This window comes from Lelliottia jeotgali, assembly GCF_016771845.1.
Classification (GTDB): Bacteria; Pseudomonadota; Gammaproteobacteria; order Enterobacterales; family Enterobacteriaceae; genus Enterobacter; species Enterobacter jeotgali.
This window is the reverse complement of sequence record NZ_JAENMQ010000012.1, coordinates 57,084-113,691: the sequence shown is the minus strand read 5'-3', so window position 1 is coordinate 113,691 and position 56,608 is coordinate 57,084. Positions and strand designations below refer to the sequence as shown.

Below are 56,608 nucleotides of genomic sequence, written 5' to 3'. Positions count from 1 at the left end.
GTGGCAACGGTGGTGATGTTTATCGGCGGATTGTTTGCGCTGATGATTAAACTGCTGCCGTGGCTACTGTTAGCGGTCGCCGTTGTGTGGGTTATTCGGATGGTTAAAACACCAAAAGTCCCACAGTATCAGCGCAATAACCGCTTTCGTTACTAAGGTATTGAGGCGTTCGTCACATACCTGCAACTTTTCCGGCAGCAATGCTTAGAACAGAATAGGATTTACTTATCGAATCTGTCACTATTGCCGCCGTTAAAGAATTCATCGAGCTGTACCCTACATACAGCCGAACTAAAAAAAGAATGGGCTTCCTGTTAAAAGGAAGCCCTAATCTTTTATGGGATCAGCAAACTCGATCCCTGCGTCACCCGACTCTCCAGCACCTCATGCGCGCGCTGCGCGTCGCTCAGCGGATATTTCTGCGCATCCGCTACGTCCACTTTAATCACACCGCTGGCGATCAGCGAAAACAGTTCGTTGCTGGCCTCGGTCAGTTCGTCACGGGTGGTGATATAGCCTTGCAGGGAAGGGCGCGTCACGTACAGTGAGCCTTTCTGATTGAGAATGCCCAGATTCACGCCGGTGACCGCACCGGAGGCATTGCCGAAACTGACCATCAAACCGCGGCGTTGCAGACAATCGAGCGACGCTTCCCAAGTGTCTTTCCCGACCGAGTCATACACCACGCGCAGTTTTTTGCCGCCGGTAATCTCTTTCACGCGCTCGGCGATGTTCTCTTCACGATAATTAATCACCTGCCAGGCTCCGGCCTGTAGGGCACGCTGCGCTTTTTGCGCGCTGCCGACGGTGCCGATCAGTTTTGCGCCCAGCGCTTTGGCCCACTGGCAGGCGATAAGCCCGACACCGCCCGCGGCAGCGTGGAACAGGAACGGCTCATCGGGTTTGATTTCGTAGGTTTTGCGCAGGAGATAATAGACGGTCAGCCCTTTCAGGAATGACGCTGCAGCCTGCTCAAATGAAATGGCGTTCGGCAGAATGGCGGCCTTATCGGCGGGCACGTTGTGAACCGAGCTGTACGCGCCGAGCGGCGACTGGGCATACACCACGCGATCGCCTTCTTTAATATGCTTTACGCCGCTGCCGACTTTCACCACGATACCCGCTGCCTCGGTCCCCAGACCGCTCGGCATGGACGGTGGCGGATACAGCCCGCCGCGAATGTAAGTATCGATATAGTTGATGCCAATCGCTTTGTTTTCGACCTGGATTTCATTCTCTCCAGGTGCGGCGGGAGTGAACTCCACCGCCTTCAGGACTTCAGGACCACCATGCTTGTGAAATTCGATACGAGTTGCCACGTTGAACTCCTTTGTCGATTCATTTGCAGACGGTTATACTTCCCCGTCTCTCAATTTATGGTAATCCATTCACTATGGCAGGAAATAAACCCTTCAACAAACAGACTGAGCCTCGCGAGCGCGATTTGCAGGTCGCCGGACTCAAAGTCCCGCCGCACTCGATTGAAGCGGAACAGTCGGTGTTGGGCGGTTTAATGCTGGACAACGAGCGCTGGGACGATGTTGCCGAGCGCGTGGTATCCGATGATTTTTATACCCGTCCCCACCGTCATATTTTTACCGAAATGGCACGCCTGCAGGAATCCGGCAGCCCGATCGACCTGATTACGCTGGCAGAGTCTCTGGAGCGCCAGGGGCAGCTCGATTCTGTCGGTGGTTTTGCCTATCTGGCCGAATTATCGAAAAACACGCCAAGTGCGGCGAACATCAGCGCATACGCCGATATCGTGCGCGAACGTGCTGTGGTTCGCGAGATGATCGCTGTCGCCAATGAAATCGCCGAAGCGGGTTTTGATCCGCAGGGCCGCACCAGCGAAGATCTGCTGGATCTCGCCGAATCCCGCGTCTTTAAAATCGCCGAAAGCCGCGCGAACAAAGACGAAGGCCCGCGAAATATCGCCGAAGTGCTTGATTCTACTATCGCGCGTATTGAACAGCTGTTCCAGCAACCGCACGATGGCGTCACCGGCGTGAACACTGGTTATGACGACCTGAACAAGAAAACCGCCGGTCTGCAGCCGTCGGATCTGATTATCGTCGCTGCGCGTCCGTCGATGGGTAAAACGACATTCGCGATGAACCTCGTCGAAAACGCGGCGATGTTGCAGGATAAACCGGTTCTGATCTTTAGTCTGGAGATGCCCTCCGACCAGATTATGATGCGTTCCCTCGCGTCCCTGTCCCGCGTGGATCAGACTCGCATTCGTACTGGTCAGCTCGACGACGAAGACTGGGCGCGTATCTCCGGCACGATGGGCATTCTGCTGGAAAAACGGAACATCTACATCGATGACTCCTCCGGTCTGACGCCAACGGAAGTGCGCTCCCGCGCGCGCCGTATCGCCCGCGAACACGGCGGCATCGGCCTTATCATGATCGACTACTTGCAATTGATGCGCGTGCCGTCGCTCTCTGATAACCGTACGCTGGAAATCGCCGAAATCTCCCGCTCGCTCAAAGCGCTAGCGAAAGAGTTACAGGTTCCCGTGGTGGCCCTGTCGCAGCTTAACCGCTCTCTGGAACAACGTGCCGACAAGCGCCCGGTCAACTCCGACCTGCGTGAATCTGGCTCCATCGAGCAGGATGCCGACTTGATCATGTTCATCTACCGTGACGAGGTTTATCACGAGAACAGTGACATGAAAGGTATCGCGGAAATCATTATTGGTAAGCAGCGTAACGGCCCGATCGGGACGGTGCGTTTGACGTTTAACGGTCAGTGGTCGCGTTTTGATAATTATGCGGGACCTCAATACGACGACGAATAAATTTCCTTCACCCTTCACGCCGCAGGTGCGTTGACTGCGCTCGCTCACCCCAGTCGCTTAGTTCACTAAGCTCCCGGGGATTTGCGGGCTTGTCGCCTTCCTGCAACGCGAATGGTTTTGGAAATTCTTTTTTTATGAAGGAACTCAAATGCAAGCGGCAACTGTAGTCATTAACCGCCGCGCTCTGCGACACAACCTGCAACGTCTGCGTGAACTGGCGCCCGCCAGCAAGCTCGTTGCAGTCGTGAAAGCGAACGCTTACGGACACGGTCTTCTTGAGACCGCGCGAACGCTCCCTGATGCCGATGCCTTTGGCGTCGCCCGTCTCGAAGAAGCCCTGCGCCTGCGCGCGGGCGGAATTACCCAACCGATTTTGTTACTCGAAGGCTTTTTCGAAGCCGCCGATCTGACGACGATTGCGGATCAACATCTGCACACCGCCGTGCATAACGAAGAACAGCTCGCTGCACTGGAAACCGCCGATGTGAGTGAGCCGGTTACCGTGTGGATGAAACTCGACACCGGCATGCACCGTCTGGGCGTGCGCCCGGAGCAGGCCGAAGCCTTTTATCAGCGCCTGAGCCAGTGCAAAAATGTGCGTCAGCCGGTGAATATCGTCAGTCACTTTGCCCGCGCGGATGAGCCAAAGTGTGGCGCAACGGAACAACAGCTCGATATTTTTAATACCTTTTGCGAAGGCAAACCGGGGATGCGCTCCATTGCGGCCTCCGGCGGCATTCTGCTGTGGCCGCAGTCGCACTTCGACTGGGCGCGCCCGGGCATTATTCTCTACGGCGTCTCGCCGCTGGAGGGCAAACCCTGGGGCCCGGACTTTGGCTTCCAGCCGGTGATGTCCCTGGTTTCCAACCTGATCGCCGTTCGTGAGCATAAAGCGGGTGAACCGGTCGGCTATGGCGGCACCTGGGTGAGTGAGCGCGATACGCGCCTCGGTGTGGTTGCGATGGGCTACGGCGACGGCTATCCGCGCGCGGCACCGTCCGGTACGCCGGTGCTGGTGAATGGCCGCGAAGTGCAGGTTGTCGGGCGCGTGGCAATGGACATGATTTGCGTCGATCTCGGACCTGAGGCCGATGATAAAGCCGGTGACCCGGTGGTGATGTGGGGCGAAGGTTTACCCGTTGAGCGCATCGCTGAAATAACGAAAGTGAGTGCTTACGAACTTATCACCCGACTGACGTCGCGAGTGGCGATGAAGTACATCGATTAAGTCCAATTAAATGCCGGGTGTTGCCCGGCATTTATCTCTTTATTAACATCCTCTCGATCTTCCCGCGCTTCCGGTTTATTGTTGAAATCCCTGCCTGACAGATATCCGGAGATACATCGCGTGTTCCAGAAAGTTGACGCCTACGCCGGCGACCCCATTCTCTCCTTAATGGAGCGTTTCAAAGAAGATTCACGTAGCGACAAAGTGAACCTCAGCATCGGTCTTTACTACAACGAAGACGGCATTATCCCGCAATTGCAGGCGGTGGCTGAAGCTGAAGCGCGTCTTAACGCGGTGCCGCACGGCGCGTCGCTCTATCTGCCGATGGAAGGGCTGAATACCTATCGCAACACTATCGCACCGCTGCTGTTTGGCGCCGATCACCCGGTCTTAGTGCAAAAACGCGTGGCGACCATTCAGACGCTGGGCGGTTCCGGTGCGCTGAAAGTGGGCGCGGACTTCCTGAAAAAGTACTTCCCCGATTCTGGCGTCTGGGTCAGCGATCCGACCTGGGAAAACCACGTCGCGATTTTTGAAGGCGCAGGCTTTGCCGTCAGCACCTATCCGTGGTTCGACAACGACACCAAAGGCGTGCGCGTTGAGGCCCTACTGGAAAAGCTGAACACCTTGCCGGAGCGCAGCATTGTGCTGCTACACCCATGCTGCCACAACCCAACCGGGTCAGATCTGACCAACAATGAGTGGGATGCGGTGATTGAAGTGCTGAAAGCACGCAACCTGATCCCGTTCCTCGATATCGCCTATCAGGGCTTCGGCGCGGGCATGGAAGACGACGCCTATGCGATCCGCGCGATTGCCAGCGCCGGTCTGCCAGCGCTGGTTAGCAACTCGTTCTCGAAAATTTTCTCTCTGTACGGCGAGCGCGTCGGCGGATTGTCGATTGTTTGTGAAGACGCAGATGCAGCCGGGCGCGTACTGGGGCAGCTGAAAGCGACCGTTCGTCGCATCTACTCCAGCCCGCCAGCATTCGGCGCGCAGGTTGTTGCCACGGTTCTCGGTGATGATGGTTTGAAAGCCGCCTGGCTTGCTGAAGTGGAAGCGATGCGCACGCGTATTCTGGCAATGCGCCAGGAGCTGGTGAACGCGCTCAAAAGCGCATTGCCAGAGCACAACTTCGATTATCTGCTCAAGCAGCGCGGGATGTTCAGCTATACCGGACTGAGCGCGCAGCAGGTTGACCGTCTTCGTGAAGAATTCGGCGTGTATCTTATCGCCAGCGGGCGCATGTGCGTCGCGGGCCTGAATGCACACAACGTCCAGCGCGTCGCGCAGGCGTTTGCGGCGGTGATGTAAGCACTTACTTACCTTTCTCCCTCTCCCTGGGGAGAGGGGCGGGGTGAGGGCATCAGACCGCACTGTTTAGCGCCCGGTGGCGCTACGCTTACCGGGCCTACAAAACCCGAACGTAGGCCGGGTAAGGCGCAGCCGCCACCCGGCTTTTTATCGGCACCGGAGCCGGAATTGTCCGGTGGCGCTGCGCTTACCGGGCCTACAAAACCTGAACGTAGGCCGGGTAAGGCGTAGCCGCCACCCGGCTTTTTTCTTCGTTCCGCTTTGTGATATCCCTCCGCTTACCAGGGATAATCTCAAAAATTTCCTTCCCTTCACCTGGCTCAGGGGTTAAGGTCTGATAGATTTTTGACCATTCGCTCAATTCATAACGATAACAAACTGAATATTCAGGGGAATACATGCGCAAGATCACACTGGCGCTCAGCGCCGCCTGCTTATTGTTCTCGCTTAATAGTGCAGTCGGTGCCAGAGCCTCAGCGCCAACACCGTTATACACCGGAACCACCGCCGCCATTCTGGCTGAACAAGCCCCCATTCACTGGGTCTCCGTGGCACAAATCGAAAATAGCCTGATGGGCCGCGCGCCAATGGCCGTTGGTTTCGACATCGACGATACCGTCCTCTTTTCCAGCCCTGGCTTCTGGCGTGGCAAAAAAACTTACTCGCCAGGCAGCGAGGAGTATCTGAAAAACCCGGAATTTTGGGAAAAAATGAACAACGGCTGGGATGAGTTCAGCATCCCGAAAGAAGTGGGTCGCGCTTTGATTGCGATGCACGTGAAACGCGGCGACAGCATCTATTTCGTCACTGGCCGCAGTCAGACCAAAACCGAAACCGTCACCAAAACGCTGCAAGGCGATTTTTCGATTCCAGCCGCTAATATGAATCCCGTGATTTTTGCCGGGGATAAACACGGGCAAAACACCAAAACCCAGTGGCTTGAGCAGAAAAATATCAAAGTGTTCTACGGCGATTCGGATAACGATATCTCTGCGGCCCGCGATGTGGGTGCCCGTGGCATCCGCGTATTGCGTGCCTCCAACTCGACGTATCGCCCGCTGCCAATGGCGGGTTCCTTCGGTGAAGAGGTGATTGTTAATTCAGAATACTGACGTGCGATGATTTTTTGTACAAATCAGGTCTGGCCGGGTTTACCTTTTGTCGTCTTGCTGCACACTTAAAGGGGCAGTTACTCAGGTCGCATTTAACCCACTCTTAGGGGAGCAAAGATGACAATTTCGGAGATACTTCAATACTGCATGAATAAACCGGGCGCGGGGCAAAGTGTCCATAGCGACTGGAAAGCCACGCAGATCAAAGTGGCAGACGTGCTGTTTGCGATGGTGAAAGAGGTCGAAGGGCGTCCGGCGGCATCGTTAAAAACCAGCCCGGAACTGGCCGATTTGTTACGTCAGCAGCACAGCGATGTGCGGCCGAGTCAGCATCTGAATAAAGCGCACTGGAGCACCGTCTATCTGGATGGAACGATACCGGATTCGCAGATTTACTATTTAGTCGATGCGTCTTATCAGCAGGCTATTGAGCTGCTGCCGGACAACACCCGACAGCAGCTTTCCGTTTAAGACTCGAGCAAAGGTTTGAGGAAGCGCGCGGTGTGCGAAGCTTCGCACTCTGCCACCGTCTCTGGCGTACCCGAGACGAGGATTTCACCGCCGCCGCTGCCGCCTTCCGGGCCGAGATCCACAATCCAGTCTGCGGTTTTGATAACATCCAGATTGTGCTCAATGACCACAATGGTGTTGCCCTGATCGCGCAGCTGATGCAGCACTTCAAGCAACTGCTGGATATCAGCAAAGTGCAGGCCGGTGGTTGGCTCATCCAGAATATACAGCGTCTGGCCGGTTCCGCGCTTCGACAGCTCGCGCGCCAGCTTCACGCGCTGCGCCTCACCGCCGGAAAGCGTCGTCGCTGACTGGCCGAGACGAATGTAGGTCAGCCCCACATCCATCAGCGTTTGCAGCTTACGCGCCAGCGCAGGTACGGCATCGAAGAACTCACGCGCTTCTTCAATGGTCATATCCAGCACTTCGTGGATGGTCTTGCCTTTGTACTTAATCTCCAGCGTTTCGCGATTATAGCGCTTGCCTTTGCACTGATCGCACGGCACGTAGATATCCGGCAGGAAGTGCATCTCGACTTTGATCACGCCGTCGCCCTGACAGGCTTCACAGCGACCACCGCGAACGTTAAAGCTGAAACGTCCTGGCGTATAGCCGCGCGAGCGTGCTTCAGGAACACCGGCGAACAGTTCACGTACGGGCGTAAAGACGCCAGTATAGGTCGCCGGGTTCGATCGCGGCGTACGGCCAATCGGGCTTTGGTCGATATCGATCACTTTATCGAAATGTTCCAGACCCTGAATATCGCGATACGGCGCAGGCTCGGCGAGCGTCGCCCCGTTGAGTTGCGTTTGAGCAATCGGGAACAAGGTATCGTTAATCAACGTCGATTTACCGGAACCTGAAACCCCAGTCACACAGGTAAACAGCCCAACGGGTAGCGTCAGCGTGACGTCTTTCAGGTTGTTGCCGCGCGCGCCAGAAAGCTTCAGCACTTTCTCTGGATTGGCCGCGACGCGCTGCTTCGGCACCTCAATTTTGCGCTTACCGCTCATGAACTGCCCGGTCAACGATTCCGGGACGGCCATGATGTCGGCCAACGTCCCTTCTGCGACAACCTGTCCACCGTGTACACCTGCGCCAGGGCCGATGTCTATCACATGGTCTGCGGCGCGGATCGCATCTTCGTCATGCTCAACCACAATTACCGTGTTGCCCAGATTGCGTAGATGGATCAGTGTGCCGAGCAGACGCTCGTTATCACGCTGGTGCAGGCCGATGGATGGCTCATCCAGCACGTACATCACGCCAACTAAACCGGCACCAATCTGGCTCGCCAGACGGATACGCTGCGCTTCGCCGCCTGAAAGCGTCTCCGCTGAACGAGACAGTGACAGATAGTTCAGGCCGACGTTCACCAGGAACTTCAGGCGATCGCCGATCTCTTTCAGCACTTTTTCAGCAATTTGCGCGCGCTGGCCGGAGAGCTTCAGATTGGTGAAGAAATCCATCGCATGACCGATGCTCATGTCAGAGATGGTCGGCAGCGCAGTGTTTTCTACAAAGACGTGGCGCGCTTCGCGACGCAGACGCGTCCCTTCGCAGGTCGTACATGAGCGATTGCTGATGAACTTCGCCAGCTCCTCGCGCACGGCGCTGGATTCGGTCTCTTTGTAGCGGCGCTCCATGTTGTGCAGCACGCCTTCGAACGGATGACGGCGCACGGAGGTGTCACCGCGATCGTTCATGTATTTGAACTCGATGTTCTCTTTGCCGGAACCCGACAGCACCACTTTATGCACATTCGGGCTCAAGCTCGCCCACGGCGCTTCGACATCGAACTTATAGTGTTCGGCCAGCGATTTCAGCATCTGGAAGTAGTAGAAATTACGGCGATCCCAGCCGCGAATCGCGCCACCCGCCAGGGAAAGCTCCGGGTTCTGAATGATGCGATCCGGGTCGAAATATTGCTGCACGCCCAGGCCATCGCAGGTTGGGCAGGCGCCAGCCGGGTTGTTGAACGAGAACAGACGCGGCTCCAGTTCGCGCATGCTGTACCCGCAAATCGGGCAGGCAAAGTTCGCGGAGAAGAGCATCTCTTCGGCTTTCGCATCGTCCATATCGGCCACGATGGCAGAACCGCCGGAGAGATCCAGCGCTGTTTCGAACGACTCGGCCAGGCGTTGCGTCAGGTCATCGCGCACTTTGAAGCGGTCAATCACCACTTCAATGGTGTGTTTCTTTTGCAGTTCCAGCTTTGGCGGATCGGAAAGGTCACACACTTCACCGTCGATACGGGCGCGGATATAGCCCTGGCTTGCCAGGTTTTCCAGCGTTTTAGTGTGCTCGCCTTTACGCTCTTTAATGATTGGGGCCAGCAGCATCAGGCGCTTGCCCTCTGGCTGCGCCAGTACGTTATCCACCATCTGGCTGACGGTTTGTGCGGCCAGCGGCACATCATGATCCGGGCAGCGCGGCTCGCCCACGCGGGCAAACAGCAGACGCAGATAGTCATGAATTTCGGTAATGGTACCGACCGTGGAACGCGGGTTATGCGACGTGGATTTCTGCTCGATGGAGATAGCAGGCGACAACCCTTCGATATGGTCGACGTCCGGCTTTTCCATCAGTGACAGGAACTGCCGCGCATAGGCGGAGAGCGATTCAACGTAGCGACGCTGTCCTTCGGCATACAAGGTGTCGAAAGCCAGTGATGACTTACCAGAACCCGATAGCCCGGTCACGACAATCAACTTGTCGCGAGGGATTATGAGGTTGATATTCTTGAGATTATGGGTGCGGGCGCCCCGTACTTCGATCTTATCCATTCACCTTTCCCGGTAGAGACTCGGATGCCTGGTTTGTTTGAAGGACAAACGGCAGAAACGGCTAATTATGACACAATCCGACCTGTTTGAATATACAGTATTGGAATGCAGCTTCTGATTTAATGTGCAACAATGTTTAGTGAGCGTGAGTTCTGTGGAATCACCGTCGCAGCTATCAAAATGTGACGTGGAAATGGTACACTCGCGCGCTTACACTATTAAGAAACGTATTCAGGAGACACGATCATGGCCAGCAGAGGCGTAAACAAGGTGATTCTCGTCGGTAATCTGGGCCAGGACCCGGAAGTACGCTACATGCCGAGTGGTGGCGCAGTTGCCAACATTACGCTGGCTACTTCCGAATCCTGGCGTGATAAAGCGACCGGTGAGACAAAAGAGCAGACTGAATGGCACCGCGTTGTGCTGTTCGGCAAACTGGCAGAAGTGGCCGGTGAATATCTGCGTAAAGGTTCCCAGGTGTATATCGAAGGTCAGCTTCGTACCCGTAAATGGACCGATCAGTCCGGTGCAGAGAAGTACACCACCGAAGTCGTGGTCAACGTTGGTGGCACCATGCAGATGCTGGGTGGCCGTCAGGGCGGTGGCGCACCAGCGGGTGGCGGTCAGCAGCAGCAGGGTAGCTGGGGTCAGCCTCAGCAGCCTCAGGGCGGCAACCAGTTCAGCGGCGGCGCACAGTCTCGTCCGCAGCAGCAGTCTGCTCCGGCACCGTCTAACGAACCACCAATGGATTTCGACGACGATATTCCATTCTGATGTGGTTTTGCCCACGGGTCTACAACACCGCATTGTGTGTGGTTTTGTAGGCCGGGTAAGGCGAAGCCGCCACCCGGCAACCAACAAAGCAAAAGCCCCTCATGGGGCTTTTTGTTTTATCTCGCCGCGTAATGTCGTAAAAACGTCGCGAAATCCCCAAACGCGAGCGGTTTAGAAAAGTAATACCCCTGCAAACAGTCGATCTGGTTCGCCTTCAGATACTCCACCTGATAGTCATACTCCACGCCCTCTGCGGTGGTGAGGATGTTCATCCGTTTCGCCATATCAATCACGCAGTCGATCAGCGGCGTCGCCACATCCAGGGAAATTTGCCGGACAAACATTCTGTCGATTTTGATACTGTCGGGGCGGAGGTTGGAGATAAACGCCAGGTTGGAAAACCCGGTGCCGAAATCATCCAGCGCAATCTTGATCCCGCGCGTTTTAATGTACGTAATCTTGCGCGCCATCGCCTCGCTGATATCAATGTTTTCGCGCTCGGTAATTTCAAACACCAGCGTCACGCCGAGAGCGGCAAATACCGGGGCCCAGTTATCGACAAATGCATCGAATGCGTCGTCCGCCAGATGGCTGTAGCTGATATTGAGATTCAGATTAAAGCCAGGTGCCAGGGCGATGACGCCCTGCTGTAAATCATCGACCACCTGCTCAAGCAAACTCTCCGTCAAATCGATAATCAGTGCCGTGCGTTCCGCGACCGGAATAAACACGTCCGGTGGCACAAAACCCAGCTCTTCATGATTCCAGCGTGCGAGGATCTCGGCCCCAGAAATAATATTGGTATGGGCGCAAATGAGCGGCTGATAATGCGGATGGATTTGATGCTGCCGTATGGCGTTCGCGAGCTGGGTGTAAAGCGAGTGACGGCGCGTGGCAAGCAGCCAGACGACGCTTGCCATGATAATCGACATGGCGAGGATAAAACTGATGGAAATCCACGATCTAGCCATAGCATTTACCGCTTTCCCTGGTCGGGGCTGTTCCCATGCCAGCGTGTAAAGCGATGAATTGGCAGGATACAAAGTATAACCGCTAAAGTGCGGTGAGCTAAGCGGGGTTGCCGACAGCCCGGCAGCGGTCAGGGTTTTACCGGAGACTTCCAGAGCGAGTTGTCTTCCCGATGTACTGCCTCTGAGGACATCCAGCAAATAGCGTATATCAGACGCGACGTAGACATCGCCTTGCGGCAGGGACGTTTTAAAGGAAATAACCTCAATATCCGGTGAGCTTACCGCCTGTGACATCCATATTTTTTCCCCACTGCTGATAATGTGCTGAACATCAGCATATTTATTGGCCAGTAACGAAGAGCAAGAAATGTGCTTATTATTCACGATGTTAATCGAATAAATATGCATATATCGTCCGGGGATCATATTCAGCTCTTTTTCCACCGTAAAATCGCAGACTTTCCCGATTAAACCGGCAGCGTGTTGCGTGGCAGAATGAGCATCGTTAATAAAACTGTCCAGAATATTTTGTAGATGATGTGCCTCGCGCTCGATATTTTTTTGGTTATTATTTTGCATGCTGACCAGAGCAATGGCCGCAGTAACAATAAACGTCAGTACAAAGGTGATACCTGAGGCGACAACCCTGTTCTTTTTTGTTCTTAGAAGATATTGCTGATACATAGGGTTATTTCTTATGTTTTTGCCAGGCGAGGCAGCCTGTTAGTGTTCAGGCTGCATATACTCTTGATGGAAACTTTCTTTACTGATGGGACGCGAGAAGAGAAAACCTTGCCCGTATTTCACGCCGTGGCGCAGCATAGTGGATACGTGGGTATAGTTCTCCACGCCTTCGATAATGACATCAATATCAATTTCATTGATGTACTCCAGCAGCAAAAAAGTCTTATCGATATTCGCCGGTGCAAGGCAACTTCTGTCCAGCTTAATATAGTCCGTTGTCCAGATGGCAAGCCGGGCCTGCAGCGTATCCAGACAGTTAATACCGTCCCATGCAAGATTAATTCCGGCCTCGCTCAGCTGTCCGAGGTTTTGAGTCACGGCATCTTCAGGTTGCTCGACGCTATCGGTAATTTCAAAAATAAAGTTACGCGGCGGGAGATGGTTTTGTTGCAGCAGACTCATTGCGCGCGATGCAAAATCGGCATCGTTCAACTGTACTTGCGAAATATTAAGTGTAAACAGCTGGTTTTCTCGCATAGCTTGCGGCTGCGCGGCGATAAATTTAAACGCCTGAGCCATAAGATAGTCGCCCATCGGCAATATTCCGCCTGTCTCTTCCAGTTGGCTGATAAAAAGATTGGGTGGCACAATATTGCGCCGATGGGTGCCACGTACCAGGACTTCGCCGCCGATGCAGGCGAAACGCGAGAGATCAAAAATAGGTTGAATGACAAAATCGATGCCAGCATCGAGCCTGTTTTTTTCGACACACTGAACCACGAAATGTGTACTTTTTTCCATGCCAGCCTCATAGCCATAACGTTACCCTTCAAAACGACACAAAGGGCGTCAGACTTAAACGTTGAGGCAATATTACTGCTAGCTCGCCAGGATTCTGTTTTTGCCGCTTTTTTTGGCCTGATACAGCAGCCGATCGGCTTTCGCAACCACATCAGAAAGAGAGTCACCCCCCATTTTGCAAATTCCGGCGCTGAAGGAAACGCGTAAATCGGATTCACGGAAGCTGCGAGTATTCAGCGAAATGCGCCATTTTTCGAGATAGCTCTGTGCTTTTTCCTGCGAGATGTCCTGGAACAGCACGGCGATCTCCTCGCCGCCGTAGCGGTAGAGCGTGATATTTTCCAGCCCGCGCAGGCGAAGCCCCAGTTCCGCGGTAGCTTTGAGCACCACGTCGCCGACCGTATGGCCCCAGGTGTCATTGATAATTTTAAAATTGTCGATATCGATCATGGCGATATGAGTATTAGGCAGCGCGTTAAAGTGTTCCGCGTCCGTATCAAAGGCGCGGCGATTTGCCAGCCCCGTCAGGCCATCGGTGAGGGCGTCCTGGGAAATCTTTTCCTGGCGCTGCTGTGCGCTGTGGATCTCATCAAAAAGCAGCTCTTCGACGGCAGTCTGCTTGATCGACCCATTCCTGATCCCATTAGTAATACGCATATAAATCGTATTCAGCGCCGCGCGAAGCGCCCACCAGCAAAATAGCAGGATCACTTGCGTCAGCACCATTCCATAAAGAACTTTGATGCTGCCATGTCGCACCAGCTGTTTCATCTCACTTTCGGCGACTTCCTGCACCACAAACCACTCCTGAGGCCCGATCGTGCGGTAAAAATAGTAAAACCCGTTGCGGTAAAAGTCTCCGCGAAATGCGCTTGCGTTGCTGGCAATGGCCTTTAGCGTGCTGTCAGCAATCTTGTAGCCTGGGCTAATCACCATCTGACCCTCTTTGGTCATTACAAAGGTCCGGCTTTTCATCGGTGGATAGGTAGAGTTGAGGATCTCTTCGCTTTTTTCGACGTCAAGGTTGATCGCCAGCACGCCGTTGTTTGAACCATCCATCCCGTTAATGACAGGAAGTGAAATCGTCAGGACGCGTTCTTTGCCGGTGAAAATATCCTTCGTCACGCTGTAGTGCGCGCTATCAGTATCCTCTACCGCGATGGTGAACCACGGCTCTTTGCGCGGGTCCCAGGTTGCCCCTTTTTCCTGATGGGATTCGAGATGCGGCAGGCGAATGAAGTGGCCGTCATTATCGGCATGAATAATCGATACCGCATCTGGCATGATGCGCAGACGTTCAATCAGCCAGTTACGCAGTGCTAAATCGTCATTTTCGTTCGGGTTAAATTTATGCTGATCCGCAGCGGTGCGGGCCATTTCATTGACGATATTTTCATAGCCGCTGAGGTATTTATTAAAAAACAGCGTGACGTTATTGATATAGAGTCGGTTTTGTCGTTTACAGGACTCTTTTATATCAGCCCATTGCGCAAGTGTGATCAGGAAACAGACGATAACCAGGGTAAAAGACAGCGCTGAAAAACAGATATTCAGCGGTCTTCTGAAGTTCAAGCTCGTGATCACCGATTACTCCGGGACATAGTGAATATTTTGGATATGAGGTGTGAACGAAAATCCATCTAGCAAACAATAAATTAACATTAACAATGGATGTTTTGAGGATCGTACCTTCTCGATTTTTAATTGTCAAAGCCGATCGAATAATGATTATCGATCGATTAAAGCAATCGAGCAAATGTCTTAAAAATATAATGCTGGGTTATTTTTCAGCACGGAAGAATTGTGGTTGAGGGGAAATTTTATTACCTTATTCGGAAATAAAATTTCCTCACAAAAAATAAAAACGACACGATTATTCGTTCTTTAAATCATATTCAATAAGCTTCCAGTTAACAGGATAACCATTCTGCCAGGGCATAGTGTCGCCTTTTTTAACATTTACCACGTTGGTAACAGCCGGATTATCAATTTGCCAGTAACCGCTTTGCGGACAGGCATTCCCGCTAGAACGTTTGATACCTAATGGGCTTCGGGAAGCGTCTGTTTGTGAACCATAGGCTGCAACTGTAGCCATGGTGAGATTGCTACTATCAATTTTCATCATTAAGCGTCCATAATTTATACATCCCCTCTTTTAATGCGACAAATTACAAACAGAACTTAACACTTCATTTTCATTCATTATTCATATAGTTATCGTGAATGAGTTTATATTGCAAAGCACTGAGCCATTCGCCACAATAGCCCTATTATTGGATGAAAGTTGAACAACTATGACCTCTCGCTTTTGCCGTTTTCTGTTTCTCCTCACGTTATTATTTAGCACCAGCGCTATGGCTGTGAACTGCCAGAGGGCGGTGACCCCGCTGGAAAATACAATCTGTAATAATGATAACCTCCACTGGCTCGATAGCACTTTGTCTGTGGTCTATCAGCAAGCCATTCACGAGGAAGGTCTGGAAGGAAACGACAAAGAGTATCGCGAGTGGGAAAAACTGTTAGAAAAATGCACCAGTGATACCTGTATTGAACGCGCGTACTACGCCGGGATCAGCGCGCTGGCTGATACCAACCGAGATTTCAAATGGGAAGGCAAATGGTGGAACATGCGGGCACCCAATATGAGCGGCGGGGTGATCCAGTTTAGCCGTAGCGCCAAATGGAGTGAGACTTTGGATATTCGCGCATGGGCTGGTTTGAACAAAGACGAATTTACCGCTGAGGCACGTAAGCTTTACGGGATGCTGGTGGTGGAGCGGGTGGTGGACACCAGCAACTGTAAGCTGCTGGTGATCCCTAAAAAGAACGGCTCGCTTCAGGTTTACAGTAACGCCGACTGGGGCTGTCGCATGTCGATGCCGCCAGGTGTTTTCCTTGATGGGGCTTATCAGATGGCAGAAAGCGATCCCCGACCAAAAGCGACGCTGCTCTCACTCGGGATTTTCCAGGATGCGACGCTCGACGACAAATTCCGTGCGCTGGTGGGTGATGACTACCAAAGCTTTGTTAACAGTGCCAACGTTTATATTTATCAGGATGATATCGACAATATTGGTGCCCGTGTGATTTCGATGTGGGTGCAAGGTTCGGCGAACAAACGCACTGCCATCGTGATGTATACGCCAAAAGGTGAAATCTGGGCCGGGCGCATTTCGCCTGCCAAAGAGGGTGGGCTGATGTTCAGCTACTACAGCACCGATGGCAGCGATCAGCGCAAAATGCCACGTACGCTGGCGGGGTGGAAATTGCGGTTTTTGGATGAGTAAGGGGAGTGGTTGCTTGGCCGAGTTAGCCAAGCACTTTATGGGAACAGTGGAATTGTTCCGTTCACTACCGGTTCTCTGCTTCTTGTCTGTTTCTCTGCGGTGAACGTGTTAAGAGGGCTATCGCCGCCCCCTTAACAATCCCGACTCCCGGCAAAGAAAATCGCCGCTTCGCGGTGCCTTTGTCTTATTCCTTCCGGCTGACGGGGACGGGCTCAGGTAACATCCCTGCGCGTCGCGCAGCCCCCTTATCACGTTCACAGGTTATGGAGTGATTATATTCTGCGGAACATGAGGTGAACGGAACAAACTCTGATGCTTACCCGATCACAGACCACCCACTACGACAACGTCCCCACAATCGTCAAATCACTGTCATCCGGCACTTCGTTATACGACAGCACATTCAGATTGCTGGCAAACAGTCTCCCATAGCGCGAAATCAGCGGTCGCAACTGCGGTGTCACCAACAGCAGCGGCGGCATCCCTTTCGCTTTCATCTGTTCCTGAATGATCGGCATCGTGTTCTGTAATTGCGTCAGAATGTTCGGGTCGACCGGGAAGCTATCCAGCGCAACTTTTCCGCTCTGCTGTGACTGATTCAATGCCCCAAGGAGCATATTCTCCAGCGCATTATCTATGGTGTAAGCCGACAGCTTCTGCCGGTCGCCATTGATGTTATGAATAATTGCGCGACGTAGCGCGTAACGCACGTCAGATGTCAGCAAGATCGGATCTTTGGTCACCGCTGAGCTTTCCAGCAGCGTCGAGGCGATGGTCACGATATCCTTCAGCGACACCTGCTCCAGCAGCAGCTGGCGGTAGATCCGCAGCAGCAGGCTAAAGTTGAGGGCGTTCGACAGATCCTCCGCCAGCTTCGGTGCTTGTTGCGCCAGGCGGGAGTGCAGATGGGTAATGTCATCATAGTTGAACAATTCCGGCAGATGCTCGCGTGCCACTTTGTTGACGTGCGTCGCCACCACGCTGGCGCAATCCACCACCTGATATCCCAGATTCAGCGCTTTGGCTTTTTGTTCCGCGTCGATCCAGACGATCGCCATGCCGTACGCCGGATCGGTATCCAGCACGCCGTCGATTTCGCCGTACAGTTCGGTTCCTGGAATTGCCATCAGTTTTTCGGCATACACTTCCGCCAGCGCGGTGCGGATGCCGTTGATATAAATCGCATATTGCGCAGGCTTCAGGCGGAAGTTTTCACGGATACGAATCTCTGGCAACAGCACGCCGCACTGTTCGGACACCACCTGACGCACGCCGCGAATACGCTGCGAGAGCGGGCTGCCCTTGGCGGAATCAATCAGCGTCACCAGTTTGTAACCCAGATTCAGGCCAATCGGCTCCACCAGCGGAATACTTTCCCAGTTAATCGCAGGGGCAACGTCCTGACCGAGTGCGTCGGTGATCGCTTCGTAATCCGTCTCTTCTTCGGCGGGTTTAACCACTTTGCTCTGCCGCCAGGCGGCAAACAGCAGTAAACCGGTGAAGCACAGAAACGCGATGTGCGGCATACCCGGAACAATCGCCAGAATAAACATGACGAATGCGGCGGTGTAGAGCACATGCGGTTTGGCGAGCAGCTGGGTTTTGATCTCATCGCTAACATCATCGCCGTCGCTGACGCGTGTCACGATGATCGCCGCGGCGGTCGCCAGCAGCAGGGAAGGGATCTGCGCCGCCAGGCCATCACCGATGGTCAGCAGAACGTACTGCTGGAACGCGTGGCCGGCATCGAGATCGTATTTGAAGATACCAATACAGATCCCGCCGATGACGTTGATCACCAGCACCATAATCCCGGCGATGGCGTCACCACGGACAAACTTCGAGGCACCGTCCATCGCGCCGTAGAAGTCGGCCTCTTTCGACACCTCTTTACGCCGATCTCTCGCCTGTTTCTGGTTAATCAGCCCCGCATTGAGGTCGGCGTCGATCGCCATCTGCTTGCCGGGCAGAGCATCGAGGGTAAAGCGCGCCGAGACTTCAGAAATACGCTCAGCACCTTTTGTGACCACCACAAAGTTGATAATCATCAGGATGATGAATACCACAAAGCCGACGACGAAATCGCCGCCGATGACGACCTGTCCGAATGCCTCGATAACTTTACCGGCAGCGCCTTCTCCCTCGTGACCGTGCAGTAACACCACGCGCGTGGAGGCGACGTTGAGCGTCAATCGCATCAGCGTAGTGATCAGCAGGAGCGTCGGGAACACCGCAAAATCGAGCGGGCGCTGCATGTTCACCGCCACCAGCAGGACCGTCACGGCCAGCACGATGTTGAAGGTGAACAAAATATCCAGCATCAGCGGGGACAACGGCAACATCACCATCGCCAGCACGCTGAGCAGTAATATCGGTACGCCTATGCGGCCCTGACGGAGAATGGCAAGCATCTGCTGCGACTTACTGTTCGCCATGAGTTTTTAATACCTCTTTTGGAAGGGTGATCTGCCTGTTCAGGCTCGGTTTGGCCTCAAGCTGGCCGGTGCGCCAGGATTTGAGCTGCATGACGTAGGTCAGCACGTGCGCAATGGCGCGAAAAAGCTGGGCCGGGATTTGCTGATTCACGCGCGTGGAGTGATACACCGCACGCGCCAGCGGCGGAAATTCCACCACTTCTATCTGGTGCTGACTCGCCACTTCACGGATGTAGAGCGCGATATCGTCAATCCCTTTTGCCACGATGTACGGAGCTTCCGCTTTGTTGGGATCGTATTTCAGCGCCACCGCAAAGTGTGTTGGGTTGGTGATGATCACGTCCGCTTCCGGAACGGTGCGGTTAATCTGTCCCATTGCCATCTGGCGCTGAAGCTGACGGATGCGCCCCTTAATCTGCGGGTTCCCGTCGTTATTTTTGTACTCTTCCTTCACCTCTTGCTTGGTCATGCGCATTTTTTTAGTGAACATGAATTTGGTGAGCGGCACGTCGAGCAGGGCAAAAATCACTATCACTGAAATAAAGTAGATCAGGACATGGTGATAAATGCCGAAACCGGCGTGGATCGCCTGGTTCAGGTTGAGTTTTTGCAAATGCAGAAGCGGATTCAACGAGCTGTGAACCATTGAGTAGAGCACTGCCAGAATGACCCCACATTTGAGCAGCATCTTGCCCACTTCGACAAAATGACTGGCGGCAAACATGCGCTTTACGCCGCTGATGGGGCTGATTTTTTTGAAATCTGGCTTCAGTTTTGACAGCGTAAAAATCCAGCCGCCGGGTATCAGGCTCGCCACAATACAGGCCAGTGGAATCGGCGCGAGCGTGGCGATAAAGCGCAGGATCACCGAGACGTTGAGCATCAGGAACTGGCTCAGCGCGCCGCTATCGTCCAGCCGTCCTGCCATCATGCCCACGGAGGTAAATGACTCTGTAATCAGCCGCTGGTAATAGGGAAAAAAGCTGCTCAGCGTGATAAACGAGGTCAGCAATCCCACTGCCATAGTTAAATCTTTCGAGCGCGGCAGATCGCCCTTTTCCCGCGCTTTGCGCAGTTTCTGGGGGGTGGGTTTTTCGCTCTTATCTCCGCCCTGGGCCATCAGTGGCTCCTTACGGCTTCGAGCCTGGCCAGAATTTCAGTGGTCAGGTTGAGATAGTGATCGGGAATATTAGTCATCATCATCGAAATACAGAGCAGGCCAAACAACATGCTGATCGGAAAACCCAGCGAGAACAGGTTAAGCGTGGGGGAAATGCGGTTCAGCAGGCCGAATCCGCCCTGCACAATCAGCATCACGAAGGTAGTGGGAAGGGCGATTAACGTCGCGGCAGACATTATCCAGCCCAGGCTTTGCACGATTAATAATAATGTTGGCTTATTAATCGCCTGGCCAATAGGCCACCAGACAAAGCCTTTAAACAGGATGGTTACCACCAGCAAATGCCCGTCCATAATGAAAAACAGCAGGCCGCAAAAGGTGTAAATAATCTGCGAAATCACGGTGGTCGAACTGCCGTTAACCGGGTCGTTCATCATCGCCATCCCGAGTCCCATATTCATCGACAGAATATGTCCGGCGGTTTGTAGCGCGACAAACACCAGATGCATCGCCATGCCAAACAGCATGCCCCACAGCATTTGCTCGCCGATGAGCAAAATGGTGCGCACCGACATCAACCCGGTAAGCATCACTTTTTCTGGCAACATCGGGGTGATAATCACCGCCAGCGCCAGGGAGATCGCGGCTTTGATGCGTTTGCTAAAGGCGCGGTTATCCAGAACCGGACAAAAATGGATAAACGCCAGAATGCGGGTAAACGGCAGGACTAATGCCATTAGGGGATTAATCAGCGTGAGAATATCAATGCCCATCAGCCGTTAACCTACCAGCGCCGCCGCCTGGTGAAAGATGTTGACGGTAAAATCGACCAGTTGGGTCAGCATCCATTTGCCGCCCACGATCAATACCGCCAGCGTCACCAGCAGACGCGGCAGAAAGCTCAGGGTCTGTTCGTTAATTTGCGTGGTTGCCTGAAAAATACTGACGCACAGGCCGACAATCAGACTCGGAACGATCGCCACCGCCGAGATAATCAGCACCAGTTTGATGCCGCTCGCCATGATGTCACCGGCAATATCCATCGTGACCATCACTATAGCCCTTGCACGCTGGAGGTGAGCGTTCCGACGATCAGCGTCCAGCCGTCACAGAGCACAAACAGCATCAGCTTGAACGGCAGCGACACAATCAGTGGCGATAGCATCATCATCCCCATTGCCATCAGAATACTGGCGACAATCAGGTCGATGACCAGGAACGGGATGTAAATCATAAAGCCGATCTGGAAGGCGGTTTTCAGCTCACTCAGCAGATACGCGGGTGTCACTACCGTCAGATCTTGCTCGCGCGGATCGCCCGACACTTTGGCAATATCCATCATCTGCGCCATCGCTTTGTTGCTGGTTTGCGCCAGCATGTAGTTCTTCAGCGGCGTTTCCGCTTTGCCGAATGCCTGTTTCATGGTGATTTCGTCATTCTGAAACGGCACGATGGCTTCATCGTAAATCTTGGTCCACACCGGGCGCATCACCAGCAGCGTCAGGGCCAGCGCAATACCGGTGAGGATTTTATTCGGCGGACTTTGCTGCAACCCTAGCGCCTGGCGCAAAATCGCCAGCACGATAATAAAGCGCGTAAAGCAGGTCATCATCAGCATCATGACCGGCAGCAGACCCAGCAGGGTCATCATGATCAGGATTTCAATTTTGACGTTGTAATCCTGACCGCCGCCGGTATTGGCCGAACTAAAGAGCGTGATATCGCCGTTGGCCGCCAACAGTTGCGGAGAGAACAGCAGTCCGGCGAACAGCAGTACGCGAAGCAACGGTTTCATCGCGTCAGTTCACCCAGTTCTTTGCTGTTGAACTCAAGAATGCGCAGACCGTACTTGTCGTTCAACACCACCGCTTCGGCTTTGCCAAACAGAATGCCGTTCACTTTGATGTCCAGCGCTTCGCCCGCCATTTTATCCAGCTCAATCACTGAATCGTGATTGACGGTCATCAGGTCGGCTAGCGAAATCTCGACGGAGGCCACTTCCAGCGTCAGCGTGACGGGAATACGGCTAAACAGCGCCATTTTGCGCAGGTCGTCGATGTCGTTCACGCTCGCAGGCTCTTCCTGAATATCGAGGCGGATATTGCCCTCGACTGTCTCTTCGCGCGGCATATCGCCGAGGTTGAGATCGCTGAAATCCAGGGACTGGCTCAATTCTTGTTGCAGATCACTCATAAGGCTTCTCGATGGTTCTGTCGTTAAATCCACAGAGGAATAACTTGCTGTGGTCTTCGGCGATGTTGGCGTCAAAAATCTGCTCTTTCCCGATATACACAGGAACGGGATCGTTGATGCTCATAGGGATAATGTCGCCCGGCTTAATCTTGGCCAGTTGAGCGACGGTTAAATTCAGGCTCGCCACTTTGCCGCTGAGCTTCAGCGGCAGGCTGTAAAACAGCCGCTCGAGTTGCGAACGATCCGGCGCGGTTTTTCGGCCTGTGACGCTATCCGTTAAGGGGTCGCGCATCTTCAACAGCAGTTGATCGACATGCTGGGTATCAAATAGCAGCGTAAAACTGCCGTGCTCATATCCTTCGAGACTATAAGTGACGCACCATGCCCACTGATTAATAATGGTGGTGTTATCGCTTTTTATTTCCAGGTCCTGACCGAAGGTGTCTTTATCAATCAGCAAACGCGTCAAATCCAGCCCGATTTTTGTTTTCAGGCGATCTTCTGTTTTTGTTATCGGTTGGCTGGTGTCCGGCAGAATATTGCCGCTCTCTTTCCCCAGTCCGTAATAGTCGTGGAGAATCTGCAGTAATAAAGAACGTTCAATGCTAAAGGCAATAGAACCAAAGGGTGTTGAAAATACCTGAGTGTTTTTATGCGTCTGATCGATGCCAAATGTCATTGACTCCAGCGCGACATTCACCCGCAGTTTCTTAAGAAAATAAATGCTCAGGCGCGAATCAAAGATATCGAAGCTGTCATTCATCATCTTAGGTAATTTATGCCAGGGGCGACCAAGCTTGCTCACATCGAGCTTCACCATGTCGGGAATCGCCTGACGTTGGTAGATTCTGATTCGCTGAGGAGCTGCTTGCATAGTTCTTCCGCATAAAAGAATGATCGGCGTTAAGGGTTATGGATAAAACAAAAACGCAAATCGGTTCTAAAAAAATTTAAGTTTACTAAAACTGTGTCGCTCTGGGTTATCAGGAGACAAAACCCATCAAGGATGATTCCAGACGCACACTGTTTTATTAGGGACAAGAATTAGACTCTTTTTAGCCGTTCTGTACAAGATTGGCTGGCTTATTAATTCGTTATTTATGGGGTGATTAATAAGATTAATATTTTTCGTAAACGCATGATATTTATAGATTAATACTTTAATACTCATTAAAAACAAGACATCTTACCTGACGCCGATATACTGCGCTTCAGTCATCAAATCCGGCGTTTGCAGGTATTCGGTGACTTTCGTAACCCAAATCGAACTTATGCATTTATAAATATCCACGCCCTGTGGCGGAATATCTGTGCAGCAGTTTCAGGTTAATGAATTTATTAAATTGTTGGTGAGTTGTTATGAGTATTGTTATTGAACATGAAGCCCGTAATGAAAATGGATTTGTTGCCAGCGCACCAGAAAGCGTAAATGTATTCTCATTAGCGCGCCGCGTGGCTAAATATAATGTATCGGTACTTATTACTGGCGAGACCGGGACAGGCAAAGAGTGTATTTCCCGCTATATCCATGAAAATGCATTAGGAGCGGATGCGCCTTATGTCGGCGTTAACTGCGCGGCTATTCCGGAAAGCATGCTTGAAGCAATTTTATTCGGTTACGAAAAAGGTGCATTTACCGGGGCCGTCACTGGCGTTGCGGGTAAATTCGAACAGGCGAACGGCGGGACATTATTGCTGGATGAAATCGGTGATATGCCGTTAGCCCTGCAGGCGAAATTATTACGCGTTTTGCAGGAGCAAGAAGTCGAGCGTCTGGGCAGCCATAAACGTATTCCGCTGGATATTCGCCTAGTCGCCTCCACCAATAAAGATTTACAGCAGGAAATTGCCGAAGGACGTTTTCGTCAGGATCTCTTTTACCGTATTTCAGTTGTTCCCATTCATATCACCCCGCTGCGCGAACGCCGCCAGGACATTATTCCTTTAGCGCTGCGTTTTATTGCCAAATATAAAGCTTTCCACAAAGGCAATATTCGCCTGACCGATGAAGCACGTCACGCTTTGCTGGCCTACGAGTGGCCGGGCAACGTGCGAGAGCTGGAAAACGTCATTCAGCGCGGCATGATTCTGAGCAACGGGGAAGAAATCACTGCCACCGATTTTGGCCTGCCGGTGATGATCCCCGCCGTTGAAATGCCTGACCTGGACGTGATGCCCGCTTACCGCGAGCAGCAGAGCGCGGCCTGCGCGATGAGCAACGTCAAGCTGCATGGCCGGATGGCGGAATTCCAGTACATCATCGAACTGCTAAAACGTCACAACGGTAACAAATCAAAAACGGCGGCTTTTTTGGGAATAACCCCGCGCGCGCTGCGCTATCGACTGGCGTCGATGCGTGAAGAAGGCATTGATGCCGGTTGCTATTCGTAACGGCATAAGGGACTAAACCAATGGACAAAATTACCGCTATCGGACTCCAGGCAAGCCAACAAGCTTTGCTTAATAAAATGCACAACACCGCTGCGATGGCCGCTTCTGGCGGAGTGAGTCAGGGGCAGATGATCGCCCCCGGCGCGTCGTTTCCTGAAGCGACAGGCGCAGGCAATCTCTCCTTCTCCCAGGTGCTGAACAACGCTATCGATAATGTCGATGCGGTCCAGCACTCCGCAGGGGCAAAACAGAAAGCCATCGAAATGGGACAGAGCGACGATCTGGCCGGTGCGATGATCGAATCGCAAAAGGCCAGCGTGGCCTTCTCCGCCATGATGCAGGTTCGCAACAAACTCACCACTGCGCTCGACGAAGTGATGAATACTCCGCTGTAAGGTTTCCTCCGTGCTTAATAAGTTAAAAGAAAAGTTGTCCTCTTTACCGCTTCCCACCGGACGGATAAAACCTCAGTGGCTGATTATCGCAGGCGGTTTGCTGCTGGTCGGGGCGATCGTCTTCTCCCTGTGGCGCAGCAATCAGGGCTATGTGGCGCTGTACGGCAGCCAGGAAAACATTCCGGTCGCGCAGGTGGTGGAAGTGCTGGGCGCCGAGGCGATTGCCTATCGCATTAATCCCGATAACGGCCAGATCCTGATCCCGGAAAACAAACTCCCGCGCGCGCGAATGGCGCTGGCGGCGAAGGGCATTACAGCGGTCACGCCGGAAGGCTACGAGCTGATGGACAAAGAAGAGATGCTCGGCAGCAGCCAGTTTGTCCAGAATGTCCGCTACAAGCGCAGTCTCGAAGGAGAACTGGCGCGCAGCATTATGGCGCTCGATCCGGTTGAAAGCGCGCGCGTGCATTTGGGTCTGAGCGAATCCAGCTCGTTTGTTATGACCAACAAACCGCAAAGCAGCGCCTCGGTGATGCTGCAACTGCGCTACGGCAAACATCTGGATGAAACGCAGGTGGCCGCTATCGTGCAGCTGGTCGCCGGAAGCGTGCCGGGAATGCAGGCTAACAGCGTGCGCGTGGTCGATCAGTCGGGCAATTTGCTGTCGGAAAACGGCCAGCAGGGCACCACCAATATGGCCAGCATCCGCCAGGGGCGCGATGTCATCGAGCGTATCAAACACGAAACCACCAATAATATTGCCGGGATTTTGACACCGCTATTCGGCAGCGAAAACTACCGCATCAGCGTCTCGCCGTCCGTGGACACCAGCAGCATTGAAGAGACGCAGGAGCGCCTGGGCAAAGAGCCGTTGGTGAGCGACGAGAATATCTCCCGCGAAAACACCACCAACGAGCTGGCGATGGGTATTCCAGGTTCGCTCAGCAACCGCCCGGTCAATCCACCCGCAGCAGCCACTGCGCCAGCGAATGCGAATGCGAATGCACAGCAGCAAACCACCCAAACCCAGACCAGCGATCCGCGCTCGCTCACTAACCGTACTCAGGAGCAGCGTAAGTTCGCCTTCGATCGCGATATTCGCCACATCCGCCATCCGGGTTACAAGCTGGAGAAACTCCGCGTGGCGGTGGCGCTGAACCAGGCCGCGCCGTCGCTCGCATCGATGACGCCGGAGCAACTGGCCACCCTGACACGGCTGGTGGAAGACGCCGCCGGTATTGAAAAAGATCGCGGTGACTCCCTGACCCTGGACCGTCTGACCTTTGTTGATATGACCGGCGACGGCCTGCCGGTGCTGAAATGGTGGCAAGACCCGTCCATTCAGTACTGGGGACAAACGGGCGGCATCGGCCTTCTGGCGCTGTTAACCCTGCTGTTCGGCGTGCGTCCACTGGCACAACGTCTGGGTCGTCGCGAACCGATTGAGGCGGAAGCTATTGAAGCGAAAGCGCAGGACGAGGTGCTGGAAAATAATCTGGTCACCACTGAAACCGGCCTGACCGGCTTGCCAGGACCGGCGTTTAATCAGGATAGCGAGTTACCGCCACTCAGTTCTGGCCTTGAAACCAAGGTGGAATACCTGCAGATGCTGGCGGAAAACGAAACTGAACGTATGGCTGAAGTACTGAAACAATGGATCAACAGCAATGAGCGAACAGCTAATAAACAAGAGCAGTAAAGGCAGCGTTAAAAGTGGACGCAGCCGCCTGGAGCAGGCCGCCATTCTGTTGCTCAGCGTGGGCGAAGAAGCTGCGGCGAAACTGATGCAAAAGATGAACCGCGATGAGGTGATTTTGCTCAGCGACACGATGGCGCGTTTGCACGGCGTTAAGGTCGACCACGCACGCTATGCAATGAACAATTTCTTTGACGATTACCGTGAGCAAAGCGGCATCAACGGCGCATCGCGCAGCTATCTGCGCAGCATCCTTGAGAAAGGGCTGGGCGGCGAAATCGCCAGCAGCGTGATTAACGGCATCTACGGCGACGAAATTCGTCACCGAATGGCCCGTTTGCAATGGGTTGATGTGCCACAACTCGCGGCGCTGATTGAGCAAGAACACCTGCAGTTGCAGGCTGTTTTCCTCGCCTTCCTGCCGCCGGACGTGGCGGCCAGCGTGCTCAGCGCGCTGTCGGAAGAACGCCAGGACGAAATTGTCTGGCGCATTGCGCGTCTCGATGACGTCAACCGTGACGTCATCGACGAGCTGGACCGTCTGATCGAACGCGGCGTGGCAGTGCTGTCTGAACACGGCTCAAAAGTAGTTGGCATCAAACATGCCGCTAATATCGTTAACCGCATTCCGACCAACCAGCAGCAGTTGCTCGATCAGCTGCGTGAGCGTGATGCGGGCGTGGTGGATGAGCTGGAAGAAGAGATGTACGAATTCTTCATCCTGAGCCGCCAGACGCCAGCTACGCTCCAGCGCCTGATGGAAGAGATTGCCATTGAAGAGTGGGCGGTTGCGCTGAAAGGCACCGAGCCGGTATTGCGCCAGAGTATTTTCAACGTCATGCCGAAGCGCCAGGTGACGCTGCTGCAATCCACCACCACGCGTCTGGGGCCGGTTCCGGTGAGTCGCGTTGATCAGGTGCGTAAAGAGATCATGTCCACCGTTCGCCAGCTGGCGGAAGAGGGTGAGATTCAGGTGCAGCTGTTTGCCGAACAGACCATGGAGTAACCATGTTTAAAAAGCACAGCTTGCCGCTCAGTGCGCTGACTCAGACCCGTCAGGCGGTCATCAAACCGCGTCTGCACAAATTCCCGCCGCTGCGTAAACGCCGCGCGGCGCATAGCGTGGCAGACGATATTCCCGCAGCGGCTGACGGTGCGGCGGTGCAGGAACAGCTCCAGCAGGGATTCCGGGATGGCCTGAATCAGGGTTTTGCTCAGGGAATGGAGGAGGGCAAAGAAGAGGGTTATCAGGAAGGGCTGCGCCTCGGTTTTGACGAAGGTGTGCGAAAAGGGCGCTCGGAAGGCAAAACTCAGGCGCGTCAGCAGTTTCTCGATGCGGCGCATCCGCTGGATGAAATTATCCAGTCGATGGAAACCTTTATGGCGGGCTACGAACAGCGCCGCCGTGAAGAGTTATTACAGCTGGTGGAGAAAGTCTCTCGCCAGGTGATCCGCTGTGAACTGACCTTGCATCCAACGCAGATTTTGACCCTGGTGGAGGAAGCGCTCAGCGCTTTGCCCCAGCAGCCCGAGCAGATCAATGTGATGCTCAACAGCGAGGAACATCGCCGGATCAGCGAAGCCGAGCCGGAGAAAGTGACGCAGTGGGGGCTGATGGCCGATCCCGAACTGGCACCCGGTGAATGCCGCGTGGTGACCAATACCACTGAGATGGACGTCGGCTGCCAGCACCGTCTGGACCAGTGCATGGACGTGCTGAAAGAGACGTTGCTGCCGGAATCGGGCCATGAGTAACACTGATTTCGCGCAGGTTTTGCGTTCCATCGACAACATCAACTTGGCTCGCGTGGCCGGACGCCTGGTGCGCGTGGCGGGCATTTTGCTGGAGTGCGTTGGCTGTCGACTCGCCGTTGGCCAACTGTGCCAGGTCGAAAGTGCCGAAGGCGAATTTATTGAAGCCCAGGTGGTCGGATTCGATCGCGATGTGACTTTTTTGATGCCCTTCAAACAGCCGTCTGGCCTGATGGCAGGCGCGCGCGTCTATCCGGCGGATAAACAGCAGGGCGTTTTGATTGGCGATCAGTGGCTTGGACGCGTGGTGAACGGCCTCGGTGAACCGATCGACGACAAAGGCAAGCTGTCCGGCGACACGGTGCTCCCGCAGCAACTGCCGCAGGTTCACCCCCTGCGCCGCCAGCCGGTCGCTGCGCCGCTCGACGTCGGCGTGCGGGCGATCAACGGCTTGCTGACTATCGGCAAAGGCCAGCGCGTGGGGCTGATGGCGGGAAGCGGAGTCGGCAAAAGCGTGCTGCTCGGGATGATCACCCGCTATACCCAGGCCGAAGTGGTGGTGGTCGGGCTTATCGGCGAACGCGGGCGCGAAGTAAAAGAGTTTATCGAACATTCGCTGGGCGAAGAGGGGCGACGTAAATCCGTGATTGTCGCCGCACCTGCGGATGAATCGCCGCTGATGCGTATCAAGGCCACGGAGCTGTGTCACACCATCGCCAGCTACTACCGCGACAAGGGCAAAGACGTCCTGCTGCTGGTGGATTCCCTGACCCGTTACGCGATGGCGCAGCGTGAAATCGCCCTTTCACTGGGCGAACCACCTGCTACTAAAGGCTATCCGCCGTCGGCGTTTGGCATGATCCCGCGCCTTGTCGAAAGTGCGGGCAACAGCGAAAGCCACGGTTCGATGACCGCCATCTACACGGTGTTAGCCGAGGGCGATGACCAGCAGGACCCGATCGTCGACTGCGCCCGTGCGGTGCTCGACGGGCATATCGTTCTGTCGCGCCATCTGGCGGAAGCGGGCCACTATCCGGCCATCGACATCGGGCAATCCATCAGCCGCTGCATGAGCCAGGTGACGGAACGCGAGCATCAGCTTTCGGCGCGTACCCTCAAACAGCTTTATGCCGAATATCAGAGCATCAAGCCGTTGATTCCGCTCGGCGGATACGTCGCCGGTGCCGATCCGATGGCCGATAAAGCGGTGAACCTCGCCCCGGCCATTACCCGTTTTTTACAGCAGGAAGTGCAGGATGCGGCCCTGCTCGACAAAACCATCTCCGATCTCAACGTACTGGCGAAAGCAGGATAATTGACGATGAGCAAACTGATTCACACCCTCGAACAACTCCATCTACTGCGTAACCGCGCGGTAAAAGATCTGAGCAGTAAGCTCGCCACTCAGCAGCAGCTTTGCCAGCGCCTGGAGAAGAACATTCACGCGCTTTCTAACCTCGTTAATCACAGTGCGCCGGAAATTCAGGGCAACGCGACCATGCTGAACAATCAATCGTTCTACAAGCGCAATATCCAGCGGGTGATTGACTGGCAGCGACAGGAGCAGGCGCTCGCGACCGTCGAGGCGCAGAAGTTGCAGGGCAATTTGCTGGCGGAATCGCGCCGGGAGAAGAGCCTCGAACTGGTGCTCGACGTTAGGCGCCAGGATCTGCGCCAGGCGCAGGAGCGCCGCGAGCAGAAAGTCACTGACGTCGTTTCCGCGCAGTGCTGGCTGAGACAACAGCAGGCACAACGGCAGCGATAAGATGGCTAATAACTTGATGCAGACGCTGCTCAAACGCCAGCAGCAGAAAAAAACGACTGAAACACCTTTTGTCAGCGTGGTTTGCCCGACGTGGGACCGCCGGGCATTTTTGCCCTATCTGCTGTATCTCTTTCAGTATCAGGACTATCCGGCGGATAAACGCGAGCTGGTGATCTTGGACGATTCCGCCGAGAGCAACGAAGATCTGATGGCGATGATGGTGGATAGCCACGTGGACAACGTGCGCTACATCCACAGCCCGGAACGACTGGACCTGGGTAAAAAACGCAACATGCTCAACGACCTGGCGAAAGGCGAATACATTGTCTGCTTTGACGATGACGACTACTACCCGCCGAATAAAATCAGCGTGCAGGTCGCTGAAATGCAGCGTAACAACGCACTCTTTTCCGGCAGCGACACGATTTACATCTGGTACAGCCATCTCGATAAGATCTATCGCACCCACGCGTTTGGCCCGCAGCATGCGCTGAACGGCACCTTTGCCTGTCATCGCAACTTCCTGAAAAACCATCGCTATGAAGACGATGCGGTGCTGGCGGAGGAGCAAGCGTTTCTGAACAACTTCACTTCGCCGGTGCTACAAATTGACCCCAAACAGGCGATTTTGTGTATTTCGCACAGCAGCAATACCTATGACAAAGATTTCGTGCTCGGCTCCAGCCAGCCGACGGATTTAACGCTGGAAGACTTCGTTTCGGATCGTAATTTGCTGAGCCACTATCGCCGTCTGAGCCACGCGCCGCTCAGTACCGCCGTGCAGTGGCAGGCGTTTGGCAAAGTGGTGGTGATGTACGATCCAGACCAGCCCGATCAGCTTGAAAATCAGCGTCAGGCGCTGACTGCGCTTGGTCTTGAAGCGCAGCAACTCGTGCCGTTTGCCCGCTCTTCGCTGAACGAACTGGAAACCCACTGCCAGGTGCTGGACATTGCGCAGCACGAAGCGTGGGAGAGCGTGATGCTGGTGGATGCGTCAGTGAAATACGTGCGCAAAGAGATGTCGATAAAAACGGTCAACCAGCTGTTTTCACGTCTTGAGCACATCGACTGGCAGGTGGTTCTGTTGGGCGCGCGCTACCAGCAGATTTCACCGCTCAAAGCCCTACCGGGTGTGGCTCGAGTCACCCGCGCTGACTGTGGCTGCACTTATGCCGTGAACGGCAAATATATTCCTGAGCTGCTGGCGCACTACCGCCAGGCCATCGCTGAACAAACATCCTTTAATGCGTGCTGGCCTGCACAAATGCAGGCGCACTGCTGGCTTGGACTGCTTCCGAGCTTTGCTTTTTTATCCGAGATGCCCGACCGCGACAGCGGGAAGACTATCGATTGCACCCACTGGTTTTTTCGCAAAAACTTTCAATGAAGAAGGGCCGCCACTCCAGCGGCCGGAGTACCGTATGGAACTGATTGAGCACTACCAACCTGAATATGTGGTCCGCTTTGCCGAGCGCAAAAGACCCTGCACCTGTCCTGCCTGCCAGAAAAGCGCGGGCGACTGGCCAGTCACGCAGCTGAAGCTGAAAAATCAGCAGCGCGACAGCCTGGACGCTGGCTGCGAAACCGCTGCACGCGAGATCCTGCTCAACCCGCAAGCCTTTGTTTTGCATACATCGACTACTGAACCCGACAGCAAGCAGGTTTTTAATACCTGGGACGAAACGCTGAACCAGCTGTGTATTAACCTCGCGGTCCATCCGGCGCTGACGCTGGAAAGCAGCCTGTATGCCATCGGCGTGTTGTTGAGCAAAGCGCAGCGTTATCGCGATAATGACCAGTGCGACCCGCAGGAACTACTGGCGATGGGCGAGCAGCTCTCGGCGCTGGCTGATGGTGGTATTCTGGACGAACAAATGCGGGTGCTGCCGCCGATTGAAGTGAATCGCGTGGAAGCGCTGGAGCAGATGGGCGCGATGCGCCTCACCCTGAATCTGCCTGCGATGCAGAAAATGAGCATGATGCTGAAACTCAGCGAACTGGCGGTAATGCAGCCTGCGCGTTTACAGGATCGCCTGCGTGAGCTTGAGGCTGGCATCGCACGCAATACTTTGCTGACTGAGCAGCCGCATATTCTTCGCAACGCCCTGATCTATAAACTGTACGGCGAGTGTCTGCCAGGCCCGGATGCCGATAACTATGGCGACGTTCTGATGTCTCTGACCCGCATGATGTTCCAGCTAAAAATGCTGTGCGCCATGTGGCGAGAAGACAACGCGCAGCTGACCCACGACGACGTGGTGGCCCTGTTCAGCGCATGGTTCAACTGGCAGCGCGGAAACGTGTGGAAGGGCGCGAATTCTGCGGACTACACGTTGCTGTGCGGGTTGTCGTTGATTTGATTCGTTCTGAGAGTTCGGGCTTTAGTGCGCGGCAGATGTCTCATGCTAAAGCCCGAATATTGCTCACTCTGCCACACACGTCTTTACATGGAGACTGAAAAATGTCCCAGTATGATATCTCAATTATCTTACCCGTTTATAATGTCGGTCCCTTCCTTGAGCGCTGTCTGGATTCATTGTTAGCGCAACGTTGCCAAAAAATGGAAATTATTGCCATCAATGATGGCTCTACCGATAACTCCCTTGAGATCCTCGAATATTATTCCTCGCGTTCTGCAGTGCTGAAAATTGTGAATCAGGAAAATAAAGGGCTGGCTGCAGTGAGAAATACGGGGATGTCTCTGGCTACAGGTAAATATATTTACTGTGTAGACTCTGATGATTATCTCGCACCGAAGTGCGTTGAGACGATTATCAATGAAATGGAACGCCATCAGCTGGATGTATTATTCTTTTCAACGCATCTTGAGTGCGAAGAAGACCTTTTATATTTGCACAATGCGTCGTCTTATTACCAACGCCCACGCGCCGTTATTAATAAAAAAATAGATGCGCAAACTTTTTTCAATACCTGTATTACTGAAAGAGAAAAAACCGCTCAAGGTTATTCGGTGGTGATCTGGGGTTATGCCTGGCGGCGCGAACAATACCCCGGCCTGCGGTTCCATACCCGCTATTATGAAGACGAGTATTTCACTACGGCGTTATTATTAGGACAACCGAAGGCTAAAGTGAGATGCATTGCTGATCGTTTGTATCATCATCGGCTGCGTAGTGGCTCGATCACCACCTCGACAGACAAGGTGAAACGCACATTAGCGATTCTGGATACGTATCGTTTGCTGTTGCCCATCGCGGGTGAAGTGACCGATAAGCATACCCAGCAATGCCTTGGCTCCTATATTGAAATACTGTATTTGGATGCGGTTAAGCACAACCTGCCTCAGGTGATTCCAGTCTTTTCTGCGCAGAAAATGATTCATTTTCTCGCGGCAAACCTACATGAACTCTACGTTAACAGCACGACGGAAAATGGTCTGGTGATCATGTTGCTTATCGTTGATAAAATCGCCCACGATGCTGGATTAATGGATGAAAAAGAGATTCTCGATGCACTGAAAAGGATACGGTTGGCAATAGACAATAAGCGCGAGCTGGTTAAAATGATCTCTCAGTGAATGCTCAACACGGCGCTGCATTTGCAGCGCCGTTGTCAATGATGCTAATAAATAACAGGTGCTTTTTTTGCGGATTCAAGGTCATAAATATGCAGTATTTTTTCAGTAATCATTTTGTTGGCCTGAGTATTATCGGTCTGGAATAATACCGACGCCAGTTCTGCCCGGCTGCATTGCTTACTATCACCGTTTAACATCTCTTCGAGTGTCACAGTAATGTTATGCTCATTGATTTTATAACGATAAGAATCGTCGCCCGGTAGGAATTCAAAATCGAAATCATCGCCCTTTGAAATATCCGTAGTAGCAATGGGCTTCCCCGTCAGAATATAATCATAAATTATGGATGAATAATCTGTTATTAAGGCATCAAAATTCTTTAAATGAGGGTAAATATCGACATTTGAAGGAATGGTATAAAGGTTTTTGATGTTTCTGGCAGCATCACTGTTGTCATTGACAAACGGATGCTTTTTGATAAATACATTGATATTATTTTGCTGACAGCAAGCGACCAGTTTTGACAGTAGCGAAATATTGTTCAACCCGGAATCAGCTTCCCACGTGGGGGCTAACAGAATGCTGGTGTTCCGGGAAGAATATAATCCTTCTCTGACATGTTCACTCAGTTCTGCACCTAAACTTTCAATCGGCGTAGGGTCACGGAACAGGACTTCATTACGCGGGTAAGATGCTCGAATGAATTTCCGGGCACCAAAAAATTCATTCCATTTTGAGTCTATAAATTCAGAAGAGCTAATGTAGTATTCCGGAAATGCTGCCCCGAACATGAGTTTTGTCGCACTTAGGTCGGTGATATTTTTCACAGCCGTCAAAGCAAGATCTGCCTGTTTGGGACCAATGCCGTGCCACATCTGAAAAGTCAGCGCGCCGCTAAGGCACGAGAGCAGCAGAAGATTATGACCGACGCTTTCAAGCGGATTCACACAAAATACAGCAATAGATGACTCAAGAAGAAAATCCATTGAGTGATGTAAGTCTTTGCTGAGATCAAAGCACGGTAGCCCTTTGGCTTCGAGCGTTGCGATCAACCCGGTATGGGGTGAGCACCAGCAAATCTCCAGTTGTGGGAAATGCGCATGCATGTAGAGATACAAATACTTACTGTTGTCAGTAAATGCATCCCGACCAAAGAATAGCACGCGCATCTTTTTTTTCTTTCTTTCCGAAATTGTTTTTAAATCGCGGCAAAGCTCGAAGGCCAATGGGGTCATAATTTTTCCAGAAGAACGGTTACGTGAGACAGCCAAGGCTTAGACCGCTGTGTTCCGCAATATAAAAGCGGCCATTTGAGAGTAAAGTGCTGGCGGAGAAAAGTGTTTCAGGCACTTAAAAGGTGTGCTGTTCACACACCAGTTGGCGAATTCATTTTGCGTGGGTGTGTCGAATGGACGTTTTAGCAAGGTCGTAAAAATCATTTCACTGGACATCAGTCGAGCGCAAGGTCCGTTCACACACGCCAGATCTATCCCAAGGCAGTTCCAGCCTGCTTCGCCATGACGAAAAGGCAGTCGATGATGTGACGAAACGGTGGAGTAAAGTGCCGTAATCGCAATCTCCGTCGCACCCGCTAACATGACTGGACCTGAATCGCATGAAACGAGCATCCCCGCCCGCTGCATCAAAGCAACCGTCTCGATGGGGGAAAATTGGTCAATCGCATTTATCACGCCAGCGGGAGGTGCTGTTGGCATTGTTTTGTTTGCTTCAGAATTGACAGTGCTGCCAATAAAAATTACATCCCAGCCGCTAAGTAGCCACATTTCGGTGAGTGCAAACCAGTTTTCCTGAGGCCATGTCCGATTCGGATGACCGATATTGGGGTGGACGAGCAGTACCGGTTTTTCATCGAGTTTATTGGCCCTGTAAAAGGTATCAATCACATGGGTAGCTGATGGGGGGACATTAAGATCCAGTTGTTTGTCCGGGGCTAAAGCATCGATCCCCATTTGCGCCAGAAAACTGTCCACCATATGCACGGGACTAAGAGCATGACTCCAGTTTGTAAAATCGAAAAAGCGTCCTTTAGCATGCGCTTGCTGAAGCTGCTGAATTTGTGTCTGGCTCAGGGTGTTGTCTTGCCAAACAGCTGAAACATGAGGGCAGGCCTCAGCGAGTTGAACAAAAAGGGGAGGGCTAATGAAGACGATATCCACACGCTTTATTTTTTTAATTGCTCTGCAGGCGGCTAAAAGATAGAGGTTATCCCCCATCGCAGCGTTCAGATAAACGTATATTTTTTTCATAGTATTGCGGTCAGTGCCAAACGATCTGATAGGGGCAAGTCAAACCTGCCGATAAAGCCAGTTCTCTGGCTCCCCCACGTTAAACAGGTTTTGCAGCACGTCCTGCTGCATGGTCAGCACCATGCCGTTGCTGTCATTCAGCGCTTTGCATTCGGCGGCGATGTGCTCCAGTGAATCCCAGAGCGTGTTGAGCTGTGACTGATTGGCGGCGGGCAGGCGAGTGAAGAGCGTGCGCAGGCCATGCGCGCCGGCGGGGATACCCAGCCCGGTCAGGAGCTGATAGCGCAGCTTGCTATTTTCCAGTAGCTGCTCATACACCGTAAAAATCCTGGCGTTCAGCGTTTCCAGTTCTTGCGCATTGCGCGCGATAAGATACTGACGCTGATCCTTCAGCAGTGACTTCAGCTGGCCGTAACGGTTACGGTCGTCGACCATTCCCTGAATCAGCGTTTTGACGCTCTGTGCGGCGTTACTCATTTTTACCTCTGATAGTATTGCTCTATCGCGCTGGTCAGGGCATCAAGATTGACGCTGATTTTCCCGCTGGCGATAGCCTCTTTCATGCTGGCGACGCGCGCCATATCGACTTCTGGCATCGTGGCCAGCTGCGTCTGCGCATCACCCAGAACCGGGTCAATGGCGGTGGTGCGTGCAACTTTCATCTCCTCAGCACCTGCGGTGCGAGTCGGTGCCGTGGCACTGGACTGATTAATCGCGCTCGTCATGGCGTACTGTGGGGATGTCACTTTCATCGCTTACTCCATCTTCTGGGTTATTTGCAGGTTACGTCGGCTGTTCAGCGGGCGGAAAAAATGTTTCCTTCTCTCCATACCCCTGTAAAGCGACGCACTGAGGGCGAAACTTAAACCCTGCGTAAAGTTTTTTAATTTTTCGCGCTCAGGCTGGTTCGAACCACACCCATGTCGCTGACGATGGCGGTGACTTCCCGCTCGCTGCTCTCATTCTTCACTTTGATCATCTCGCCTTTGCGCCCTTTTTTGCTGGCGATCCCCATCGTACGTGCCTCTACGCCGTCCTGATCGGCAATCATCAGCACTCGCTGACCGCGTTCGACCATCACCGGTGAATCCAGTTGGCTCATGCTGATGGGCTGAAGTTCACGCACGCGACGCTTGAGCGTCAGCCCCACCACATCGTCGGGATGGGTGACATAGCCGCTGCGCAAATTGCTGATATTGAATTTCTTCAACGTGATATCGGAAGCGCCAAGAACATGCCCGCGCTCAAGCGTGTTTTTGGCCATCAGCACCGAAAGATAGATGTCCGGTTTGACCGTCACCGCCACTTCCCAGCCGTTCGCGCTTTCACAGCGCACGTCAAAACGCAGCCTGCGCAGATCGAGGCGTTCACCGTTCGGCATGCTAACCGTGAGCGGCACGCTGCATGGGGTGTATTGCGAGATCTCGGACGGAATAAACAGATTGAGCTTCGCCTGGTAATCCTCCCAGCGGCTGCGCTGGGCTTCCTGACGGATCGCGTCGGAGGCCGCCTGCTGGACGCGGGAATGCACCTGCTTACGGGCGCTGGCAGGCGTCGGGGGGGCTGCAAAAGAAGCAGCGGCAAAGCTCAGTAATGAAGCGGTAAGGGTGAAGCGGAAAAAGAGCTTCCCATAGCGCGGTACAGATAGTGATAAAACTCTATAAATCATGATGTTGTAAACCTGGCACGATAGTTGCTTTAAAGATTGTAGCAACACGGACTATCGCAAGCGTCCACCATCACGAAGGAGTGAGTTGTGAGTATTAGTTTTGATAAGGCATTGGGCGTTCATCCGCAAGCTGTAGCACTTCGACTTTCCAGGGCGGAACTGCTTTCAGCAAACCTGGCTAACGTCGATACACCCAATTTCCAGGCTAAAGATATTGATTTTGCCGCAGAGATGCAACGTTCGCAGCGGGATTTCTTTCCAGGCTCGACGGCGCAAAAGATGTATCGCGTGCCCTATCAGCCCTCCTCGGACGGCAACACCGTTGCGCTGGATGTGGAACAAACAGAGTTTGCCAAAAACGTTCAGGACTATCAGATGAGCCTGGCGTTTTTAAACATGAAATTCACTGGTCTGAAGAAGGCCATTGAAGGCAAGTAATTGAATCAGGTAACGATAAATGGCTTTTACCGATATCTACCGGGTCTCAGGCTCGGCCATGACGGCACAAACCGTCCGCCTGAATACCGTCGCCAGTAACCTCGCCAATGCCGAAACCGCGGCAACGGCAGAAGCGGGCGTGTACAAGGCACGCCGTCCGGTGTTTGCGGCGGTGTATCAGAACGACGAGCTGCTGAACAACAACGGTTTGTCCGGCGCCCGCGTGCAGGTGATGGACGTCGTGGAATCCGGCAATGCGGTTCAGCGTTATGAACCACATCATCCGATGGCGAACCCGGACGGCTACGTCTGGTATCCGGACATCAACGTGGTGGAAGAGATGGCCGACATGATGTCCGCATCGCGCAACTTCGAAACCAACGTTGATGTTCTTAACAATGTAAAAAGCATGCAGCAGAGCCTGCTGCGTCTGGGCGAGGCGTAATAGATGAGCGTGAATGGCGTTTCCACTCAATCCGGTACCACCACTTACGACAGTGGCGTATCCGCCAATGACAACAGCGCGGCGGGGATGAACAACCTGTTTATGCAGCTGCTGGTGGCACAAATCCAGAACCAGGACCCGTTGAACCCGACCGATGGCACCGAATACGTCGGCCAGCTCGCGCAGCTGACCCAGGTGCAGTCGATGGAGACCATGTCGAAACTCATGGCTAACAACGCGGTGCTGATGGACAACCTGCAAACCCTGTCGACGGGCAATCTGGTCGGGCAGAAGGTGATGGTTCAGACCGACACCATTAATACCGACGGCAGCACCAACATTGAAGGTCGCCTGACGTTGGATCATGCCGCTAACACCGTCACGGTGATCGTCAAAGACGAAAGCGGCACCGAGACCAAAATCGAGCTGGGTAAACAGGAAGCCGGTTCCGTGGACTTCAACATCGACCCTGAAGCGCTGGGGCTGAAAGAGGGCAAGTACACCATGACCGTGATGACCGACAACGAACCGGCCAAAGTGCCGATCGAAGTCGGCGGCGTGGTGAACAACGTGCGCGTCCCGCTCGACGGCACCGCGACCGTGCTCAACATCACCGGTATCGGCGAAGTGGCGTACAACAACATCACCCAGTTCGGGCAATCCAGCGATAAAACCCCTAAGGGATTAACGAGTTAATCAGGAATTATTATGAGTTTTGATATTGCAGTTTCTGGCCTGAATGCCATCAACCAACAGCTTGGGGCGATCTCCAACAACATCGCTAACTCCGGCACCGTGGGCTTTAAATCTGGCCGCGCCGAGTTTGCTTCTTTATATGCCGAAGGCCAGCCGCTGGGCGTGGGCGTCACCGGTATTGCGCAGAGTATCTCCAAAAGCGGCGCCATTTTTGCCTCTGCTAACAGCCTCGATCTGGCGATCAACGGCGACGGCTTCTTTATGATGCGCGACAGCGCTGGTACCACCGCCTACACCCGCGCGGGCTTTATGCAGACTGACAGCAACGGCAATCTGATCAACAACCGTGGCATGTACCTGCAGGGTTATCCGGTCGATGCTAACGGCGTGGTACAGACCGGCACCATCGGCAATCTGACCATCAGCAGCGGCTCGATTCCGGCGAAAGCGACCAGCACTCTCGACTTTACCGCCAACCTGAACGCCAACGAAAAGCTGCCGGAAAACGCCACCTTCGATCCGAAGGATGAAAAATCCTACAACCATACCTACGCCACGCAGGTGTTCGACTCCCTGGGCCGCGAACACACCATGAAGCAGTACTTCGTCAAAACCTCCGACAACGAGTGGGAAGTGCACTACTACATGGACGATCAGGATCTCGGCACCACCGAGAAAATGACCTTCACCGAGCAGGGCGTACTGCAGGCGCCGACCGGGCCGGTGACCATTAATGCGGATATTCCGGGTGCGGAAGGTATCGAACTGACCCTGAGCTACAGCGGTACTACCCAGTTCGGCTCCGATTTCTCGGTCAGTAAAAACAGCGGTAACGGCTATGCCTCGGGCGAACGTACCGGCCAGATGATCGACAAAGACGGCAGCGTCTACGCCACCTTCTCCAACGGCGAGCGCCTGTTGCAGGGCCAGCTGGTTCTGGCGAGCTTCTCCAATCCGAACGGCCTCTCTTCTCAGGATGGCACCACCTGGTCGCAAACCGCCAGCTCCGGCACGCCGCTGACGGGCGCACCGGGAACCGGTTTGCTTGGCGCAATCAGCTCCAACACCCTGGAAGGCTCGAACGTTGACCTGACCGCCGAGCTGGTCGGGCTGATGACCGCCCAGCGTAACTATCAGGCCAACACCAAAGTGATCAGCACCAACGACAGCATGATGAATTCGCTGTTCCAGGCCCTGTAATGGACCACTTAATTTATACCGCCGTGAGCGGGGCGTCTCGCAGCCTTGCCCAGCAACAGATCCACGCGAACAACCTGGCGAACGTCAACACCCAGGGTTTTCGCCACGATCTGGACAGCGCGATGTCACAGCAGATTCAGGGGGAGGGTTATGCCTCCCGTTTCCTGGTGCAACAGCAGCAGGGCGGCGTGGATTTAACGCCGGGCGCGACGCGTGAAACCGGGCGCGATCTGGATGTTGCCGTGAAAGGCAGCGGCCTGATTGCGCTGGTGAGCGGCAACCGCGAGGTCTACACCCGCAACGGGCAGATTGAAGTTGGCCCCGAGGGCGATCTGACCATCGATGGTCTGCCGGTCTCCGGCGATAACGGCCCGATCGTGCTGCCGCCGTTTTCGTCCGTCAGCATCGCCGACGACGGGGTGATCACCATCGTGGCGGACGACGGTGATATTGCCGCGCCGATGGACGTCGACCGCATCAAGCTGGTGGATATCGCCGCTGACCAGTTGAGCAAAAACAGCGCCGGTTTTCTGGTGACCAACGCCAACGTCAATCCGCGAACCGAAGAGGTGGAAGTGGTTTCCGGCCACCTGGAAACCTCGAACGTCTCGGCGATTAACGAAATGGTCTCCAGCATCGCGCTCAACCGTCAGTTCGAAGCGCAAATCAAAATGATGAAGGCGGCAGAAGATCTGGCGACAGCGGGCAATCGCCTGCTGCGTAACGCCTGATTTTTTTCCGCTTAGCAAAAAGGAACAACCATGAATCCCGCTTTATGGATCAGTAAAACCGGTCTTGCCGCGCAAGACGCGAAGATGAGCGCCATCTCTAACAACCTGGCGAACGTCAATACCACCGGGTTTAAGCGCGATCGCGTGATGTTCGCCGATCTGTTCTATCAGAATCAGCGCACGCCGGGCGGTCAGCTTGACCAGAACAACACTTCGCCGACCGGTATTCAGTTTGGTACTGGCGTCAAAATTGTCGGCACGCAGAAAGAGTTCACCACCGGCAACATCCAGAACACTGGACAGTCGCTGGACGTCGCCATCACCGGCCAGGGCTTTTTCCAGGTGGAAACCAGCGACGGCGATATCGCCTATACCCGCTCCGGTAACTTCCAGAAAAACCCGGACGGTATGCTGACCAACGCCCAGGGTCTGCCGCTGGTGCCGCAGATTGAACTGCCGGACAACGTCAAAGATCTGCAGATCGGCAAAGACGGCACCGTCACCGCCACGGTCGCCGGTGAGGCTGAACCGGTGGAACTGGGGCAGATAACGCTGGTGAACTTCGTTAATCCAGCCGGACTGGAAGCCCTCGGCGGCAACCTGTATCGCGAAACCGCCGCCAGCGGTGAAGCGGTAGAAGGCGTGGCGGGGGAAGAAGCGTTCGGGCAGCTCGAACAAGGCTCGCTGGAAGGCTCCAACGTTCAGGTCGTTGAAGAGATGGTCGATATGATCACCGTTCAGCGCGCCTACGAGATGAACGCCAAAATGGTCTCGGCGGCGGATGACATGCTCAAATTTGTCACGCAGTCGATGTAACGCGTGAAGTGAAAAAGAAATGAAAAAGCAGTTAGTTATTGGAATGTTTGCGCTGCTGCTCGCCGGGTGTGAAAGCCCGGCGCTGTTAGTGCAAAAAGATGACGCGGCTTATGCGCCGCCAGAAGATTTCTCCATGCCGACCACCAAAGTGCAGGGCGGCGGGCTGTATAACGGCAACTACAACTGGTCCCTGACGCAGGACCGCCGCGCCTATCGCGTGGGCGACATCCTGACGGTGAAACTGGACGAATCCACCCAGGCCAGCAAACAGGCGCGGACCAATTTCGGCAAGAAAAACGACGTCTCGATTGGCGTGCCGGAAGCCTTTGGTCACTCAGTGGATAAGCTGTCCGGCTCGATTGACGGTAGCCGCAACTTCAACGGCAACGCCACCTCCCAGCAGCAAAACAGCCTGCGCGGGGCCATCACCGTGGCGGTGTACAAAGTGCTGCCCAACGGCGTGCTCGCGGTGCGCGGTGAAAAATGGCTGACCCTCAATCAAGGCGATGAATACATGCGCGTCACCGGACTGGTGCGTGCGGAAGACGTGGAACGCGATAACTCAGTCTCCTCCCAGCGGATCGCCAACGCGCGTATCTCCTACGCCGGACGCGGGGCGCTCAGCGACTCCAACTCCGCAGGCTGGCTGACGCGCTTCTTCAACCATCCACTGTTCCCGATTTAATGGAGTCTGCGATGCGTAAATCAATGCTATTTCTGATGCTGCTGTGGACGACGGCAGCCACCGCAGAACGCCTGGGAAATGTGGTCGATATTCAGGGCGTGCGCGGCAACCAACTGGTGGGTTACAGCCTGGTGGTCGGCCTCGACGGCACCGGCGATAAAAACCAGGTGAAATTCACCAGCCAGTCGGTGACCAACATGCTGCGCCAGTTTGGCGTGCAGCTGCCGACCAAAATCGATCCGAAAGTGAAAAATGTCGCTGCGGTGGCGATCAGCGCCACGCTCCCGCCGGGCTATGCGCGCGGACAAAGTATCGACATCACCGTTTCCTCTATTGGCGACGCCAAAAGCCTGCGCGGCGGGACGTTACTGCTGACGCAACTGCGCGGGGCAGACGGTGAAGTCTACGCCCTGGCGCAGGGCAACGTGGTGGTCGGCGGTGTGAAAGCCGAAGGCAACAGCGGGTCGAGCGTGACCATTAACACCCCAACCGTGGGCCGCGTGCCGAATGGCGGGTCCGTCGAGCGCGAAGTGCCGTCCGATTTTCAGCAGAACAACCAGGTGATCCTTAACCTCAAACGCCCAAGTTTTAAAACCGCCAACAGCGTGGCGGTGGCGCTGAACAGCGCGTTTGGCTCCGGTACGGCGACCGCGCAAAGCGCCACCAATGTGACGGTCAACGCCCCACTGTCGGCGGGCGAGCGCGTGGCGTTTATGTCGATGCTGGAAGACGTGCAGATCAACGCCGGAAAACAGCCGCCGCGCGTGGTGTTTAACGCCCGCACGGGAACCGTGGTGATTGGCGATGGCGTGGTGGTCCGCGCGGCAGCGGTGTCGCACGGCAACCTGACCGTGACCATTCGCGAATCGTCCAACGTCAGCCAGCCGGGCGCATTCAGCCAGGGCCAGACGGTGGTTACACCGCAAAGCGACGTCGATGTGAATCGCGGCAATGGGCAGATGGTGACGATTGCCGCGGGCACCAGCCTGCGCAGCATTGTGAATACCATCAACAGCCTCGGCGCGTCGCCGGACGACACGATGGCGATTTTGCAGGCCCTGCATGAAGCGGGTGCGCTGGATGCCGAACTGGTTGTGATTTAAGGAGAAACAATGTTACAGGCGATCAAACCGCAGACCAGCGTCCTGCCCGGCGATTTTACCGGCCAGGTGAAACCACAGAATCTGGAGCAGGCGGCGGAGCAGTTCGAAGGCATTTTCCTGCGCTCGATGCTCCAGCAAATGCGTAAAGCCTCCGAAGCGCTGGTGGATAACAATCCGTTCGACAGTAAACAGCAGCGGATGATGCGCGATTTTTACGACGACAAACTGGCGTCACAGCTGGCATCCCAGCGCAGCACGGGCATTGCTCAGATGATCATTACCCAGCTCGGCCCGCAGGAGCGCGCGCCGCTTAAGAATTCGCAGAGTATGGTCGCTTTACAGGAACATCCGAAGACATTAACGCCCCCCGTCGTTCCGGTAATACGCCGCGGGCAGGAGTAATCCATGAACATGATTAACATTGCCTTTAGCGGCTTGCAGGCAGCACAGTTTGGGATGAGCGTGACCTCCATGAACATCTCCAATGTGCTGACGCCGGGCTACAGCCGTCAGGGCATCATCCAAAGCTCCGTTTCCACGCTGGGACCGGGCGGGATGTCCGCCGGGGCGGGCGTGCAGGTGGACAGTATCCGCCGTATTTCCGATCAATATTTGACAGGCCAGGTGTGGCAGAGCAACAGCAAAGCCAACTATTACGGCATCAGTAACCAGTATCTCAGCTCGCTGGAAAAGGTCATTGGCACGGATTCCACCAGTCTGGGTAACGGTCTGGACGATTTCTTCTCGGCCCTGAGCGCATTAACCGCCGGGCCGGAAAGTGAAGCCAACCGCCAGCAGCTGCTGAACCAGGCGCAGTCTCTGGCGACCCGTTTCAATAACATGAACGACTTCATCGACAGCCAGAAAACGTCCGTCACCAACCAGCGCAACACCATGGTCGATCAGATGAATACCCTGACCGCTGGGATCGCGGACTACAACAAAAAAATCATGGAGATGGACTCGACCGGCGGCAACAGCAACGTCCTGCGCGATCAGCGTGACGAACTGGTAAAACAGCTCAGCACCTACAGTGACGTGAAAGTGACGGAAGACAGCAACGGCAGCTACTCCGTATCGATGAAAAACGGTCAGCCGCTGGTGAGCGGCAAAGTGGCCGGGCAGCTCAGCGCCACCACTGACGCCAACGGTAACTCTGTCTTAAACCTGAAGTTTTCCGGCAGCGATTTCTCGCTTAACCCGTCGACGGGCGGCCAGCTTGGCGCGCTGTACGACTACGAAACCGGCGAACTGGCGGATATGCAGGCTTCCGTGCAGGGGATGGCGGAAACCGTCGCCACGCTGTTTAACGATCAGCTGGCGCAGGGTTTCGACAAAAACGGCAATCCGGGTAAACCGCTGTTTACCTTTGACCTCACCAATCCGGCGGGCATTTTGCAGGTTAACGATCTCAAGCCCGACGAACTGGCGCTCTCCGGCAGCCCGGACGAGCAGGGTAACGGCGACAACCTGCAGGCGCTGATCGACCTGAAAAACAAAAAGGTCGATATCGGCGGAATGGGCAATATGAGCCTGAACGAAGGCGCGGCGGCGATCATCTCCAACATCGGTATCGCCAGTAAACAGTCGAAGAGCGAACTGGAAGCCGCCCAGGCGGTGTTTGATCAGGCGCAGCTGCAGCGCAACAACCTCAGCGCGGTAAACCAGGACGAAGAGGCGATTAACCTGCAGGTTTACATGCAGGCATACCAGTCCAACGTCAAAGTGATTGCCACCGGCAACCAGATTTTTACCGACCTGTTAGGCCTGTTTTAACGGTTGTTAAGGAAAAAATTATGCGAATCAGTAGTCTTTATAATTCCGACGCCATGATGGCGCAGCTTGGCGTCAACGGCACGCGTATGAGCAAGCTGATGGAACAAATGGCGACCCAGAAGCGAATCAACGTTCCGTCGGACGATCCGGTTGCCGCCACGCGTCTGGTGCAACTCAACCGCGAACAGTCGGCTATTCAGCAGTATCAGAGCAACATTTCGCGCCTCAGCGGCTCTCTGGCGAGCCAGGAAGCGCACGTCACGGCGATGAGCAATCAGCTTCTGTCGCTCAACGATAAGCTGTTGGGCGCGGCCAACGGCACCCACAGCAGCGAAGATATGTCGGGCTTTGGCGCTGAACTGTCGTCGATGCTGGACTCGCTGGTGGCGTCAATCAACGCCCAGAACGAGAGTGGAAGCTATCTGTTCTCTGGGACTAAAACCGACGCCAAACCGGTGGTCTGGGATGAAGCGCAGGGTAAATACATCTACCAGGGCAACGAAGGCTCGCGTGAAACCACCGTCGCCAACGGCGTGAGCGTCACCGAAAACACCAACGTCGTGCAGGCGTTTGGCAACGGTAACGATCTGGAGATGCTGAACAAGCTGAAATCGCTGAGCGAGAAAATGCAGGACCCGAGCATTCCGGTCAGCGATTATCAGGACGAGATGAACGAGATGCTGACGCTCTCTTCCGACACGCAGGGCAAAGTGGCAGCGATGTTTACCGATCTGGGTGGGCGTCAAAACCGGCTGACGATGCTTGGCGATGCACATACGGACGTCAGCACCGCTAACGATCAGGTGGTGCGCGACCTGTCGGATACCGATTGGGCAACCACCAGTATCAATCTCCAGCTGTACTCCAACTCGGTACAGGTCACTAACAAAGCGTACAGCATGATCAGTCAGCTTTCGCTCTTCAGCATGTTGTAATGGTTATGCAGGTAGGATTAAAAACCACCACCGCCGCCAGCACGCCGTCCGCAGTCAGGACGGCACCGGCGCAGATCGCCCGCCCGGAACGTGTCGCCAGCACGCATCGTGCAACGCCTGCTTTCCCGGAAGCGGCGCTGCTTTCGCGCCGACCGCTGCGCTATAACGTACAGCTCAATCAGCAGCTAACGGCGGTTCAGCAGGCGGATAATTATCTGTCGGAAGCCGAAACGCAGCTGCTGGTGATGCGTCATCAGAAAGGCTCTGCGCCTTCTGGCCTGAACACGCTGCTGCATCAACGCGGACAGTTGTCGGGCGGGACGATCGATCGCAATTTCAACATCACCCTCCAGCAAAAAAGCCAGGTCAACTTCACGCTGCCGGGCGTCGAAAAACTGCTGGAGCAGCCGCAGGGCGAGACGCTGGTGTTTCAGCTTGGTGGCGGCCAGCGCGAACTCACCGCCGTGGCGCTGCCTGCGCAGTCGTCCCCGCGCCAGGCACTCGCTCATCTGAATGTGGGCCTGGGCCGTTTGGGCATCAACGCTACGCTAGCTCCCGAAGGGAAAGTTGCTTTCCAGGTGGACGAAGCCCGCTGGGCACGCGTCAGCCAGCATCTCAGTGTGCGCGGCGAAGGACAGCATTTCCCGGCAGATGCCTTTACTTTGCTGGCCCCGCAGGCGGAAACCAGTCGTGAAGATGAGATCGGCCAGCTCGCCACCCGCTGGGAGCGCGGCGACGGTAAGAAGTTGCAGCAGACGCTGGACCAAATCACCCGCGAGCGCAGCAAATTGCATTTTCATCAGGATCGCGTGGCGACGCGCATTCAGGATATGTCGACGGTCTACACCCCAGGCGAAGCCCTCGATACCGCGCGCGCGCTCGGCGATGCGTTAGCCGGAAGCGGTAAGCAGTTTGGGTTGCTGTCGCAAGCGCTGGCGGCACAGGGAAATGTGCATATGGCGACGGTGAAGAATTTATTGGGGTGAGGATTTTCCTGCCCCATTCTTCAAAAACTTTTTGTTCGCAAATAGCTCATTTAGTTTATATATCCCGCACTAATGTTGGTTAATACCACCTCATCATCTCTTACATAAATTCGGCAATAACAGGTGTAAAACATTCCTTGTCACTTTTTGAACTGATAAGGAAATTGCAATATGTGGAATGCCCATAAAGCCATTGTGTATGCCCGTCAGCATGCCGGCAGTCAGAGCCAGAGTAGGTGCGCCGAGTTTGTCTCCAATGCTATCCGAGCAGGCGGCGCTAACATTCATAATACGCATTACGCAAAGGACATGAGAAACAACCTGATCATGGCTGGTTTTCATCAGGTATATGGCGAACCAACTGAAGGGGATATAGCTGTTATACAACCTACAGAGCACCACCCATTAGGGCACGCATGCCTATACGGCGGAACAGGAGTCTGGTACTCGGATTTTGTACAGCGGACAATGCATCCCGGTTCGGAATACAGAAAAGTGAAACCACATTATGAAATATTCCGGCGCTGAAATGAAAATTGTATTAATGGCATGTCTTTTTTTCCCCTGGTTTGCATCGGCAGCCCAGGCTCTATCTCCCGAATCAACTGCGGCCCTGAATTTCAACAAGTGGTACATTTCGCAGATTATGAGCGGAAAGGAACCGCTATCCGATTACACCGCGCTGAAGCCTTACGTAACTCGTGAAACTATCAGTAAGCTAAAAGCAATGGATAAACTAGACCCCAATGAGTATGACGTTCCTGACATTGATATGTTCATTAAGGCTCAGGGGTATCAGAACGACTGGAAAAACGTAGCGGTAGTGGGCTCAGATTATGACGCTGCTTGCATACAGGTTTACATCGCTTACGGTGAAAAAAAGGATCACATCGTTATTGATTGCATGGTGAAAGAAGATAATACCTGGAAACTTCAGTCGGTCGCTGCCCGTGACTTTAACTAAAGTACGAACGCTGTAGAGGCAAATCGCTCAATCGGTTCCCTTACCGCTGGAAAGGGCCAGCGTGAGGGGCGTTACTTCTTCAACGGATACAAAAAGATCGCGCCACTCTGCCCGACGACCAACTGCTGATTACCGACATTTAGCGGCTGCATCCAGACATCAATGTGCAGCAGCATATCCACCAGGCCATCAATCATCAGCCCTTTTTGCGCGGTGCTGTAATAGATGGGGGTGTAGGAAAAAAACAATCTGCTGTTCTGTTTATTGATGGCGGTAAATTTGCCCTTCAGCACAAAACGATTGTCATTCGGGCTGGTGATGGTGGTCATTATCGAGCCGTTAACCGTCTGCATATGGGAGTCGTAAATCTCTTTACGCTTCGACATCAGGTCATAAAACCCAAGCTGCATGAAACCTTCCACATTGCTTTGCGGAGCTGTGGGCGTTTGGATAATGCGCAGCCCGGCAAAAGCGAGCGCCACAAGGAGAAAGCAGGAAAGGGCCACTTTCCAGTTAAGAACAGGTTTCCATCTCACTGATTTTTCTCCTCGTTTCGCGCAGTATCAGGTTGTTCAGTTGGGTGGGATCGATACGCCAGTGGTAGATGGCCATCGCCAGTTGCTTGTTATCACAGCGGCTTTTCAGGGCAAACGTGTAATTCAGCGTTTGATCGACGCTCTGGTAATAGACCGTCATCGTCACGGACTGCGTTTTGATCTGCTGGTTAATGGCGTACAGCGTATCTTTGATTTTGCTGTAAAAATCTTCTTTATTCATTGCCAGACGGTTGGACTCGGACAGCTCGTACACATGAATATTGCTGTAAACCTCGACATCCTGTTCTTCTGCGACAATCTTTGGTCCCTGGTTGTTGGCGTACTGCCAGCCAGCGGCTGCGCTGATAGCGATCACTACCAGCAATATCACCAGCGTGATCAGCGGATGCTGAAAGCGCGGCTTAGCAGATTCAACGACGGGCAATTCGAGCAACGCGGGAGGCGTGACGGGCATCGGTTCGGCGATGCCATCGGTTTCAGCTGCGGTGTCTGGTTCATCGGCGACGCTGTTTTCATCGGATGAAATGAGCGTCGGCAACACAAACCCATCGATCTCCGTTTCCGGCAGATCGATTTCTTCACTCTCTTTTTCAACAAAGCGACACCAGGCCTGTTCCAGCAAATACCCCTTTTTAGGGATAGTTTTAATAATCTTTTGCTGTTTTCCGTCGTCTTCCAGCGCTGAGCGTAAAGCATGAATGGCATTGGGTAGGCTATTATTGCCAATCACCCGACGTTCCCATACCAGCGTAGTTAATTCTTCTCGAGTGAGAATTTTTCCTGCATTTTCAAGAAGTACGTCTAATAGTTTTAATTGATATTCACCCAGACGTTTTCTTTCACCTGTCACTAAACTAATGAGTGAACCAGAGGGTAAATCAACTAACCAGTTATTAACGGTAGAATATTTTTTTCTCATGGCAATTGGTGGTAAATGGCCACTCCTGAGTCAATAAATCATCCGGGCAGCGTGCGGGAACGTCGCACAATGCTTAATGTAAATTAATCATTAATTCCGTTAAAAATTCATTTGAGAATTGCCGCTTGCCTGCGGAGATTATGCAAAAATTGAGCGGTATTACGGTGTAATCAGGATTTTCGCTCTGCGGAAAGACGCATTACTGCCAGTCATTTTCCGCCTTTTCTGGGATGAGATTAGGAAGTTTCTCTTCCGTGACACATTTTTACGCGATAAAAGTGTGATGTGCAACAAATTATTAAGTTAATTATCTGGATAAGCATTAATGAGAATCGTTAAACGTTAATAGTGATCTGTTGTTGTTTTTTATATTAATGGTTTGTTCGGTTATGTGAATTTCATGTTTTTATTTTTTCATCTGTAAAAAACATAGTTACATTTTGAAAAGAAAAAACATTAACTATTTTTAAGTTGGATTTAAGTTAAGGAATGAATGTGTCGCATTGGTTTTTAATTTGTATTCGCAATTTATGCGCTTATTAATAAAACTAGGTTTTTTCTTATAGAAGTGATTTTTTAATTTTTTTTCATATCCGATTTAATTCTCCATTGGTGTGTGTCGTTTTACTTGAGTACCAGACAGAAGGACCTGACGAACAGGTTCACAAGGAGATTAATCATATGGCACTTTCTATTTTCACTAACGCATCTTCCATGGCTTCTACCAACGCACTGAATAAATCCAACAGCATGTTGTCCACTGCGATGGAACGCCTCGGTACCGGTAAACGTATCAACTCCGCAGCAGACGATGCCGCTGGCCTGCAAATCGCGACTCGCCTTCAGGGACAGAGCAACGGTATGGCAGTTGCGCAGCGCAACATCTCTGACGCAACTGCTCTGATGCAAACCGCTGAAGGCGCATTTGATGAAGTGAGCAACATCATGTACCGCATGAAAGACCTCGCAACACAGGCAGCGAACGATACCAACGGCACGGAAGACCGCGCTGCGCTGCAGTCCGAAATGGACGAACTGAATGCTGAACTGACCAACATTATGGACAACACCAAATACGCAGGCGAAAACCTGTTCGGCACTACCGGTAAGTTCAGCAAAGAGATGAATTTCCAGATCGGTGCGTCACAGGGCGAAAATCTGAAAGTTGATGTGAAAACTGAGCTGGATAACGTGACTGGCGCAAGCGGCATGGGTGCACTGAAAACTGCTGATGCCCTGACCACCGTTTCTGGCGCACAGGCGATGATCACAAGCGTAGAAGGCGCGATTTCTGAAGTCGGTACTCTGCGTTCTAAACTGGGTGCAAACATCAACCGTCTGGGCCACACCGCGGCGAACCTGGCGAACATGAAAGACAACACCGACCTGGCACTGGGTAACATCCGTGATGCTGACTTCGCGTCTGAAGCATCCAGCATGACCCGCAACCAGATGCTGGCGCAAACCAGCATGTCCATGCTGAAGCAGTCCAACAGCATGTCCGGTATGGTGATGTCCCTGCTGGGCTAATCCCGACCACATTCTACAAAAACACCGCTGTAAGGCGGTGTTTTTGTTTGCGGCCTTTCCCCTTCCTTCCTTTTCCCATCCGGGGAAAGTTGCCTTCCCTGTAATTCGTAACTCACTGAATTAATACAATTTAAAAATTGGCACGATGGTTGCATTAACTAAGCATGGTTTAGCAACAGGTGCGAAAGGAGACAACTACTATGGCAGATTTCAGCAGCATTGACCCGACGTCGCTGGCCCAGTCGCTGGCGTCCTACGACATCATGGCGATCCAGAATCAGCTGAAGACCAAAACAGCAACGATGACGTCGCAGAAAAAAGCACTTGATGCGCTTCGCACCGCGTTGACCGATTTCCGCAGCGCCATTAAAGGGCTGAACAACACCAATGACGGGATGTTGAAAAACGTCGCGACCCTCAACCGTGAAGGGATTGCCAACGTTACGGCGAACTCTGCGGCGCAAAAAGGGACCTACAACATTGAGGTCGATCAGCTGGCGTCCGCCCATCAGATAGGCTTTGGCGATCTGACGGATGAGTCGATCAAAAACGCGACTGGCACGATGGACATCACGCTGGGCGAAGGGGCGGATGCGAAAACCATTACCGTCGATATGGACAGCGTCAGCAGCCTCAGCGATCTGACCAAAGCCATCAACGGCAATGAAGACAATCCGGGCGTCACCGCATCGCTTATCCGTACCGACGGCAAAGTTACCCTGATGCTGAGCAGCGATGAAAGCGGCGCCGCGAACAAAGTCACGGTCGGCGGCACGTCTGGTTTTGATTCGGCAAACGCTAAAGAGATCTCGAAAGCGGCAGACGCCAAATTCCGCATGGGCGAGATGGAGTTCACCAACAGCAGCAACACGCTGGATAAGCTCATCGAAGGGGTCACTATCGAGCTGACGTCGAAGACCGAAGCCGACAAACCGCTGACCATTACCATCGGCACGGACACCACCGGCACCAAAGAGCAGCTCCAGACCTTCATTGACTCCTACAACACCCTGCAGGACACGCTGCAAAAGCTGACCAAAAGCGGCAGCGGTGACGGGGAAGAGCGCGGCGCGTTTGCGGGCGACTCGACGATGGCATCGCTCGATCGCGAACTGAATGATGTGCTCCGTACCGTGTTTGGCGGCAAGCGGATGTCCGATTTCGGTATCACGGCGGATAAAGACGGAAAGCTGGAAATCGACAGCAAAAAGCTCGATACCGCGCTGACTGCCGACCCGCAAGCGCTGACCGGCCTGTTCAATGGTAAAGAGGGGCTGATCTCGAAGATGGACAAATCCCTCGACCGCTACCTCAACTCGAACACCGGGTTGCTGAAAGGGCGTCAGGACGTGCTTGACCGTCAGCAGAGCGATATCGACACCAAAACGGATGCCATGAATACGCGTTATGACTCCTCGTATAACCGCTACCTGAAGCAATTCACCCAGTTGCAGCAGGCCATGTCACAGATGAACAACACCATGAGTATGTTTGGTTTAGCTTAAGGAAATCAGAGCTTTTATGTACGGGAATGAACAGCAGGGCTTCGGCCATTACCAGCAGTCCGATTTAGCCATTCAGGCGGCAGCCGCGAATCCGCATCAACTGGTTTTGATGCTGTTTAACGGCCTGATGGATGAGCTGGTCCGCGCGAAGAGTCACATTGCAGCGCGTCGCTATGACCGCAAAGTTCAGAGCATTAATAAATGCATCGACATCCTGAACGCATTGACCAGCGCGCTGGACTTTGACAAAGGGGGCGAGCTGGCGCTGAGCCTGGCGAACCTTTACGACTACTGCGTTTATCGCCTGTATGACGCCAGCCATAAGCTCTCCGTCGAGCATGTTGAAGAGGTTGAAGTGATCCTCAGTAACTTGCAGGACGGCTGGGAAAAAATGGGGCAGCAGAATGGATGATCTACAGGTTATGCGTTTTCTGGCGCGTTCCCTGGAGCATGCGGCCAGCCAGCACGACTGGCCGAAAATGCAGGACGTCGATGCGCAGATTGCGGGGTTGTTGATGTCGCTGCAAGGCCAGACGCTGGCGGCAGAAAAACGTGAGGCATTAATGGCGCTGAAGCTGGTGCATCAGCAGGTGAGCCAATACTGCCAGCAGCAACGCGATGAGCTTGAACAGAACATGGCCCGCGCGCGCCGTAATCGCGAAGGTGCCAGCGCCTACGCGCAGTTTGCGGATGTAGGAGAGGCGGGCTGATGAATCTGCTGCTTTCGTCACTTTCGCCTGCGCCTGCCACCACAGAACCGAGCGCGATCGCCCCGGCTCTGCCGGTGACAGATACCAGCGTGGTGGCGCTGCCGGGAACGGCGTCCGGCGAACCGATGCCTGCGGGGTTCAACGATGCGCTGCTTAACATCATCCATACCCTGATCGGCGGTGAGCAGAACCGTGACACCACGATGGTGCTGGCGGGTCTGGACACCGACGAAGACGATGACGCCCCGACACACACTGCCGGAAGCGAAGTCCAGACGCCGGACGCGTTAACGCCGCCGCAGGCGCTGCTGGATACGCTGCTGATGGCAAGCCTTATGCCGGTGAAAACGCTGAATGTTGCGCCAGCGGCACCGCAAACCGGCGAAGCGCTGAAGATGCAGACGCTGTCGGCGGGGCTTTCGCCGCTGTCTGGCGGGTTACAGCCGACAACGGCCACACCCGCACCGGTAGCGGTGGCGCAGGAACCAGTGGCTGAACTCGGCAAACCGCTTGCCACAGACGTGGTGAAAACGTTGGCCGAGGTGCTGCCCGCCGCAGGTCAGCCGACGGCGAGCGGACAGACGTTTTCAACGGTAATGGATAAGCAAACGGTCCATCTGCCGCCGATCAAACTGGACGCCGACGAAACCAAATGGGCGCAACAGCTGCACAGCGCGCTTAACGATCGTCTGCAGATCCAGGTCAAAAATCAGGTGCAGCACGCCACGATCCGCCTTGATCCGCCAGAAATGGGCAAAGTGGATATCTCACTGCATATCGAAAATGGCCGTATGCAGGTGCAGATAAGCGCCAGCAACAGCGAGACGGTGCGTGCGCTACAGCAGATCAGCAATGAACTGCGCCAGAGCCTGACGGAGCAAAACTTTGTTCAGGTGAACGTGCAGGTGTCGACCCAGTCCGGACAGCAGCAGGGACGCGGACAGCAACTGCCCACTCAGTCGGATACGCCTGATGCAGGGGCAGAGATTGCCGCAGAGGACGCACAGTCCACTGGCGGTAAAGATGATTCGGTATTACTGACGGTTTAACTATGACTATTAAGACTTTTTCTTTAGGGCTGGTAATTGCCCTGATTGCAGCAACATTCGCCGCCGTACTGACCGTTATGGGCACGCACATGCTCAGCCAGGACGAACATAAGCGCTCCATTATTTCTGACCTGTTCAGCTCCTCCAAAGAGAACGTGGTGGAGTTTGTCGAAATCAAGAACGTGGTCGTGACCTTAAAAAGCCCAGGTGATTCCGAGCGCTACCTGCTGCTGGAACTGGCGCTGACCACTGATTCACCGGCCAACACCCTGCGTGCAGAAGAGATGTCCCCGGCGATCCGTGGCGCGACCGTCAATGCACTGTCAGCCATGAACTACGACGCAGTGCGTGAAATGAGCGTGGAATCCCTGCGCGACACGTTGATGAATGCGTACACGGCGCGCTTTGAAAGCCTCAATACGCGTATGCCGTTTAACGACGTGATCATCAGCAAAATGGTTTTCCAGTAATTAACGGTACTCGACTGAAATGATGGATTTTATTGCTGATGAAGCGCTGAGCCCGGCTGACGAAGCGAAATACGTTAACGCGTATTTGCCGTTAGTGCATCGGGTGGTGAAACAGCTCTCCTGGCAAACCAGCAGCGTGATGGATAAAGAAGACATGGAGCAGATCGCCCTGATGGGTCTGCTGACGTCGCTGCGTCGTTATGGTCACCCCGATGAGCAGTTTGGGGCCTATGCCGCACAGCGCGTTCGTGGCGCGGTGTTGGATGAGCTGCGCGAGCTGGACTGGCGTCCGCGTCGGCTGCGCCAGAAGAGCCATAAGATCAACGATGCTATCCGTGAGGTTACGCGCAAGCTTGGCCGCACGCCGACGTTTGACGATCTTAGCCAGCAACTGTCCATCACTGCCGAAGAGTACCACGAGTATTTACTGCTGGATTGCGCCAGGTCGCTGGAAAGTCTCGATGAATTATTAGGTGAGGATGCGCTGCACGGCAGTCTCAATACCCGCTCGCTGGAGGACGAAATGGTCATCAGCGGCACCCTAAAGGCTGCGCTGGCGAGTCTTGATGAGCGTGAACAACTGATCCTTACGCTCTATTACCAGCAGGAAATGAGCCTGAAAGAAATCGCGCTGGTTCTCGATCTGACCGAGGCGCGCGTCTGCCAGCTTAATAAAAAGATCGCTCAAAAGATCCAGTGTTTTTTCCAGAAGTGAAGTGAAAGGTATATGCAAAAGTTATTCGGTATTTTCATTATTTTCGCCTGCGTCGTCGGCGGTTTTCTTATGTCCGGTGGACGTCTGGCCTCGTTTTGGCAGCCGGGTGAGATCATTATCATTCTCGGTGCGGGACTGGGGGCAATGGTGCTTGCGAACCCGCGTCCGGTACTGGCGGAAATGTATCGCCAGTTTCGCGGCATCATGCGCAAAAACGAGTACACCGATGAGTATCAACGCCAGCTTTTAATGCTGCTGTTCGAACTGCTGGAACTGGTGCAGGACGGCGGTCTGAAGGTTCTGGATGCCCATATTGAAGTACCGGATAGCAGCCCGCTGTTCCAGAAATATCCGCTGATCCTGCAAAACAAAGCGCTGATCACCTTTATCTCGGACAACTTCCGCCTGATGGCAATGGGCAAGATCAACGAGCATGAGCTGGAAGGGATTCTGGAGCAGGAACTGGTGGCGATGGAAGAGAACCTTCTTCAGCCGTCCCGTTCTTTGCAGCGTACCGCCGAGGCGATGCCGGGCTTCGGGATCTGCGCCGCCGTTTTGGGGATCATCATCACCATGCAGTCCATTGACGGCTCCATCGCCGTGATTGGCGTCAAAGTGGCGGCCGCGCTGGTGGGGACCTTCCTCGGCGTTTTCTTCTGCTACTGCCTGATGGACCCGGTGGCGAACGCCATGGAACAGAACACCAAAAAACAGCTCGCGGTTATCGAATGCGTGCGTACCGTGCTGGTCAATCACGTAGCGGGCAAACCGACGCTGCTGGCGGTGGATGCCGGACGTAAAATGCTACCGCTGGATTCCAAACCGACTTTCGCCACGCTCGATGGCTGGGTGAACCAGATGACGGGTGAATCCTGATGCGCGGC

General features: G+C 53.8%; 60 protein-coding genes (2 of these 60 only partly in view). 40 read left to right on the top strand and 20 right to left on the bottom strand.

Features of this window, described 5'->3' with window-relative positions:
* Window positions 1-156: the 3' portion of an envelope stress response protein PspG gene (gene pspG / locus JBO43_RS19055; RefSeq protein ID WP_095280336.1), read on the top strand. The gene continues 87 nt to the left of window position 1, outside the view; only the last 156 of its 243 coding nucleotides appear in the window; the start codon falls outside the window, past its left edge; it ends in the stop codon at window positions 154-156.
* Between the two features lie 179 nt (window positions 157-335).
* Here the strand turns inward: pspG and JBO43_RS19050 are convergent, their stop codons facing one another.
* The gene (locus JBO43_RS19050; RefSeq protein ID WP_095280337.1) at window positions 336-1,319 is read right to left on the bottom strand and encodes a quinone oxidoreductase; all 984 of its coding nucleotides are present in this window, start codon (window positions 1,317-1,319) and stop codon (window positions 336-338) included.
* A gap of 74 nt (window positions 1,320-1,393) precedes the next feature.
* Between JBO43_RS19050 and dnaB the strand changes: the two genes are divergently transcribed.
* From dnaB to JBO43_RS19025, 5 genes are all read left to right on the top strand, one after another.
* Entirely contained in the window at window positions 1,394-2,806 is a 1,413-nt protein-coding gene (gene dnaB / locus JBO43_RS19045; RefSeq protein WP_095280338.1) for a replicative DNA helicase, read from the top strand.
* Between the two features lie 148 nt (window positions 2,807-2,954).
* Entirely contained in the window at window positions 2,955-4,034 is a 1,080-nt protein-coding gene (gene alr, locus JBO43_RS19040) for an alanine racemase (protein WP_202674842.1), read from the top strand.
* 120 nt (window positions 4,035-4,154) lie between these two features.
* Window positions 4,155-5,348: an aromatic amino acid transaminase gene (gene tyrB, locus JBO43_RS19035; protein WP_202674841.1), complete on the top strand. Its 1,194-nt coding sequence runs from the start codon at window positions 4,155-4,157 to the stop codon at window positions 5,346-5,348.
* A 398-nt stretch (window positions 5,349-5,746) separates the two neighbouring features.
* Entirely contained in the window at window positions 5,747-6,460 is a 714-nt protein-coding gene (gene aphA, locus JBO43_RS19030; RefSeq protein WP_095280342.1) for an acid phosphatase AphA, read from the top strand.
* 117 nt (window positions 6,461-6,577) lie between these two features.
* On the top strand, window positions 6,578-6,931 hold the full coding sequence (locus tag JBO43_RS19025) for an MmcQ/YjbR family DNA-binding protein (RefSeq protein WP_103947499.1): 354 nt from the start codon (window positions 6,578-6,580) through the stop codon (window positions 6,929-6,931).
* Here JBO43_RS19025 and uvrA read toward each other — a convergent pair.
* On the bottom strand, window positions 6,928-9,756 hold the full coding sequence (gene uvrA, locus JBO43_RS19020; protein WP_095280344.1) for an excinuclease ABC subunit UvrA: 2,829 nt from the start codon (window positions 9,754-9,756) through the stop codon (window positions 6,928-6,930). The two genes, JBO43_RS19025 and uvrA, sit on opposite strands and share 4 nt — an antisense overlap.
* Before the next feature lie 246 nt (window positions 9,757-10,002).
* On the opposite strand from uvrA, the gene ssb1 reads away from it, so the two are divergent.
* Window positions 10,003-10,530 (top strand): single-stranded DNA-binding protein SSB1, encoded by a 528-nt coding sequence (gene ssb1, locus JBO43_RS19015; protein ID WP_095280345.1) that lies wholly within the window; start codon window positions 10,003-10,005, stop codon window positions 10,528-10,530.
* 116 nt (window positions 10,531-10,646) lie between these two features.
* Here the strand turns inward: ssb1 and JBO43_RS19010 are convergent, their stop codons facing one another.
* From JBO43_RS19010 to JBO43_RS18995, 4 genes are all read right to left on the bottom strand, one after another.
* On the bottom strand, window positions 10,647-12,080 hold the full coding sequence (locus JBO43_RS19010; protein WP_202674840.1) for an EAL domain-containing protein: 1,434 nt from the start codon (window positions 12,078-12,080) through the stop codon (window positions 10,647-10,649).
* Window positions 12,081-12,224: 144 nt separating this feature from the next.
* The gene (locus tag JBO43_RS19005; RefSeq protein ID WP_202674839.1) at window positions 12,225-12,986 is read right to left on the bottom strand and encodes an EAL domain-containing protein; all 762 of its coding nucleotides are present in this window, start codon (window positions 12,984-12,986) and stop codon (window positions 12,225-12,227) included.
* Window positions 12,987-13,064: 78 nt separating this feature from the next.
* Window positions 13,065-14,570: a sensor domain-containing diguanylate cyclase gene (locus JBO43_RS19000; protein WP_202674838.1), complete on the bottom strand. Its 1,506-nt coding sequence runs from the start codon at window positions 14,568-14,570 to the stop codon at window positions 13,065-13,067.
* A gap of 289 nt (window positions 14,571-14,859) precedes the next feature.
* Window positions 14,860-15,111, bottom strand: coding sequence for a hypothetical protein (locus tag JBO43_RS18995; protein ID WP_095280349.1), 252 nt, complete (start codon window positions 15,109-15,111; stop codon window positions 14,860-14,862).
* A gap of 169 nt (window positions 15,112-15,280) precedes the next feature.
* Between JBO43_RS18995 and JBO43_RS18990 the strand changes: the two genes are divergently transcribed.
* Window positions 15,281-16,273 (top strand): lysozyme inhibitor LprI family protein, encoded by a 993-nt coding sequence (locus JBO43_RS18990; RefSeq protein ID WP_202674837.1) that lies wholly within the window; start codon window positions 15,281-15,283, stop codon window positions 16,271-16,273.
* A 338-nt stretch (window positions 16,274-16,611) separates the two neighbouring features.
* Here JBO43_RS18990 and JBO43_RS18985 read toward each other — a convergent pair whose 3' ends face one another.
* Genes JBO43_RS18985 through JBO43_RS18955 form a run of 7 tightly spaced genes read right to left on the bottom strand, consistent with a single transcriptional unit; the run spans window position 16,612 to window position 22,895 of the window.
* Window positions 16,612-18,708: a flagellar biosynthesis protein FlhA gene (locus JBO43_RS18985; RefSeq protein ID WP_103947495.1), complete on the bottom strand. Its 2,097-nt coding sequence runs from the start codon at window positions 18,706-18,708 to the stop codon at window positions 16,612-16,614.
* Window positions 18,695-19,831 (bottom strand): flagellar biosynthesis protein FlhB, encoded by a 1,137-nt coding sequence (flhB, locus tag JBO43_RS18980; RefSeq protein WP_370446905.1) that lies wholly within the window; start codon window positions 19,829-19,831, stop codon window positions 18,695-18,697. The genes JBO43_RS18985 and flhB overlap by 14 nt, the downstream gene beginning before the upstream one ends.
* Window positions 19,828-20,601, bottom strand: a complete 774-nt coding sequence (gene fliR, locus JBO43_RS18975; protein ID WP_095280353.1) for a flagellar biosynthetic protein FliR — start codon at window positions 20,599-20,601, stop codon at window positions 19,828-19,830. The genes flhB and fliR overlap by 4 nt, the downstream gene beginning before the upstream one ends.
* 6 nt (window positions 20,602-20,607) lie before the next feature.
* On the bottom strand, window positions 20,608-20,880 hold the full coding sequence (gene fliQ, locus JBO43_RS18970) for a flagellar biosynthesis protein FliQ (protein ID WP_095280354.1): 273 nt from the start codon (window positions 20,878-20,880) through the stop codon (window positions 20,608-20,610).
* A gap of 2 nt (window positions 20,881-20,882) precedes the next feature.
* Window positions 20,883-21,623, bottom strand: coding sequence for a flagellar type III secretion system pore protein FliP (gene fliP, locus JBO43_RS18965; RefSeq protein WP_095280355.1), 741 nt, complete (start codon window positions 21,621-21,623; stop codon window positions 20,883-20,885).
* Window positions 21,620-22,021, bottom strand: a complete 402-nt coding sequence (locus JBO43_RS18960; RefSeq protein ID WP_095280356.1) for a FliM/FliN family flagellar motor switch protein — start codon at window positions 22,019-22,021, stop codon at window positions 21,620-21,622. The genes fliP and JBO43_RS18960 overlap by 4 nt, the downstream gene beginning before the upstream one ends.
* The gene (locus tag JBO43_RS18955) at window positions 22,014-22,895 is read right to left on the bottom strand and encodes a FliM/FliN family flagellar motor switch protein (RefSeq protein ID WP_095280357.1); all 882 of its coding nucleotides are present in this window, start codon (window positions 22,893-22,895) and stop codon (window positions 22,014-22,016) included. The genes JBO43_RS18960 and JBO43_RS18955 overlap by 8 nt, the downstream gene beginning before the upstream one ends.
* A gap of 485 nt (window positions 22,896-23,380) precedes the next feature.
* Here JBO43_RS18955 and JBO43_RS18950 point away from each other — a divergent pair, with 485 nt between their 5' ends.
* The 10 genes from JBO43_RS18950 to JBO43_RS18905 all read left to right on the top strand — a co-directional run bounded on the left by JBO43_RS18950 (window position 23,381) and on the right by JBO43_RS18905 (window position 33,558).
* A complete protein-coding gene (locus tag JBO43_RS18950) occupies window positions 23,381-24,412 on the top strand; it encodes a sigma-54 interaction domain-containing protein (protein WP_095280358.1) in 1,032 nt (343 codons plus the stop codon).
* 20 nt (window positions 24,413-24,432) lie between these two features.
* Window positions 24,433-24,807 carry a flagellar hook-basal body complex protein FliE gene (fliE, locus tag JBO43_RS18945; protein ID WP_095280359.1) on the top strand — a complete coding sequence of 125 codons (375 nt, stop codon included), beginning with the start codon at window positions 24,433-24,435 and terminating at the stop codon, window positions 24,805-24,807.
* A 10-nt stretch (window positions 24,808-24,817) separates the two neighbouring features.
* Complete coding sequence (gene fliF, locus JBO43_RS18940; RefSeq protein ID WP_202674836.1) at window positions 24,818-26,506, top strand: flagellar basal-body MS-ring/collar protein FliF; 1,689 nt, start codon at window positions 24,818-24,820, stop codon at window positions 26,504-26,506.
* A complete protein-coding gene (locus JBO43_RS18935) occupies window positions 26,475-27,509 on the top strand; it encodes a flagellar motor switch protein FliG (protein WP_103950050.1) in 1,035 nt (344 codons plus the stop codon). The genes fliF and JBO43_RS18935 overlap by 32 nt, the downstream gene beginning before the upstream one ends.
* 2 nt (window positions 27,510-27,511) lie before the next feature.
* Window positions 27,512-28,258, top strand: a complete 747-nt coding sequence (gene fliH / locus JBO43_RS18930) for a flagellar assembly protein FliH (RefSeq protein WP_095280362.1) — start codon at window positions 27,512-27,514, stop codon at window positions 28,256-28,258.
* Window positions 28,251-29,570 carry a flagellar protein export ATPase FliI gene (gene fliI / locus JBO43_RS18925; RefSeq protein ID WP_202674835.1) on the top strand — a complete coding sequence of 440 codons (1,320 nt, stop codon included), beginning with the start codon at window positions 28,251-28,253 and terminating at the stop codon, window positions 29,568-29,570. The genes fliH and fliI overlap by 8 nt, the downstream gene beginning before the upstream one ends.
* A 6-nt stretch (window positions 29,571-29,576) precedes the next feature.
* Window positions 29,577-30,020, top strand: coding sequence for a flagellar export protein FliJ (gene fliJ / locus JBO43_RS18920; RefSeq protein WP_202674834.1), 444 nt, complete (start codon window positions 29,577-29,579; stop codon window positions 30,018-30,020).
* A 1-nt stretch (window position 30,021) separates the two neighbouring features.
* Complete coding sequence (locus JBO43_RS18915) at window positions 30,022-31,407, top strand: glycosyltransferase family 2 protein (protein ID WP_237730123.1); 1,386 nt, start codon at window positions 30,022-30,024, stop codon at window positions 31,405-31,407.
* Between the two features lie 34 nt (window positions 31,408-31,441).
* Entirely contained in the window at window positions 31,442-32,380 is a 939-nt protein-coding gene (locus JBO43_RS18910; protein WP_202674833.1) for a hypothetical protein, read from the top strand.
* Window positions 32,381-32,481: 101 nt separating this feature from the next.
* Complete coding sequence (locus tag JBO43_RS18905) at window positions 32,482-33,558, top strand: glycosyltransferase family 2 protein (protein ID WP_202674832.1); 1,077 nt, start codon at window positions 32,482-32,484, stop codon at window positions 33,556-33,558.
* A gap of 44 nt (window positions 33,559-33,602) precedes the next feature.
* Here JBO43_RS18905 and JBO43_RS18900 read toward each other — a convergent pair whose 3' ends face one another.
* The 5 genes from JBO43_RS18900 to flgA form a co-directional block, all read right to left on the bottom strand.
* Window positions 33,603-34,793: a CDP-glycerol glycerophosphotransferase family protein gene (locus JBO43_RS18900; protein ID WP_202674831.1), complete on the bottom strand. Its 1,191-nt coding sequence runs from the start codon at window positions 34,791-34,793 to the stop codon at window positions 33,603-33,605.
* Between the two features lie 39 nt (window positions 34,794-34,832).
* On the bottom strand, window positions 34,833-35,825 hold the full coding sequence (locus JBO43_RS18895; RefSeq protein WP_103950055.1) for a glycosyltransferase family 9 protein: 993 nt from the start codon (window positions 35,823-35,825) through the stop codon (window positions 34,833-34,835).
* Between the two features lie 39 nt (window positions 35,826-35,864).
* Entirely contained in the window at window positions 35,865-36,302 is a 438-nt protein-coding gene (locus JBO43_RS18890) for a flagellar protein FlgN (protein WP_103947484.1), read from the bottom strand.
* Window positions 36,303-36,304: 2 nt separating this feature from the next.
* Window positions 36,305-36,577 carry a flagellar biosynthesis anti-sigma factor FlgM gene (flgM, locus tag JBO43_RS18885; protein ID WP_095280373.1) on the bottom strand — a complete coding sequence of 91 codons (273 nt, stop codon included), beginning with the start codon at window positions 36,575-36,577 and terminating at the stop codon, window positions 36,305-36,307.
* A 131-nt stretch (window positions 36,578-36,708) separates the two neighbouring features.
* On the bottom strand, window positions 36,709-37,494 hold the full coding sequence (gene flgA, locus JBO43_RS18880) for a flagellar basal body P-ring formation chaperone FlgA (protein WP_202674830.1): 786 nt from the start codon (window positions 37,492-37,494) through the stop codon (window positions 36,709-36,711).
* Window positions 37,495-37,581: 87 nt separating this feature from the next.
* Here flgA and flgB point away from each other — a divergent pair, with 87 nt between their 5' ends.
* From flgB to JBO43_RS18815, 13 genes are all read left to right on the top strand, one after another.
* Entirely contained in the window at window positions 37,582-37,932 is a 351-nt protein-coding gene (gene flgB / locus JBO43_RS18875) for a flagellar basal body rod protein FlgB (protein WP_095280375.1), read from the top strand.
* A 19-nt stretch (window positions 37,933-37,951) separates the two neighbouring features.
* Entirely contained in the window at window positions 37,952-38,377 is a 426-nt protein-coding gene (gene flgC, locus JBO43_RS18870) for a flagellar basal body rod protein FlgC (protein WP_095280376.1), read from the top strand.
* A gap of 3 nt (window positions 38,378-38,380) precedes the next feature.
* Window positions 38,381-39,073 carry a flagellar hook assembly protein FlgD gene (gene flgD, locus JBO43_RS18865; protein ID WP_202674829.1) on the top strand — a complete coding sequence of 231 codons (693 nt, stop codon included), beginning with the start codon at window positions 38,381-38,383 and terminating at the stop codon, window positions 39,071-39,073.
* Window positions 39,074-39,085: 12 nt separating this feature from the next.
* Complete coding sequence (flgE, locus tag JBO43_RS18860; protein ID WP_095280378.1) at window positions 39,086-40,273, top strand: flagellar hook protein FlgE; 1,188 nt, start codon at window positions 39,086-39,088, stop codon at window positions 40,271-40,273.
* Window positions 40,273-41,004: a flagellar basal-body rod protein FlgF gene (locus JBO43_RS18855; protein WP_095280379.1), complete on the top strand. Its 732-nt coding sequence runs from the start codon at window positions 40,273-40,275 to the stop codon at window positions 41,002-41,004. The genes flgE and JBO43_RS18855 overlap by 1 nt, the downstream gene beginning before the upstream one ends.
* Window positions 41,005-41,034: 30 nt before the next feature.
* Complete coding sequence (gene flgG, locus JBO43_RS18850; protein ID WP_095280380.1) at window positions 41,035-41,820, top strand: flagellar basal-body rod protein FlgG; 786 nt, start codon at window positions 41,035-41,037, stop codon at window positions 41,818-41,820.
* 19 nt (window positions 41,821-41,839) lie between these two features.
* Entirely contained in the window at window positions 41,840-42,505 is a 666-nt protein-coding gene (gene flgH / locus JBO43_RS18845) for a flagellar basal body L-ring protein FlgH (protein WP_095280381.1), read from the top strand.
* 11 nt (window positions 42,506-42,516) lie between these two features.
* Window positions 42,517-43,608: a flagellar basal body P-ring protein FlgI gene (locus JBO43_RS18840; RefSeq protein ID WP_165790686.1), complete on the top strand. Its 1,092-nt coding sequence runs from the start codon at window positions 42,517-42,519 to the stop codon at window positions 43,606-43,608.
* Window positions 43,609-43,617: 9 nt separating this feature from the next.
* A complete protein-coding gene (locus tag JBO43_RS18835) occupies window positions 43,618-44,010 on the top strand; it encodes a rod-binding protein (RefSeq protein ID WP_202674828.1) in 393 nt (130 codons plus the stop codon).
* 3 nt (window positions 44,011-44,013) lie between these two features.
* Window positions 44,014-45,384, top strand: a complete 1,371-nt coding sequence (flgK, locus tag JBO43_RS18830) for a flagellar hook-associated protein FlgK (RefSeq protein WP_095280384.1) — start codon at window positions 44,014-44,016, stop codon at window positions 45,382-45,384.
* Between the two features lie 20 nt (window positions 45,385-45,404).
* Window positions 45,405-46,319 carry a flagellar hook-associated protein FlgL gene (gene flgL, locus JBO43_RS18825; protein WP_095280385.1) on the top strand — a complete coding sequence of 305 codons (915 nt, stop codon included), beginning with the start codon at window positions 45,405-45,407 and terminating at the stop codon, window positions 46,317-46,319.
* Complete coding sequence (locus JBO43_RS18820) at window positions 46,319-47,305, top strand: hypothetical protein (RefSeq protein WP_202674827.1); 987 nt, start codon at window positions 46,319-46,321, stop codon at window positions 47,303-47,305. Before flgL ends, JBO43_RS18820 begins: the two co-directional genes overlap by 1 nt.
* A 529-nt stretch (window positions 47,306-47,834) precedes the next feature.
* On the top strand, window positions 47,835-48,269 hold the full coding sequence (locus JBO43_RS18815) for a DUF3828 domain-containing protein (RefSeq protein WP_095280387.1): 435 nt from the start codon (window positions 47,835-47,837) through the stop codon (window positions 48,267-48,269).
* A gap of 71 nt (window positions 48,270-48,340) precedes the next feature.
* On the opposite strand, the gene JBO43_RS18810 is transcribed toward JBO43_RS18815, so the two are convergent.
* Both JBO43_RS18810 and JBO43_RS18805 read right to left on the bottom strand, forming a co-directional pair.
* The gene (locus tag JBO43_RS18810) at window positions 48,341-48,805 is read right to left on the bottom strand and encodes a hypothetical protein (RefSeq protein ID WP_095280388.1); all 465 of its coding nucleotides are present in this window, start codon (window positions 48,803-48,805) and stop codon (window positions 48,341-48,343) included.
* Window positions 48,783-49,745, bottom strand: coding sequence for a winged helix-turn-helix domain-containing protein (locus JBO43_RS18805; protein ID WP_202674826.1), 963 nt, complete (start codon window positions 49,743-49,745; stop codon window positions 48,783-48,785). The genes JBO43_RS18810 and JBO43_RS18805 overlap by 23 nt, the downstream gene beginning before the upstream one ends.
* Before the next feature lie 681 nt (window positions 49,746-50,426).
* Between JBO43_RS18805 and JBO43_RS18800 the strand changes: the two genes are divergently transcribed.
* From JBO43_RS18800 to lafU, 9 genes are all read left to right on the top strand, one after another.
* On the top strand, window positions 50,427-51,275 hold the full coding sequence (locus JBO43_RS18800; RefSeq protein WP_103947476.1) for a flagellin N-terminal helical domain-containing protein: 849 nt from the start codon (window positions 50,427-50,429) through the stop codon (window positions 51,273-51,275).
* Window positions 51,276-51,475: 200 nt separating this feature from the next.
* Window positions 51,476-52,780 carry a flagellar filament capping protein FliD gene (fliD, locus tag JBO43_RS18795; RefSeq protein WP_095280391.1) on the top strand — a complete coding sequence of 435 codons (1,305 nt, stop codon included), beginning with the start codon at window positions 51,476-51,478 and terminating at the stop codon, window positions 52,778-52,780.
* Window positions 52,781-52,796: 16 nt separating this feature from the next.
* On the top strand, window positions 52,797-53,192 hold the full coding sequence (gene fliS, locus JBO43_RS18790; RefSeq protein WP_095280392.1) for a flagellar export chaperone FliS: 396 nt from the start codon (window positions 52,797-52,799) through the stop codon (window positions 53,190-53,192).
* Complete coding sequence (gene fliT / locus JBO43_RS18785) at window positions 53,185-53,490, top strand: flagellar protein FliT (RefSeq protein WP_095280393.1); 306 nt, start codon at window positions 53,185-53,187, stop codon at window positions 53,488-53,490. The genes fliS and fliT overlap by 8 nt, the downstream gene beginning before the upstream one ends.
* Window positions 53,490-54,539 (top strand): flagellar hook-length control protein FliK, encoded by a 1,050-nt coding sequence (locus tag JBO43_RS18780; protein ID WP_237730121.1) that lies wholly within the window; start codon window positions 53,490-53,492, stop codon window positions 54,537-54,539. Before fliT ends, JBO43_RS18780 begins: the two co-directional genes overlap by 1 nt.
* A 2-nt stretch (window positions 54,540-54,541) precedes the next feature.
* Window positions 54,542-55,009: a flagellar basal body-associated FliL family protein gene (locus JBO43_RS18775; protein ID WP_095280395.1), complete on the top strand. Its 468-nt coding sequence runs from the start codon at window positions 54,542-54,544 to the stop codon at window positions 55,007-55,009.
* A 19-nt stretch (window positions 55,010-55,028) separates the two neighbouring features.
* A complete protein-coding gene (locus JBO43_RS18770) occupies window positions 55,029-55,724 on the top strand; it encodes a FliA/WhiG family RNA polymerase sigma factor (protein WP_095280396.1) in 696 nt (231 codons plus the stop codon).
* 12 nt (window positions 55,725-55,736) lie between these two features.
* A complete protein-coding gene (motA, locus tag JBO43_RS18765) occupies window positions 55,737-56,600 on the top strand; it encodes a flagellar motor stator protein MotA (RefSeq protein WP_095280397.1) in 864 nt (287 codons plus the stop codon).
* Window positions 56,600-56,608: the 5' end (the start) of a putative lateral flagellar export/assembly protein LafU gene (lafU, locus tag JBO43_RS18760; protein WP_103947474.1), read on the top strand. The gene runs 912 nt beyond the window's last position; only the first 9 of its 921 coding nucleotides appear in the window; the start codon lies at window positions 56,600-56,602; its stop codon lies beyond the right edge, outside the window. The genes motA and lafU overlap by 1 nt, the downstream gene beginning before the upstream one ends.

Excerpts from the sequence above, each read along its gene's own strand:
- dnaB (WP_095280338.1), top strand. The coding sequence starts at position 1,394 with ATGGCAGGAAATAAACCCTTCAACAAACAGACTGAGCCTCGCGAGCGC.
- JBO43_RS18890 (WP_103947484.1), bottom strand. The coding sequence starts at position 36,302 with ATGAGTAACGCCGCACAGAGCGTCAAAACGCTGATTCAGGGAATGGTC.
- flgK (WP_095280384.1), top strand. The coding sequence starts at position 44,014 with ATGAACATGATTAACATTGCCTTTAGCGGCTTGCAGGCAGCACAGTTT.
- JBO43_RS18820 (WP_202674827.1), top strand. The coding sequence starts at position 46,319 with ATGGTTATGCAGGTAGGATTAAAAACCACCACCGCCGCCAGCACGCCG.
- fliH (WP_095280362.1), top strand. The coding sequence starts at position 27,512 with ATGTTTAAAAAGCACAGCTTGCCGCTCAGTGCGCTGACTCAGACCCGT.
- JBO43_RS18950 (WP_095280358.1), top strand. The coding sequence starts at position 23,381 with ATGAGTATTGTTATTGAACATGAAGCCCGTAATGAAAATGGATTTGTT.
- JBO43_RS18905 (WP_202674832.1), top strand. The coding sequence starts at position 32,482 with ATGTCCCAGTATGATATCTCAATTATCTTACCCGTTTATAATGTCGGT.
- JBO43_RS19005 (WP_202674839.1), bottom strand. The coding sequence starts at position 12,986 with ATGGAAAAAAGTACACATTTCGTGGTTCAGTGTGTCGAAAAAAACAGG.
- JBO43_RS18910 (WP_202674833.1), top strand. The coding sequence starts at position 31,442 with ATGGAACTGATTGAGCACTACCAACCTGAATATGTGGTCCGCTTTGCC.
- JBO43_RS19010 (WP_202674840.1), bottom strand. The coding sequence starts at position 12,080 with ATGCAAAATAATAACCAAAAAAATATCGAGCGCGAGGCACATCATCTA.
- fliS (WP_095280392.1), top strand. The coding sequence starts at position 52,797 with ATGTACGGGAATGAACAGCAGGGCTTCGGCCATTACCAGCAGTCCGAT.
- JBO43_RS18775 (WP_095280395.1), top strand. The coding sequence starts at position 54,542 with ATGACTATTAAGACTTTTTCTTTAGGGCTGGTAATTGCCCTGATTGCA.
- JBO43_RS18895 (WP_103950055.1), bottom strand. The coding sequence starts at position 35,825 with ATGAAAAAAATATACGTTTATCTGAACGCTGCGATGGGGGATAACCTC.
- flgL (WP_095280385.1), top strand. The coding sequence starts at position 45,405 with ATGCGAATCAGTAGTCTTTATAATTCCGACGCCATGATGGCGCAGCTT.
- JBO43_RS19025 (WP_103947499.1), top strand. The coding sequence starts at position 6,578 with ATGACAATTTCGGAGATACTTCAATACTGCATGAATAAACCGGGCGCG.
- flgC (WP_095280376.1), top strand. The coding sequence starts at position 37,952 with ATGGCTTTTACCGATATCTACCGGGTCTCAGGCTCGGCCATGACGGCA.
- fliE (WP_095280359.1), top strand. The coding sequence starts at position 24,433 with ATGGACAAAATTACCGCTATCGGACTCCAGGCAAGCCAACAAGCTTTG.
- flgM (WP_095280373.1), bottom strand. The coding sequence starts at position 36,577 with ATGAAAGTGACATCCCCACAGTACGCCATGACGAGCGCGATTAATCAG.
- fliQ (WP_095280354.1), bottom strand. The coding sequence starts at position 20,880 with ATGGTCACGATGGATATTGCCGGTGACATCATGGCGAGCGGCATCAAA.
- motA (WP_095280397.1), top strand. The coding sequence starts at position 55,737 with ATGCAAAAGTTATTCGGTATTTTCATTATTTTCGCCTGCGTCGTCGGC.
- aphA (WP_095280342.1), top strand. The coding sequence starts at position 5,747 with ATGCGCAAGATCACACTGGCGCTCAGCGCCGCCTGCTTATTGTTCTCG.
- fliR (WP_095280353.1), bottom strand. The coding sequence starts at position 20,601 with ATGGGCATTGATATTCTCACGCTGATTAATCCCCTAATGGCATTAGTC.
- JBO43_RS18935 (WP_103950050.1), top strand. The coding sequence starts at position 26,475 with ATGAGCGAACAGCTAATAAACAAGAGCAGTAAAGGCAGCGTTAAAAGT.
- fliT (WP_095280393.1), top strand. The coding sequence starts at position 53,185 with ATGGATGATCTACAGGTTATGCGTTTTCTGGCGCGTTCCCTGGAGCAT.
- flgA (WP_202674830.1), bottom strand. The coding sequence starts at position 37,494 with ATGATTTATAGAGTTTTATCACTATCTGTACCGCGCTATGGGAAGCTC.
- JBO43_RS18840 (WP_165790686.1), top strand. The coding sequence starts at position 42,517 with ATGCGTAAATCAATGCTATTTCTGATGCTGCTGTGGACGACGGCAGCC.
- alr (WP_202674842.1), top strand. The coding sequence starts at position 2,955 with ATGCAAGCGGCAACTGTAGTCATTAACCGCCGCGCTCTGCGACACAAC.
- fliI (WP_202674835.1), top strand. The coding sequence starts at position 28,251 with ATGAGTAACACTGATTTCGCGCAGGTTTTGCGTTCCATCGACAACATC.
- JBO43_RS18915 (WP_237730123.1), top strand. The coding sequence starts at position 30,022 with ATGGCTAATAACTTGATGCAGACGCTGCTCAAACGCCAGCAGCAGAAA.
- JBO43_RS18960 (WP_095280356.1), bottom strand. The coding sequence starts at position 22,021 with ATGAGTGATCTGCAACAAGAATTGAGCCAGTCCCTGGATTTCAGCGAT.
- JBO43_RS18990 (WP_202674837.1), top strand. The coding sequence starts at position 15,281 with ATGACCTCTCGCTTTTGCCGTTTTCTGTTTCTCCTCACGTTATTATTT.
- JBO43_RS18815 (WP_095280387.1), top strand. The coding sequence starts at position 47,835 with ATGAAAATTGTATTAATGGCATGTCTTTTTTTCCCCTGGTTTGCATCG.
- flgE (WP_095280378.1), top strand. The coding sequence starts at position 39,086 with ATGAGTTTTGATATTGCAGTTTCTGGCCTGAATGCCATCAACCAACAG.
- JBO43_RS18955 (WP_095280357.1), bottom strand. The coding sequence starts at position 22,895 with ATGCAAGCAGCTCCTCAGCGAATCAGAATCTACCAACGTCAGGCGATT.
- flgD (WP_202674829.1), top strand. The coding sequence starts at position 38,381 with ATGAGCGTGAATGGCGTTTCCACTCAATCCGGTACCACCACTTACGAC.
- JBO43_RS18800 (WP_103947476.1), top strand. The coding sequence starts at position 50,427 with ATGGCACTTTCTATTTTCACTAACGCATCTTCCATGGCTTCTACCAAC.
- JBO43_RS18835 (WP_202674828.1), top strand. The coding sequence starts at position 43,618 with ATGTTACAGGCGATCAAACCGCAGACCAGCGTCCTGCCCGGCGATTTT.
- fliP (WP_095280355.1), bottom strand. The coding sequence starts at position 21,623 with ATGAAACCGTTGCTTCGCGTACTGCTGTTCGCCGGACTGCTGTTCTCT.
- flgG (WP_095280380.1), top strand. The coding sequence starts at position 41,035 with ATGAATCCCGCTTTATGGATCAGTAAAACCGGTCTTGCCGCGCAAGAC.
- JBO43_RS18805 (WP_202674826.1), bottom strand. The coding sequence starts at position 49,745 with ATGAGAAAAAAATATTCTACCGTTAATAACTGGTTAGTTGATTTACCC.
- JBO43_RS18780 (WP_237730121.1), top strand. The coding sequence starts at position 53,490 with ATGAATCTGCTGCTTTCGTCACTTTCGCCTGCGCCTGCCACCACAGAA.
- ssb1 (WP_095280345.1), top strand. The coding sequence starts at position 10,003 with ATGGCCAGCAGAGGCGTAAACAAGGTGATTCTCGTCGGTAATCTGGGC.
- fliD (WP_095280391.1), top strand. The coding sequence starts at position 51,476 with ATGGCAGATTTCAGCAGCATTGACCCGACGTCGCTGGCCCAGTCGCTG.
- JBO43_RS18985 (WP_103947495.1), bottom strand. The coding sequence starts at position 18,708 with ATGGCGAACAGTAAGTCGCAGCAGATGCTTGCCATTCTCCGTCAGGGC.
- fliJ (WP_202674834.1), top strand. The coding sequence starts at position 29,577 with ATGAGCAAACTGATTCACACCCTCGAACAACTCCATCTACTGCGTAAC.
- JBO43_RS18995 (WP_095280349.1), bottom strand. The coding sequence starts at position 15,111 with ATGATGAAAATTGATAGTAGCAATCTCACCATGGCTACAGTTGCAGCC.
- JBO43_RS18900 (WP_202674831.1), bottom strand. The coding sequence starts at position 34,793 with ATGACCCCATTGGCCTTCGAGCTTTGCCGCGATTTAAAAACAATTTCG.
- uvrA (WP_095280344.1), bottom strand. The coding sequence starts at position 9,756 with ATGGATAAGATCGAAGTACGGGGCGCCCGCACCCATAATCTCAAGAAT.
- flgH (WP_095280381.1), top strand. The coding sequence starts at position 41,840 with ATGAAAAAGCAGTTAGTTATTGGAATGTTTGCGCTGCTGCTCGCCGGG.
- JBO43_RS18770 (WP_095280396.1), top strand. The coding sequence starts at position 55,029 with ATGATGGATTTTATTGCTGATGAAGCGCTGAGCCCGGCTGACGAAGCG.
- JBO43_RS18855 (WP_095280379.1), top strand. The coding sequence starts at position 40,273 with ATGGACCACTTAATTTATACCGCCGTGAGCGGGGCGTCTCGCAGCCTT.